Raw genomic sequence first — 56,651 nt, 5'->3', positions numbered from 1 at the left:
GGGAAAAGGCGGTGCGCAGGACGATGGTGCCGGCCGTGCCCTGCTGTTCCAGGGCTTCCATGGAGTTCTTGATGCAGTTGATGACGCACTGCTTCACCAGTTCGCCATCCACCCGGATCAGGGGCAGGGAAGGCGCCAGGGCCAGCTGCAGGGCAATGCCTTGTTCGTGGCATTTGAGGGCGAACAGTTCGGCGGTGTCTTGCACCAGCTGGTTGCAGTCCAGCGCAGTGGGCGAGACGTCTGCCGATTGCAGGGGCCTGGCAAAGTTGAGGGTGCTTTTGAGGATGGCGTCCAGCCGGCGGGATTCATCCAGGATGATGCCCGCCTTTTCTCGGGCGTCGTCATCCAGGGAGCTGGAGCGGATGAGGGAGTTGGCGAAGCCGGCGATGGCGAACAGGGGATTGCGGATCTCGTGGGCAATGTACGTGGAAAGCTCGCCAATGGCCGCCAGCCGTTCGGACTGCTGCAACCGGCGGTGCATCTCCAGCATTTCCGTGATGTCGCGGCGGATCTCCAGCAGGTTTTCCAGGGCGCCGTCCGGGCCGAGGATGGGATGGGCCACCACCCGCAGGGTGCGCAGGCCGCCGTCCTGTTCCACCAGGGGCAGGGTGGCCTCCTGGATGGTGTTGGTGTCCATGGCTTGGGACACGGGGCAGGGGGCGCCTTCCTCTTGCTGGCAGGTGCAGGGCGGGACGTCCAGCTGGTTGTACGGGCGTCCCAGCAGCTCGTCCCGGGTGCACCCCCGGCGCTCGCAGGCCCGGGGGTTGGCGTCCACCACTGCGCCGCGGGCGTCCAGGAGCAGGATTTCGTCGTCGGACTGCTCGAACAGGGCGTCAAGCACGGAACGCGTCTGTTGCAGCTCCATCCGCCAGGTCCGGCGCAGCACGTCTGCGCCGAGCAGGGTTTCCAGCAGGGCAAAGCAGTGGCGGTCGCCCACGGAGAGCCTGCCGGCCAGGGGCGGCGTCTGTGCCGACACGGCGGTTTTGAGGGCGGCGAAGGCGTCGGGATCGTCGCGCAGATCCAGCAGCAGGTGCAGGTCCGGGTGGGCTGTCAGCAGGGCAGCCAGGGTGGCGTGGATCTGGACGCCGGACGGCAGCGCCGGGGACTCGCCGGGCGGTTCCGGCAGTACGCAGCACACCTGCAGCCCGGGGGCGGCCTCGGCGGCGTCGGGCCGCATCAGTGTGGCCAGGGCGCGTTCCAGCACTTCCGGGCGGCCCACCAGGGCCAGATTGAACGGCGCAGCAGATGACATGCAACACTCCCTGCGTTCCGGCGCCGGCTGTCACCACGTGGCCGGCGGCGGTCCGGATCATGTCTCATCCCTAATCGCGTCCGGAAAAAATCGCAACCAGAACGCGCCAGATCCTGGATGGCGCGGCACGACACCGGCGCTTGCGGCTGCCAGGGGATGCGGCTATAGGCTTGCGACATATGCCGCCGGCGCATGGTCGGCAAGGAGTGCGCATGACTGTTGATCCCTCTTCCCGCCCGCTGCTGGTGCACATGACCAGCCTTGGCTGCCCCAAAAACCGCGTGGACAGCGAACGCCTGCTCGGCCGGCTGGGCGAGACCGTGACCGCCACCGAAGACATGGCCGCAGCCGATCTGGTGTGCATCAACACCTGCGGGTTCATTGAACCGGCGGTGGAGGAAAGCCTGCGCTGCATTATCGAGGCGGCACAGGTGCTTGCCGAGGTGGAGCCGCGGCCGCTCTTCGCCGTGGCCGGCTGTCTGGTGGGCCGCTACGGCCAGGCGCAGCTGGCCCCGGATCTGCCCGAGGTGGATCTGTGGCTGGATCTGAAGGAGATGGACCGCTGGCCCGCCCTGGTGGCCCAGGCCCTGGCCCGGCGGACGGCCACGCCGCCGCCCGTGCTGCGCGAGCATCGCCGCCTCTCCACGGCCCCGACGGCGTATCTGAAGATCAGCGAAGGCTGCAACCATGGATGCAGCTTCTGCACCATCCCGTCCATCCGCGGCCGGCTGTCGAGCCGCTCGCCCGAAGAGCTGGTGCACGAGGCCCGGGCCATGCTGGCGCAAGGCGCGCGCGAGCTGGTGATTGTGGGTCAAGATGTCACCGCCTACGGCAAGGATGCCGGCCTGGCGTACGGCCTGCCGGATCTGCTCGCCCGGCTGCTGGAGCTGCCCGGGCTGGACTGGCTGCGGCTGATGTATTTGTATCCTGCCGGTATCACCAGGGAGCTGCTCGGGTTCATTGCCTCGGCCGGCCCCAGGCTGCTGCCGTATTTCGACATGCCCCTGCAGCATGCCCATCCTGCGGTGCTCAAGGCCATGGGCCGCCCCTTTGCGCAGGATCCGCGCCGGGTGGTGGATTCCATCCGCGCCGTGCTGCCCCAGGCGGCCCTGCGCACCAGCCTCATTGTGGGCTTCCCCGGCGAGGGGGAGGCGGAGTTTCAGGCATTGCAGGATTTTGTGGAGAACACGCGCTTCCAGCACCTGGGCGTGTTCGCCTACTGCGCCGAGGAAGGCACCCCCGCGGCGGAACTGCCCGGCCAGGTGCCGCCGGCCGAACGCGAGGCCCGGCGCGAAATCCTCATGGCCCGGCAAAAAGAGATTTCCCGCGAATTGCTGGAGACGCATGTGGGCGAGGAGATGGACGTGCTGGTGGAGGCAGTCTCGCCGGAATGGCCGGGGTTGCACCTGGGCCGCGTCTGGCTGCAGGCTCCCGAGGTGGACGGCGTGACCTACGTGAGCGGGGAGGGCGTGCAGCCCGGGGCCATGGTGCGCGCGCGCATTGAGGACGCCAAGGAATATGATCTGGTGGCCCTGGCATAGAACTGATGCATGGTACAACAAAAATAGTGCATTCTGTCAAAAAGTGGATTTATCCTCCGAATACTGCAGGGAACCATGCGCCGGTCGCCATGCATCCGGCTGGAATTGCGGCAGTTGCGACACTGGTTCCGGCAGGGATACCGTCCCGGAAAAGCGCTTTCGACACCCTGGTAAACTATAATTTTGGGTTGTCATTAGTCCTCCTTTTTGGTAGACGCTGGCTTTCCAACTGCCTGCACGGGCGAACTGCGCCCGCCGGGCCCTCGCCTGCATACCAGTTCCAGTCAGCGATTTCACCGTATTGACCTGACGCTGGGCTGAGCCTGCAGCCGGGTCCGGGGCTTTTTTGCAACCTCTACCCTTTCACAAACGGCTTACATTATGTCCAATGACGCGACCATGACCAGCGGCGACGCAGAGCTGAATTTCGAATCCGCCCTCGAAGACTACCTGAAATCTGACTTTGGCGAACTGGAGGAAGGCTCCATCGTCAAGGGCGAGGTTGTTCGGGTGGAGAAGGACCACGTGCTGGTGGACGTGAACTTCAAGTCCGAAGGCCAGATCAACATCAACGAATTCAAGGATGCCGATGGCAATGTCGCCGTCAAGGTGGGCGACCAGGTCGACGTCTATGTGGCCCGCAAGGACGAAGTCGAAGGCTCCATCGTGCTTTCCCGCGACAAGGCCAAGCGGATGCAGCTGTTTGACCGCCTGGAAGACGTGCAGGAAAACAACGACGTCATCAAGGGCACCATCCAGCGCCGCATCAAGGGCGGCTACACCGTGGATCTGGGCGGCCTGGAAGCTTTCCTCCCCGGCTCCCACGTGGATCTGCGCCCCGTGCCCGACATGGACGCCCTGGTGGGCCAGGAATTCGAATTCCGCGTCCTGAAGATCAACCGCCGCCGCTCCAACGTCATCGTGTCCCGCCGGGTGCTCCTGGAGGAAGAACGCGAGTCCAAGCGCAGCAAGCTGCTCTCCACGCTGGAAGAAGGCCAGGTGGTGGCCGGCAAGGTCAAGAACATCACCGAATACGGTGTGTTCGTGGACCTGGGCGGCCTCGACGGCCTGCTGCACATCACGGACATGAGCTGGAAGCGCGTGAAGCATCCCAAGGAACTGGTCAAGCTGGGCCAGGAACTGGAGCTCAAGGTCCTCAACTTCGACCGCGACTCCAAAAAGGTCTCCCTGGGCCTCAAGCAGCTCAAGCCGGATCCGTGGACGTCCATCACCGAAAAGTACCCCGAAGGCGCCCGCCTGGCTGGCAAGGTCACCAATCTGGTGGACTACGGCGCGTTCGTGGAACTGGAGCCCGGTGTGGAAGGCCTGGTGCACATCTCCGAAATGTCCTGGACCCGCAAGCTGCGTCACCCCAGCCAGATGGTCAAGCAGGGCGACGAAGTGGAAGTGGTCATCCTGGGCGTGGACCCCGACAAGAAGCGCATCTCCCTGGGCATGAAGCAGGTGCGGCCCAATCCGTGGGATCTGGTGGCCGAGCGCTATCCTGAAGGGGCGGTCATCGAAGGCGCCATCAAGAACATCACCGAATTCGGCATCTTCATTGGTATCGAAGACGGCATCGACGGCCTCATCCACGTCTCCGACATCTCCTGGACCAAGAAGATCCGCCACCCCGAAGAGCTCTTCAAGGTGGGCGATCTGGTGCAGGCCAAGGTGCTCACCGTGGACAAGGAGAACGAAAAGTTCACCCTCGGCGTCAAGCAGCTCCACGAAGACCCCTGGACCAACGTGCCCGACAGCTACCCCGTGGGCAGCACCGTGAACGGCGTGGTGACCAACATCACCGACTTCGGCCTGTTCGTGGAAGTGGAAGAGGGCATCGAAGGCCTGGTGCACGTCTCCGAAATCAGCAACAAGAAGATCAAGTCGCCCGCCGAAATGTTCCAGGAAGGCGACACCATTCAGGCCCGTGTCATCCATGTGAGCGCCGACGAGCGCCGCCTGGGCCTCTCCATCAAGGCCCTCAAGGATGAAGAAGAGCGCAAAAAGCCCAAGGACTACCGGTCCGTGGGCGGCGAAGGCGGCCAGAGCCTGGGCGACATCCTCAAGCAGAAGCTTGAAGAGGAAGCCGGCGAATAGCCTGCCATGCTGCGCACCGTGATAAGATTGACGGCGATGACGATCCTCCTGGTGGGGGTCGTCTTCGCCGTTTCCGCATGCAAGGGCGGCAAGGATCTGGACGGCGAGCCGCGCTACGGCGTGGTGCTCCTGCGCGGCCCAATCACCGACGCCCGCAAGTACGTGGAGTGGATGGCCGAACTGCGCGAGGACGATGACGTGGCCGGCGTGCTGGTGCGCATCGATTCCCCCGGCGGCGTGGTCGGCCCCTCCCAGGAGCTGTACCGTGCCATGGTCCGGCTGGCGGAGGTGAAGCCGGTGGCGGTGTCCATGGGCGCAGTCTGCGCCTCTGGCGGGTATTACATGGCCTGCCCGGGCACGCGGCTGTTTGCCAATGCCGGCACCCTCACGGGCAGCATCGGCGTGCGCATGGAGCTGACCAACCTCATGGAGCTGATGGAAACCCTTGGCGTGCGCCACACCTCCATCACCAGTGGCAAGTTCAAGGACAGCCCCTCGCCCTTCCGCAACATGACCGCCGAGGAACGGGCGTATATCGAAACCATCGTCCTGGACCTGCACGCCCAGTTCACTGAAGACATCCTGGCCGTGCGCGACATGGACAACGCCACGCTGCAGCAGATTGCCGACGGCCGCATCCTCACCGGCCGCCAGGCCCTGGCCGTGGGCGCCATCGACGCCCTGGGCGGCCAGGAAGAGGCCCAGGAGTGGCTGGAAAAGGCCACCGGCAAGGGCGAACTGCCCCTGGACGAAGGCCCCAAGGACAAGCGCAACTGGTACGAAAAGCTTGCGGAAGCCGTTGCGGATGTGCTGCCGCTTGCGGGCATGACGCACCTCGCCGGCCCGCGCTGGCAGGCGGAGTACCGGTAGGCGAAAGCGTAGGGCATTTTAATTTTGAAAAAGGATATTGCAGAAGGGGCAACCTTTTTGCAAAAGGTTCTNTGGAATTGCTACAAAAAGTCTCTGAAAAGGGGGTTCCCCCAGGAACTCTTCTCAAAGATACCTTGCCTTGCTCTAGCTCCCCCGCAGGGCCTCTTTCTCCAGCAACAATTGCTTCATCTCCACCCCGCCGCCGGAGAAGCCCGTCAGCGCGCCGGTGCTGCCCAGCACCCGGTGGCAGGGGATGACCAGCGGCCAGCGATTGGAGGCCATCACCCGGCCCACGGCCCGGGCTGTGCCGGGGCGGCCGGCCATGCGGGCCAACTGGCCGTAGGTCACCGTCTGCCCGAACCCCACACCATGCCAGAGGGTCTCCAGCACGGTGCGGGAAAAGTCGGGCAGGGGGCGCATGTCCAGCGCCAGGGATGCCGGCAGGCGGGTCCAGTCAGGATCCTCGCCGCGCAGGTGGCGCTCCAGCCGGGCGCGGAAGTCTTCCCGAAAGGGAAAGGTCGTGAAGTCCTGGGCTGCGGCTGCGGCGACCTCCGGGCCATGACTCCAGCGCAGGTCGATGCCGGCCAGCAGCACGGTGTCCTGCGGCTGCGGCTCCCAGCGAAGAATCAGGGCCAGCGGCCCGACTGTCAGTACATCCTGAAACATGGCGCGTCTCCTTGGTGCGGCCAGTTGCCGCCACTTGTCGCCAGCCGCCGCGCTGTGGGCATGGATCATGCGGTGCGGAAAGCGTCGGCGCAGGCGTCATCCGAATCGTTCGTTTGTTTGGATTGGGCCAGATTGCGGACAACCTCCCGCAGGCTGTGGATCTGGGCGTCCAGCCGCTGCAGGGCCTGATCGCTTTCCTCCATGGCCCGGGCCGTGGCGTCGGACCGTTGCCCCACCTCGTCCAGGGATTGCTCGACTTGCGCGGCCGTGCCGGTCTGTTCCTTGGTCGCCTCGTCAATGGCGGCAATCTGGGCAAAGGCGTCCCTGGCCAGGGCCTGCAGGGATTCCAGAGTGCCTCCGGCACCGTGCGCCATGCTCACCACGTCATCAAGTCCGGTGACGGCGTGCTCCACTTCCTGCATGCTGGCGCGGGTGGAATCGGACATGCCGCGCGCCAGGGTCTCCACTTCGCGGGTGGCAACGGTGGTTTTCTCCGCCAGCTTGCGCACCTCGTCCGCCACCACGGCAAAGCCGCGGCCGGCGTCTCCGGCGCGGGCAGCCTCGATGGCGGCATTCAGGGCCAGCAGGTTGGTCTGGTCGGCAATGTCGTTGATGGTGGACAGGATGCGGCCGATGTCCTGAGCGCTTTGCCCCAGGGCGGCCATGCCGTCGCGCAGGGCCGAGGAGCGACGATGCACCGCGCCGATGGACTCCACCACCTTGCGCACGGTCTGGCTGCCGTCCACGGCCGTGTGCTGGGACTTGGAGGCGGCCTGAGAGGCCTGGCCGGCCTTGTCCGCCACATCATGCGCCGCCTCGCGCATGTGCTGCATGACGGCCACGGTCTGGCCGATGCGCTGCAACTGGGCGCGGGCGTCGCGCAGGGCGGTGTCGGTGCAGCGGCGCACCTCCTGCATGGTGCACAGCAGGTCTTTTGCCACGGCCTCCACGCGTGTGGCGGCCTCGCGCATGCCCTGGGTGCGAGCCTCCAACGCGTCATCCCGTGCGGCGTTGGCTTGCTCCATGGCCTGGCGCGCCAGGTCGGCGCTGTGCTCAGCCTCGTGCATCTTTTGCTCAAGCTCGGCATTGAGGGTGCCGATGGAGCGGGTGGCCGTGTCGATTTCCTGCTGCAGGAACAGCCGCTCGTCCTTCACGCCCTTGCGCAGCGCCCAGCCCAGGGGCAGCAGCAGGAGAAGCAATCCCAGAAAGCGCAGGCCGGAATGCCAGGCATCCTGACGCAGCAGGGCCTGCACCTCGTCCAGGGGGATGTCTGCGGCGGCGACCCAGACCTCGCCATTGTCGGCCCGCATGGGGACGAACACGGAGCGGAAGGTGCCCCACTGGTCGGAATATTCCAGAAAAACGGGTTCACGGGCGGTGAAGGCCCGCGCGATTTCCTCGGTGGCTTCTTCATAGAGGTCCATGAATTCGCCGTAAATATCTTTGGCCTTTTCTTCCTCTGTGAGGCTGCTGAAGGTGAAAAAGATGTCCCCCCCCCGGCGGACCATGCCATAAATATATTTCAGGCCCGACGGGTTGGCATAGCGACTCAGCAGGTCGCAGCGGGTCTGGTATTCGCCTTCAGGCAACGTCTCTGGCAGGGCGGCGTGCAGGGCGTTGCCGTCCAGGATGGCTGCCACGGCGTGCGCGCCGGCCAGCAGGCGGCGGTCCACCTCGGCCATGCTGCGATCCTTGAGCGTCAGGTATGAAGAAGCGCCATACCCCCCGGCGCCGACAACATAGATGATGAACCCCAAGAGGATGAGTCGGATTCTGTTGTGCATCGGTTTCCCCCCGAATTGTGCGTGCGGCCTCGTCTGCTACTTTGTGTGTGATCCCCCAGGATGGAACGTCGCCATGTCGCACCCGTCGTGATGCGGGGGCGGTCGATACAAGAAGCCTTGTGTCCAGCCACAGTCAACCATATTCTGGATGATATCCGTTCGCAAGGCGGACTTGTCCGCGGCCCAGGCCGGGGCCAGCAGTTCGCCGGGCCAGGCGTCGGCCGTGAGCCGCTGGATAACAATATCAGGACGCAGCCGGGCCAGTCCTTCGGCCAGGGCCGCCACCGTCTCCGCCCGCGCAGGCGGGGAATATGCACCGGTTTGCCAGTCCAGGGCAAGGGCGCTGCCGTCCAACACCAGCGTGTTATGAAACTTGACCGCCTGGACGGGCAGGGCGTTCACGCAGTCGATGGTGCAGAAGAAATCCTCGGCGGTCTCGCCGGGCAGGCCGTGCATCACGTGCAGGCAGAGCAGCAGCCCCCGGGCGTGGGCAGCGTGCACGGCGCGTTCCAGGGTCTCCACGTCGTGTCCGCGGTTGATGCGCAGCAGGGTGGCGTTGCTGGCGGATTGCAAGCCCAGTTCCAGCCAGACATCCAGAATAGGGCCAGATCCAGGGCCAGCATCGAGGGGATGACGGGCGGCGGCAAGCATGTCCAACTTTTCATCATCCAGACAATCGGGCCTGGTACCCAGGGCAATGGCGGCAAGGTCCTTGAATTGTCTAATTTCTTCCAGTATTATGGCAAGTTCCCGAGGGGGGCGGTAGGTGTTGGAAAAGGATTGAAGATAGGCTAGAAACAATGCATTCGGGGAGCGGCGCGCATACCGTGCCAGCCAGTGCTGCCATTGTTGCGTCAGGCTGAGGCCCTGGTGGTGCAAGCCGGTGCCCGCGCCGCGCGCGTTGCAATACCGGCAGCCGCCGGTGTTGGCGTGCGGGACGCGATTGGGGCAGGTGCCTCCGGCATCCAAGGGAATTTTTCGAATCGGCCTGCCATGGCGGCGGCGCAGCCAGGGGGCGAAGGCGAGATATGGGACGGGCAGCGCAGTATGCATGCCCGGTGTGTAAACCAGGACGCCGCGCAAAGCCAGCGTCTGCGGGCGTTGTGGTGCGGATGCGGACCGCTGCTGCGACATCTCGCTTGACATCGCCGCTGCTTTGAACGAACACCGCCAACGAGCATGCCGTGCACGCCGCGAGCCGGGAACGCCGCCTGCCTTCTCGCCGGATGCGATCATCACTTCCCCTTTGAGGATATTATGGCCAAGTTTTTCAATCATTTGTTGGGTGTTTTTTCAAACGACCTCGCCATCGACCTGGGCACCGCAAACACCTGCGTGTATGTGAAGGGCAAGGGCATTGTGCTACGCGAGCCGAGCGTGGTGGCCGTGAAGGAAGATTCCCGCGGCGTAAAGAAGGTTTTGGCCGTGGGCAACGAGGCCAAGCGCATGCTCGGGCGCACGCCTGGCAACATCGTGGCCATTCGGCCCATGAAGGATGGCGTCATCGCCAACTTTGAAATCACCGAGGCCATGCTGCGCCACTTCATCTCCAAGGTGCACAACTCCCGCCGGCTGGTGCGGCCGCGCATCATCATCTGCGTGCCCACAGGCATCACCCAGGTGGAAAAGCGTGCCGTGAAGGAAAGCGCAGAGAGCGCCGGGGCGCGGGAAGTGTATCTCATCGAGGAACCCATGGCCGCGGCCATCGGGGCCAATCTGCCCATTGAGGACCCCACCTCGAACATGGTGGTGGATATCGGCGGCGGCACCACGGAGGTGGCGGTCATCTCCCTGTCCGGCATCGTGTACAGCCGCAGCGTGCGGGTGGGCGGGGACAAGATGGATGAAGCCATCATGACCCACGTCAAACGCAAGTACAACATGCTCATCGGCGAGAGCACGGCGGAATCCATCAAGATCAACATCGCTTCGGCCTATCCCCTGGAGCAGGAGATCGAGATGGAGGTCAAAGGGCGCGACCTCGTTTCCGGCATTCCGCAGAACATCGTCATCACCTCCGAGGAAATCCGCAAGGCCATCAGCGAGCAGGTGGACGCCATCGTGCAGGCCGTGCGTATTGCCCTGGAGCAGACCCCCCCGGAACTGGCGGCGGACATTGTGGACCGCGGCATCATGCTCACCGGCGGCGGCGCGCTGCTCAAGGGGCTGGACCAGTTGCTGCGCGAGGAGACGTCCCTGCCCATCACCGTGGTGGACGACCCGCTTTCCACGGTGGTGCTCGGGTCCGGCAAGGCGCTGGACAATCTGGATATTTTGAAAGAGGTGACGGTCGATTAACCTCGTTTCCCGACGCCTTGCGGCGTATCTGCTGCTTGGGTTCTTCCTGTATCTGGGCATCTATACCTGGAACCTGCGCACTGGATTTCTGGACCGGCTTGCGGCAAACACGGGGCTTGAAGTCATCCACTGGGTGTTGTCGCCCGGGGTGTTGGTGAGCGAGACCGTGACCACCGCGTGGCGCCGGTACGTGTATCTGGTGGGGTTGTCCGAGGAAAACGAAGTCCTGAAAAAGGAAGTGCATGCGCTTTCCCTGGAGCTCATGACCTTGCGCGAGGATGCGGCGGAGTCTGCCCGGCTTCGCACGCTGCTGTCCTTCAAGCCGCCGCCTGGCTGGCAGCCCCTGGGTGCGCGGGTGGTGGCCCAGCGGCTGGGGCCGCATTCCGCCCTGGAAACGTTGTTGGTGGATCAGGGCGGTCTGGACGGCGTGCGCGAGAACACCCCGGCCATCACTCCCCAGGGCGTGGCCGGGCGTGTGCTGCGCGTCTCCCCTTCGGCGTCCACGGTGTTGCTGCTGGTGGATGCGAATTCGAAAATCGCGGTCATGGGGCAGGAAAGCCGCGCGGCGGGCATCCTGGAGGGCCGGGGCGTGGATCAATTCATGGAGTTGAGCTACGTGCCGCTGACCTCGGAGGTCAAGGAAGGCGAGCGGCTGGTGACGTCCGGTCTGGCCGGCATCTTCCCCAAGGGGGTGCCTGTGGCCGAAGTGGTGAGCGTGAGCCGGTCGGACATCTCCCTGTTCCAGAAGGTGCTGGCGCGCCCGTATGTGGACGTGACCACGCTGGAGGAGTTGTTGCTGCTCATGCCGGATCCGGACGGGCTGGGGACGCTGCCGGAATTGAGTCCGACGGATACGGATGAGAATGCATTGGAAAATGCCCTCATCGAGGCCTTGCGCGCCGTCAACGCCACCAACGCCACCATTGTGCCGGCCAAGGCAGTCAAGGGCGCCAAGGGCGCCAAACCCGCGGCTGCACGCAACACCACCACGGAGAACGCCGCAGAAAATACCGCGGCCCAGTAGGTCTGTTTCAAGGGAGGCGCACCGGTGCGAAACGTCTTGTGGTGGCTGGGGTTCATCATCTGCTGCCTGTGGGCGCAACGCCTGGTGCAGGGCGTGGATTTTCTGGTGGTTGGGCTGGTCATCAGCGCCCGGGAAGGCCGGCTGATGCAGACGGCCTGGCTGTTCGGCACGTTCCTGTTGCTGCAGGAAGGGGCGGGGTCCCTGGCCTTCGGCTCGGGGCTGCTGTGGCAGGGCGGGGCCATGCTCATTTATGTGCTCGGGCGTTGGCTGTTCGAAACACGCAACGTCTTGTTCATTTTTCTGATGGGCTGCTGCCTGGGGGTCTGGCGCTACGTGCTTATCCATGGCATGGCGGCCTTGCAGGAGTATACGTTGTCCCCGCGGTCCATGTTCCTGTGGGAATGCCTGTTGCAGGCGTTGCTGTTCCCGCTGGCATGGAGCATCGCGCACGCCCTTCGAGGGAGGCCAGAGGCCGATGCCGCCACTGTCTGAGACCGAAAGTCAGGTTGCACCCAAGGGTGGCCTGTTGTTGTTGCAGCTTCTGGCGCTCTGCTTTTTTTTCGTCTTCGCGTTCCGGTTCTGGCAGCTGCAGGTGCACAAGGGCGAGGAGTTCGCCCTCAAGGCGGCACGCAACAAGCTGCGCCAGGAGGCCATTTTTGCCCCCCGGGGCGAGCTGCGGGACCGTAACGGCCAGCTCGTGGCCGTGAACCAGCCGGCATACGCCCTGGCCGTGGTGCGTGAAGACGTGCCAGACATCAACGCCACCCTGCAGCAGGTCGCCCAGTGGACCAACGTGCCCGTGGAGCAGCTGCAGGACCGCTATACCCGCGGCAGTTCCGCGCAGAGCCGCGAGCGCGTCAAGCCGTTCCAGCAACTCATCCTGGTGCCGGATCTCAGCTTCGATCTGGTGGCCCTCATCGAGGCCAACTCCGTGTTCTGGCCCGGCCTGGAAATCGTGGTCCGGCCGCGGCGGGTGTATCTGCAGGGGCCGCTGCTGGCGCACATTCTGGGTTATGTGGCCGAGACCAACCGCGAAGATCTGGAGCAGGATCCCGAGCTGGAAGGCGGCGATCTGGTGGGCCGGCAGGGCGTTGAAAAGATTATGGAAAGGGAGCTCCGGGGCAAGAAGGGCCTCAAGGAGCTGGAGGTGGACGTCACCGGCCGCAGCCTGGAAGAGCGGGTGCTGCGCCCGTCCAAATCCGGCAATGGACTGACCCTGACCATCGACATCGACCTGCAGCGCACCCTGGCCCACGAGATGGAAGGCCATGCCGGCGGCGTGGCCGTGATGGAGCCCGCCACCGGGGACTTGCTGGCCCTGCTTACCCTGCCCAGCTACGACAACAACATCTTCACCGCAGGCATCACCAATTCCCAGATGCAGGCCCTCATGGCCCATCCGCGCGCGCCGTTGCAGAATCGCGTCATTCAGTCCACCTATCCGCCGGGATCGGTCTGGAAGCTGGTGGTGGCGGCGGCCGGTCTGGAAGAAGGCCTCATCACCCCGCATACCTCGTTCTACTGTCCGGGATCCTACACCCTGGGCAAACGCGTGTTCCGCTGCTGGCGCAATGCCGGGCATGGCAGCCTGAATCTGGAACAGGCCCTGGTGCACTCCTGCGACGTGTACTTCTATCAGCTCGGGGAAAAGCTGGGCGTGGAGCGCATCAGCCGTTACGCCAGAGCCTGCGGCTTCGGGGAGCTTACCGGCATCGACTTGCCCTATGAAAAAAGCGGCCTGGTGCCCACGCCGGAATGGAAGCGCAAGCGCTTCCGCGAACCCTGGCACGGCGGGGAGACCCTCAACTACTCCATCGGCCAGGGTTTCGCCCTGGTGACGCCCCTGCAGGTGGCGCGCTTCATGTCTGCCTTGCTCAATGGCGGCAAGCTGCTCAAGCCCAAGCTGCTGCTGGACGAGCCGCCCATCGTGCAGGGCGAACTGCCCATCAAGGAGCAGTGGCGCAAACTGCTGGTGGATTCCCTCATCGCCACGGTGGACTCCGGCACGGCGCGGCGCATTAAACGGCCGGATGCCGTCATGGGCGCCAAAACCGGCACGGCCCAGGTGGTGCGCCTGGGGCAGGAGCGCAAAAAAACGCGCGACACCCCGTACAAGTTCCGCGACCACGCCTGGATGGCCAGCTTTGGCCAGAAAGACAACGCCACCTATGTGGTGGTGAACATGATTGAGCATGGCGGGCACGGCGGGTCCGTGGCCGGCCCGGTGGTGCGGGACGTGTATGCGCACCTGTTCGGCGAGCCCCCGGCGGCCAACGCCACCAGGAGCCAGATCTCGCCGCCCCGTCCCCCTGCCGCCCCGCCTGCGCCCAACATCCGGACGGAACAATGATCTCCATCGATCGCAGGCTCTTTTCCCACATCAATTGGCCCCTGCTGGGGCTGACAGTGCTGCTTTTCGGCATCGGCGTGCTCAACCTGTACTCCGCCGGCGGCGTGCGCGTGGGCGGCGGGGTGACCGTGCAGCCCTTCTGGCAAAAACAGCTCATGTGGGGTGGCATCGGCCTGCTGCTCATGCTGGCGTTCATGAGCGTCAGCTACGACAAATTCAAAAGCCTCTGCTGGCCGTTGTTCGTGGCCACCATCCTGTTGCTGCTGGCGGTGGACATCCTGGGACGCACCTACCTGGGGGCGCAGCGGTGGCTGTCCATCGGCGGGGTGTCGTTCCAGCCCAGCGAGGTGGCCAAGCTGTGCGTGCTGCTGGTGGGGGCCCGCCTGCTTTCCCGCCGGGCAGACCCCCTGGACTGGAGCGAATTATTCGGCGTGCTGGGCATCGTGCTGGTGCCGGTGGCGCTGGTGGTGATCCAGCCGGACCTGGGCACCGGCATGAATATACTCTTGCTCTCGGGTGGACTGATCCTTTACAGAGGTCTCACCATGCGTGTGTTTCGCGTGCTGCTGGTGATTCTGCCCACCCTGCCGTTCCTGGCCTGGGAATTTCTGCTGCTGGATTACCAAAAGGAACGGGTGCTGGGGTTTGTGGATCCCGGCTCAGATCCTCGCGGCGCAGGCTGGCAGGTCATTCAATCGCAAATTGCCATCGGTTCAGGGGAGATGTGGGGCAAGGGCTACCTTTCGGGCACCCAGGGCCAACTACGGTTTCTGCCAGAAAAGCATACGGACTTTGCCGTGGCCATTTTTGGCGAGGAATGGGGCTTCGTGGGCGCAGTGGTGCTGCTTTCCCTGTTCACCCTGTTTTTATACAGTATTTTCATCACCGCGCGTGATGCGAAAGACCGCTTTGGCTCCTTTTTGGCAGCAGGCGTGTTCTTCTATTTCTTTTGGCTGTTTACCATCAATCTCGGGATGGTGCTGGGAATGATGCCCGTGGTGGGCCTGCCGTTGCCGTTTGTCAGTTACGGCGGCAGCGCCACGCTGGTGAACTTCAGCCTCGTGGGCCTGGTATGCAATGTGTCCATGCGGCGGTTCGTGTTCAAGCAGCACCGCAGTTTGCACATCAAGACGTAGGCGCGCGCGCCTCACGCAAGACGCACATGCCCCCAAGGGGGCAGCAAGGAGGACTGCACAGATGGCGAAAGACGAAATCAACGCGTTTCTGGGCGTGGGCACAGCCTACGAAGGCAAGCTGCATTTCCAGGGCGCGGTGCGCATTGACGGCGCGTTCACCGGAGAGATTGTGTCCGAAGGAACGCTCATCGTCGGCAAGGACGCCCAGGTGCGCGGGCAGATCAACGTGGGGCAGCTCATCCTCTCCGGCCTGCTGCAAGGCGAGGTGACGGCCAGCAAGAAAGTGATGCTGCACAAGACAGCCAATCTGCTGGGATCCTTGTCCACGCCTGCACTGGCGATGGAGGAGGGGGCCGTGGTGGAAGGGCAGGTGTCCATGGGCTCCAACCGCCCGGAAGCCGACGCCCTCAAGCAGGTGCAGGTGCTTCGTGAATTTGAGGGCATGGACGGCGCCCTGCCGGCAGGCGAGGACACCCCGACATCGTAATTGGTTTTGATCGTCCAAACAACAGGTTGGGCTGCTGGCTCGCCAGAAAACCCGCGAAAAGTTTTTGACAGGGACAGGAAAAGTGGAGTACAGCCCTCGCTGACTTCGAGCAAAAATTCACAACCTCCACCTCCAACCGCACCCCGGGGGCCGGCATGATTGATTTCGACATCACATTTTTGGTGCAGCTTATCAACTTCCTCATCACCCTGATTGGCTTGAATTATTTGCTTATCAAGCCGCTGCGGGCGAAGTTGAAGGAACGTGCTGACTTCATGGCCGGTATGTTGAAGGAAGCCGAGGGGTTTGCTGCCCGCGCCGAAGACAAGCTGAAGAATTATGAAGAAGTGCTCGCCGAAGCGCGCAAGGCTGGCACCGAAGAGCGGATGAAGGTGAAAGCCTCCGCCGAAGTTGAAGAGCAGTCCCTGGTGCAGGCTGCTGTCGCCAGGGCCCAGCAGGAACTGGCCACTGCGCGTCAGGTCATCACCACGGAAGCCGATGCCGCTCTGGCTGCCCTGAAGGCGCAAGCGCCGGTCATGGCCAAGAAGGTTGCCGACAAAGTTCTGGCGTAACATAGCTCATGAACGCCGAAATTCGCCTAGGAGAACGCCCTTGAACACGATCTGGAAGCTGCTCTCGGCAACGGCGCTGGTCTGCCTGGCTGCTGTTCCCGCCCTTGCCAGCGATGGTGGCGCCGGCCCCAGCCATGACTGGATGAACTTTCTGTTCCGCATCATCAACTTCGTCCTCTTCGTCGGCATCATCTACTATCTGGCCGGCAAGAAAATCGCTGATTTTTTCAAGACCCGCCGCTACACCATTGAAAACGACCTGGCTGACCTCAGTCAGCGCAAGGTCGATGCCGAGAAGCGCCTCAAGGACGTGGAAGCGTCCATCGCCAATATCGATGCAGAGCGCAAAGCCATTCTGGACGACTACCGCACGCAGGGCGAAGCCTTGAAGGTCGCCATCATCGAAAAGGCCAACAAGACGGCGGAGCAGATTACCGCCCAGGCCGCGATGACCGCCGAGCAGGAGTCTCGTCTGGCTGTCGAGCGCATTCGCGGCGAGATGGCCGACATGGTCATCGAAGCTGCCGAAAAGCTCCTGAAAGACAAGCTTAATGCACAGGAACAAGAAAAGCTCATCGATAAATATTTAACAAAGGTGGTGCTCAATTGATCGGCAACGTGGTGGCGCGCAGGTACGCCCGGGCTCTGTTTGCCATCGGCAAGAGCAAGGGCGTCACCGAGCTGGACAAGTACGGAAAGGACCTTTCCGCGTTGAAGGATGCTATCGACGCGACGCCCGGTCTGCTCAAGCTCTTCCGCAACCCCATCTTCGACGTGTCGGAGAAAAAGAAGGTGGCGGACGCAGTGCTGGTCAAACTGGGCGTGGGCGAGATGGTCAAAAACTTTGTCCACCTGCTGGCGGACAAGGGTCGTTTGGGTGAACTTCCTCAAATTCATGCCGTCTTTATGAGCATGCTGGATGCCGAAAAGGGCGTGGTGCGCGGCGAGCTGGTGACGGCCATCAAGCTCAATGCCGCCAAGCAGAAGGCGATGAAAGCCAAACTGGAATCGCAGGTCGGCAAGGAGCTGGTCCTGAATTTCAGTTCGGATCCCTCCATCCTGGGCGGTGTGGTGCTCAAGGTGGGCGATCAGGTGCTGGATGCAAGCCTCCGTGCGCAGCTGGGCATTCTGAAGGAAAACATCAGAAGGGGTGAGTAGGGCCATGCAGATCAAAGCCGAAGAAGTCAGCAAGATCATTGAGGAGCAAATCTCGAACTACGAGCAGCGAGTCGAGATGAGCGAAACCGGCACCGTGCTGTACGTCGGTGACGGTATTGCCCGCGTCTACGGCGTGCAGAACGCCATGTCCATGGAACTGCTGGAATTCCCCGGCGGCCTGATGGGCATGGTGCTCAACCTGGAAGAAGATAACGTGGGCGTGGCCCTTTTGGGCGAATGCGCAGGCATCAAAGAAGGCGACACGGTCAAGCGGACCGGCAAAATCTTCTCCGTGCCTGTTGGCGATGCGGTCATGGGCCGCGTCATCAACCCCCTTGGTCAGCCCATCGACGGCCTCGGCCCCATCGATGCCAAGGAAACCCGCCCCGTTGAACTCAAGGCCCCCGGCATCGTGCAGCGCAAGAGCGTGCATGAGCCCTGCATGACCGGCCTCAAGGCCATCGACGCCATGACGCCCATCGGTCGCGGACAGCGCGAACTGATCATCGGCGACCGTCAGGTCGGCAAGACTGCCGTGTGCCTGGACGCCATCCTGGCCCAGAAGAACACGGACATCCACTGCTTCTACGTGGCCATCGGCCAGAAGAAGTCCACTGTGGCCCTGGTGGCGGACACCCTGCGCAAATACGGCGCCATGGAGTACACCACCATCATCTCCGCCACGGCGTCCGAACCTGCCCCGCTGCAGTTCATCGCTGCCTACTCCGGCTGCACCATGGCCGAGTACTACCGCGACAGCGGCAAGCATGCCCTCATCATCTATGATGACTTGTCCAAGCAGGCGGTGGCGTATCGCCAGATGTCCCTGCTGCTGCGCCGTCCTCCGGGCCGTGAAGCCTTCCCCGGCGACGTGTTCTACCTTCACTCCCGGCTGCTGGAACGCGCTGCCAAGGTTTCCGACAGCATGGGCGCCGGTTCCATGACCGCCCTGCCCATCATCGAAACCCAGGCTGGCGACGTGTCCGCCTACATTCCCACAAACGTCATCTCCATCACCGACGGTCAGGTGTACCTGGAGCCCGCGTTGTTCAACGCCGGCATCCGCCCGGCCATCAACGTCGGTCTTTCGGTCTCCCGCGTGGGCGGCGCTGCCCAGATCAAGGCCATGAAGCAGGTCTCCGGCACGCTGCGCCTGGACCTGGCCCAGTACCGCGAACTGGCTGCCTTCGCCCAGTTCGGCTCCGATCTGGACAAGGCCACCCAGGCCAAGCTCAATCGCGGCGCCCGCATGGTGGAACTGCTCAAGCAGCCCCAGTACAAGCCCATGACCGCCGAAGAGCAGGTCTGCTCCATTTACGCCGGCACCCGCGGCTACATGGACGACGTGCCCCTGGAAGCCGTGCGCAAGTTTGAAACCGAGATGCTGGACTTCATCCGCAATGCCAAAGCCGACATCTTCAAGGACATCACCGAGAAGAAAGCGCTGACGGAAGAACTCGAAGGCAAGCTGAAGGCCGCCATCATCGAATTCAAGAAGGGCTTCCAGGCCTAAGCCTGGGAGGGAGAAAGGCCAATGGCATCACTTCGAGACATTAGCACCAAGATCGGTGCGGTCAAGAAGACCAAGCAGATCACCAAGGCCATGAACATGGTGGCCTCGGCCAAGCTGCGGGGCGCGCAACAACGCATTGAGCGTTTTCGCCCGTATGCCGAAAAGTTCTATGCCATGCTGCAGGAACTTTCGGCCAAGGCGGATTCCAGCGCGCACCCCTTGCTTGAGGTCCGTGAGGAAATCAAGACCGTAGGCGTTGTGGTGATGACCTCCGATCGCGGCTTGTGCGGCAGCTTCAACGCCGCCATGATTCGCGAAGCGGTGAAAGTCATCAAGGCCAAGTTGGCGGAAGGCAAGCAAGTGCGGGTCTATACCGTCGGCAAAAAAGGCCGCGACTCCCTTCGCAAGATGGGATTCGAAATGGCCACCAGCTACCCGGACCGTATGAACAACTTCGACTTCACCCTGGCCAACGAGCTGGGCGTGGAGATCATCGAAGCCTACATGGCCAAGCAACTCGATGAAGTCGTGCTCGTGTACGGGGACTTCGTCAGCGTGGCCAGGCAGATTCCCGAAGCGCAACGGCTTCTGCCTGTTGCTCCCGAGACGTCCGCGGAAGCTGCAAGCACGAAGAGTGTGGCCCAGGAATACATCTACGAGCCTGATGTCGTCGGCTTGCTCGCAGAACTCCTGCCCCGCTTCATCAAGGTCCAGGTCTACAAGGGCCTGTTGTCCACCTCCGCCAGCGAGCACGCCGCCCGTATGGCTGCCATGGACAATGCCACCAAGGCCTGTGACGACATGGTTGGGGCACTGACGCTCGTCTTCAACAAGACCCGCCAGGCCGCCATCACCACGGAACTGATGGATATCGTCGGCGGCGCCGAAGCGCTGAAAGGATAAGGAAGGAGTGTGACCGGCATGAGTCAGAACATCGGTAAGATTGTTCAAGTCATCGGCGCCGTCGTGGACGTCGAGTTTGAGGAAGGTAAGCTTCCCTATATCTTGAACGCTCTGGAAATCAAGAACCCCAACAACACGGACGCGCCCGAGCTGATCTGCGAAGTGGCGCAGCACCTGGGCTCCAACGTGGTGCGCACCATCGCCATGGACGCCACGGAAGGCTTGGTGCGTGGCATGGCCGCCTTCGATACCGGCAAGCCCATCATGGCTCCCGTCGGCAAGGCGTCCCTGGGCCGCATCATGAACGTGGTGGGCAAGCCCGTGGACGAAATGGGCCCCATCAATTCCGACAAATACCTGCCCATTCACCGTGAAGCGCCCGAGTTCATCGAACAGTCCACCTCCGTGGAACTGCTCGAAACCGGCATCAAGGTCGTGGACTTGCTCATCCCGTTCCCCAAGGGCGGCAAGATGGGCCTGTTCGGCGGCGCCGGCGTGGGCAAGACCGTTATCCTCATGGAGATGATCAACAACATCGCCAAGCAGCATGGCGGCATCTCCGTGTTCGCGGGCGTGGGCGAGCGCACCCGTGAAGGCAACGACTTGTACCATGAAATGAAGGACGCTGGCGTTATCGACAAGGCCGCACTTGTGTACGGCCAGATGAACGAACCGCCAGGAGCCCGCGCCCGCGTGGCCCTCACCGCCCTTGCCTGCGCCGAGTACTTCCGCGACGCCGAAGGCCAGGACGTGCTCCTCTTCGTCGATAACATCTTCCGCTTCACCCAGGCGGGTTCGGAAGTGTCCGCGCTCCTCGGCCGCATGCCCTCCGCGGTGGGTTACCAGCCCACCCTGGGTACCGACCTTGGCGGCCTGCAGGAACGCATCACCTCCACCACCAAGGGCTCCATCACCTCGGTGCAGGCCGTGTACGTGCCCGCGGACGACTTGACTGACCCCGCGCCCGCCACGACCTTCTCGCACTTGGACGGCACCCTGGTGCTTTCCCGCCAGATCGCCGAACTGGGCATCTACCCCGCGGTGGACCCGCTGGACTCCACCTCCCGCATCCTGGACCCCATCGTCCTGGGCGCCGAACACTACAATACTGCCCGCGAAGTGCAGATGGTGCTCCAGAAGTACAAAGAACTTCAGGACATCATCGCCATCCTGGGCATGGACGAACTCTCTGACGAAGACAAGGTCACTGTGCACCGCGCCCGCCGCATGCAGCGCTTCCTGTCGCAGCCCTTCCACGTGGCCGAGCAGTTCACCGGCACCCCTGGCGTCTACGTCAAACTGGTGGACACCATCAAGGGCTTCCGTGAAATCCTCGATGGCGTGCATGACGAGCTGGCGGAAACCGACTTCTACATGGTCGGTGACATCAGCACCGCCCTGGAGAAGCAGAAGAAGCGGCTGGCTGACAACTAAGCATTGGAGACGCCCATGAGCCTGCAATTGGACATCGTTACTCCCGACAAGCTTGTGCTGAGCACGAGCGTGGAGTACGTGGGCGCGCCTGGCTATGAAGGCGAATTCGGCGTGCTGCCCAACCACATCCCTTTCCTGTGCGCGTTGCAGATTGGCAACTTGTACTACCGAAAGGAAGGCAGGACCCACTATGTCTTCGTGTCCGGCGGCTTTGCCGACGTCTCCGGGAACAAGGTCACCGTTCTGGCCGAAGCTGCTGAAAAGGCCGAGGAAATCGACCTTGATGGCGCTCGCAAGGCCAAGGAACGCGCCGAACAACGCATGAAGGACGCGCAGGATCGCATTGCCTACGCTCGCGCCCAGGCTGAACTGCAGCGGGAAATTGCCCGCATGAGCGCAGCCAGCAAGGCCAAGTAGCCGCACGTTCCCTTCTGAAAAGACGGACCCGACGCATCCAGGCGGGGCAGGCATGTTGCCTGTCCCGCCTTTTGCGTGCAATACGCCATCGGATTCTCCCCCTCTTGACGGCGTCGTGTCTGCAAGGCACTCATGCCGGGGACACTGCAGCCACAGGAGTGATTCGTTATGACCGCCGCGTTGCCGAATTCCGTCGGAGGGCTGGTGCTTGCCGCAGGCAAGGGCACCCGCATGCATTCTGCAAAGCCCAAAGTGTTGCATGAATTGCTGGATGAACCCATGCTTTGGCATGTGCACCAGGCGCTGGAGCCCCTGCTTGCGCATCGTTTCTGGACGGTCCTCGGCTTTGGCGCGGACCAGGTGTGCAAACGCCTGCCCGAGGTGACCGCACGTTGCGTGCTGCAGCACGAGCAGCTCGGCACCGGCCACGCCCTGCAATGCGCCTGGGAAACCTTGCGCGCCGCCAGCCTGACGCATGTGCTGGTGGTCAATGGCGATACCCCCCTCGTTCCGCCCCAGGCCCTGTCCAAAATGGTCCACGTGGCCCTTGAGGAAAAGGCCGCCGTGGCATTCTTGTCCATCACGCTCAACGATCCCCGCAGTTTTGGCCGTGTGGTGCGCAGTTGCAACGGGGACGTGGCGGCCATTGTCGAGGCCAAGGATTACGACCGCACCCGCTTCGGCTACCCCACCGGCGAGATCAATGCCGGCATCTATCTGTTGCAGCTGGACGCAGTGGGTCCCCTGCTCGGGCAGCTTGGCAACAACAATCGCAGCGGTGAATATTACATCACCGATCTGGTGGGCCTGGCCAAGGCCGCCGGGCATGTGGTGCTTGCCGAGAACGTGTCTGCCGAGGGCATGGATCCCGAAGACGCCATCCTCTATCTTGGCATCAATGCCCCGGCCGAGCTGGTGGCGGCGGAGGAACACATGCGTCGCTGCATCGTGACGCGCTGGGCCGCCGAAAACGTCCTCATCCGCTCGCCGGATCTGGTCCGCATCGGACCACGCGTCCAGCTGACCCCCGGGGCGGAAATCCATGGCCCCTGCGAACTCTACGGGCAGACCACACTTGCCCGCGGGGCGCTGGTCATGTCGCACTGCTGGGTCAAGGATGCCACCCTGGAATCGGACACCACGCTGCACCCCTTTTCGCATGTGGAAAGGGCACACCTGCACTCTGGCGCGGCGGCAGGCCCCTTTGCCCGGCTGCGGCCAGGTGCCGTGCTGGAACAAGGCAGCAGGGTTGGAAATTTTGTCGAAATGAAAAAGGCGCGCCTCGGCCGCAACGCCAAGGCCGGTCACCTGACCTACCTGGGAGATGCGGAGATCGGCCCCGACACCAATATCGGCGCCGGGACCATTACCTGCAATTATGACGGGGCGCGCAAACATCTGACAAAAATTGGGGAAAATGTGTTCATCGGCTCGAACACCGCTCTGGTTGCGCCGGTGCACGTGGGGGATCGCGCCCTGGTGGCCGCAGGCTCCGTGATTACGGATGACGTACCCGCGGACGCCCTGGCCCTTGCCAGGGGGCGGCAGGTGCTTAAATCCAAGAAACCCGCTTCTTGATTTTGCGCTGGGGACAGCGTATGGAGCGGTCATGGAACTCATTGACCAATTGGAACAAAAAATCGACTCGTTGCTCGCCTCCAACGAGGCCTTGCGCCAGGAAAACACCCAGCTTTTGGATGCGTTGCAGCATGATATGGAAACGTACCAAGCTGAAACCGCTCGTCTGACCCAGGAGCTGGAGCGCGAGCGCGCCGCCCGCCTGGCTGTAGCAGCACGCATTGACGGGCTGCTGCGCAAGCTGGAAGCTGGTGCCGGAGATGCTGCTGACCATGCCCAGCCATAGTCTGCAAGTGCTTGGGATGCATCTCTCTTTCACCGCGGAGGCGGATCAGCATCAGGTCGAGAAAGCAAAGCGACTGGCCGAGAAACGATATCAGGAATTGGAAACACGAGGGACGCAGATCAGCAGAGAACGATTGCTGGTCTTTCTGGCCTTGGGATTGGCGGACGATTTGCTCCAAGCCAATCAGGAGCGCGCGGCGATGCAGGAACGTCTCCATGCGCTTCTGGCGAAGATAGATGAGGAGTAATGCCCGGTGGTTGTCGGGCGGCGATGCAGAACATCGCCCCGATGACAGCCGGCATTGCTGCAGGTGGTGAAACCGCACGGCCCTGCTGGCTGCATGCTGGCAGGCGTGGTGCTGGTGGTGCCGGGGGAAGCTGCCGCAAGGCAGCCTGTGCGCCAGACTGCTGCCTGGAGAAACAGCGTACCGGGTTCTTTGAGACGGCAAGGCCACCCTGGGATGTGCGTGATCGCTGGTTACTTTCTTGAGCCAATGATCCCACTCAGGGTTCTGCCTCAGCGCTTGCGGTGTGCATGCCCGAATCTATCGGGGAGCCTGAAGCAAGCCAGGCGGCGCCCGCCATGCATAGCATGGTTCAAAAAGGCCTGTGACACGGCGTTCTGGGGGCCTTGCCGTAACAAAGAAGACGACGAATTGCGTGTGTCGGCGGGCATGGGTGCGCCAGACGATGCGGTGCGCGCAGCGTATCGCGCGTTTGCGTCCCATGCGCGATGTGCATGGTGCGCCCGTGATGCGCGCTGTGCATGACACGCAGCGAATCGGTGTGCGCCTGCCTCCACCTCGCCTGCCTTTGGATGGCCTGTAGAGCATCTCGTTTCCTCACCGTGGCCTGAGCACACCCATAGCAGCACGATCCAGCCGGCCAGCGTCCCGGTTGTCTGGAGCCGTGTATGCTGCGACAGGCGCGGGCCTGATGGAATAGAGGGAGCGTTCTATGTCATTTTCATCTTTCATGCTGATGCTTCTGGGTGTTGCCCTGGGGGCGGTGGGCGCCAATTGGGTGCTGCAGGCCATGGGCAACAAGAAGGTCAGCGAATCCAAAGAGCTGGCAAATAGGATCATCGAGGAGGCGCGCAAGGAGGCTCAGGCCCACAAAAAGGAAGTGCAGCTCACGGCGCAGGATGAGATCCTCAATCTGAAAAAAGAGCTGGATCTGGATATCAAGGAGCGCGAACGCGAACTCAAGCGCCGCGAATCCAAGGTGCTGGAAAAGGAAGAGCGCCTGGAGGAGCGCAGCGTCAAGGCCACGCAGAAGGAAAGCGAGGTCCTGGCCCTGGAAAAGGAGCTCACCCGCAAGGAACGCCATTTTGTGGACCGCGAGGAGCAACTGCAGACGCTGGAGGCCGAGCGCACCCGGCGGCTGGAGGAGATTTCCGGCCTCACCGTGGAGGAAGCCCGCCAGCGCATCGTCACCGAACTGGAAGATCGCACCCGGCACGAAGCTGCCAAGATGATCCGCCAGATTGAAACCGAGGCCAAGGAAGTGGCGTCCCGCAAGGCCAAGGAAATCCTGGCCACGGCGGTACAGCGGTATTCCGGTGATTTTGTGGCGGAAAATACCGTCACCGCCGTCACCCTGCCCAGCGAAGACATGAAGGGCCGCATCATCGGCCGCGAGGGCCGCAACATCCGCGCCCTGGAAGCGGCCACCGGTGTGGATCTGATCATCGACGACACGCCCGAAACCGTCATCCTTTCCGCTTATTCCCCCTTGCGCCGACAGATCGCCAAGATGGCCCTGGAGCGGCTCATCAGCGACGGCCGCATCCATCCTGCCCGCATCGAAGACATCGTCAAGAAGGTGGAGCAGGAGATGGACGTCAAGCTGCGCGAGATCGGCGAGCAGGCCACCTTTGATGCCGGCGTGCATGGCATCCATCCGGAAATCGTCAAGCTGCTCGGGCAGTTGCAGTATCGCACCAGCTTCAGTCAGAATGTGCTGCAGCACTCCCTGGAAGTCTGCTCCCTGTGCGGCGTGATGGCTGCGGAACTGGGCCTTGATGTCAAGAAAGCCAAGCGGGCCGGGTTGTTGCACGATATCGGCAAGGCCGTGGACCATGAAGTCGAAGGCCCTCACGCCATCATCGGTGCGGACCTGGCCAAGAAATACAACGAATCCAAAGAGATCATTCACGCCATTGCCGCCCACCACGAAGACGTGCCGCCCAAGTCCATCACCGCAGTGCTGGTGCAGGCGGCAGACAGCCTCTCCGGCGCCCGGCCCGGTGCGCGCAAGGAGCTTCTGGAGAACTACGTCAAGCGGCTGGAAGATCTGGAAAACATCGCTACCAGCTTCGGCGGGGTGAGCAAGGCCTTTGCCATCCAGGCCGGCCGCGAGATTCGGGTGATGGTGGATTCCGAGCAGGTGGACGACGACACCACCTACCTGCTCTGCAAGGACATCTCCCACAAGATCGAGGAAAACCTTACCTATCCCGGCCAGATCCGCGTCACCGTCATCCGCGAGCGCCGGGCCGTGGGCTACGCCAAGTAACGCACCAGATAGCACGCAGGGGGAACGGGGATGGCCGAGCCGAAACGCAACATCTACCTGGAAACCATACCGGTGGACGCCGCTGTGGCCAGAGCCAAGGCCGCCCTGGATCGGGGCGGCGTGGCCGGCGTGCAGACCATCCCCAGCCAGGACGCTGCCGGCCGGGTGCTGGCCGCGCCGGTGTTTGCCCGGCAGTCCTCCCCTGCCTCCCATTGCGCCGCCATGGACGGCGTGGCCGTGCAGGCCTCGGCCACCTACGCCGCCCGCGAGGGGCAGCCTGTGGTGCTGGTCAAGGGGCAGGATTGGTGGCCGGTGAACACGGGCCACCCCCTGCCGCCGCACCTGCCGCAGCTGGATGCGGTGATTATGATCGAACAGGTGCAGTCCCTGGACGACGAACGCATCGCCATCGAGGCGGCGGCCTATCCCTGGCAGCACGTGCGGCGCATCGGCGAAGACATCGTCGCCACGGAACTGCTCTTCCCCCGCGGCAAGCTGTTGACGCCCTACGATGTGGGCGCGTTGTTGTCTGCCGGCATTTGGGATGTGGACGTGGTGGGCCGCGTGCACATGCAGGTGATCCCCACCGGCGACGAGATCCTGGACTTCACCACCCGGCCCACCCCCGGTCCCGGGCAGGTGGTGGAATCCAACTCCATGGTGCTGGCCGCCCTGGGCCGTCAGGCCGGCTGCACGGTGGAACGACGCCCCCCCGTGGCCGACGATCCCGCCGCCCTGGAAGCCGCCGTGCGCGAGGCCCTGGCGGCAGGCGCGCAGGTGGTGGTCGTTTGCGCCGGATCCTCGGCCGGCTCCAAGGACTTTACCCGCCATGTGTTCGAGCGGGTGGGCGAACTGCTGGTGCACGGCATTGCCGCCATGCCCGGCAAGCCGACCCTGCTGGCCGCGGCGGCCCAGGGGCGGGCGCTGCTCATGGGGGCGCCGGGGTATCCCGTCAGCTCGGTGGTGGCCTTCGAGGAAGTGTTGGCCCCGGTGCTGGCCTGGCTGCATCATGAACCCGAGTCGGTACGCCCGCGCATCGAGGCGGTGCTCACGCGCAAGTCGCCCTCCAGGCTGGGCATTGAGGAATTTCTGCGCTGCTCCGTGGGCACGGTGCGCGGTCGGCATGTGGCCTCCCCCTTGGGCCGCGGGGCCGGAAACATCACCACCCTGTGCCGGGCCCAGGGCGTGGTGCGCATCCCCCGCGATGTGGAGGGCCTGGAGCAGGGCGGCCGGGTGGAGGTGGAACTGCTGGTGCCCAGGAGCGTGCTGGATCAGACGGTGGTCGCCGTAGGCAGTCACGACAACACCCTGGATCTGCTGGCCGACGCCCTCATGGCCAAGGACCCTGCCTTCGCCCTGGCCTCCAGCCACGTGGGCAGCATGGGCGGCATCACGGCCTTGGCCGCCGGCGCCTGCCACATGGCCGGGGCGCATCTGTTCGATCCCGCCACTAATGACTTCAATTTCCCCTTCCTGGCCAAACACCTGCCCCACGTGGCGCTTCGGGTGGTCAATCTGGCCATCCGGCATCAGGGGCTGATGGTGGCCCCGGGCAACCCCCTGGGCATCGCCGGCGTGGCCGATCTGGCCCGGCCGGACGTGCGCTTCGTGAACCGCCAGCGCGGAGCCGGCACGCGCATCCTGCTGGATCATCATCTGATCACCGCAGGAGTGGATCCGCGCGCCGTCAACGGCTACGGCAAGGAGGAGCACACGCACATGGCCGTGGCGGCCAACGTGGCCTCGGGCGCAGCCGACTGCGGATTGGGCATCCAGGCCGCGGCCAAGGCTCTGGGGCTGGAGTTTGTGCCCCTGGCCCTGGAGCGCTACGACCTGCTCATCCCGGAAGATCTGCTGGAGACGCCACATGTGCAGGCCGTGCTGGCCTGCCTGGACGATGCCGCCTTCCAGGCGCGCATCCAGGCCCTGGGCGGCTACGAGACCACCCTGTGCGGCCGCACCATGCAACCCGGGCAGGGCCTGGGAGAGGGCTAATGCATGCGGCCTGCCGGGCTTGAGGGGCGACGCGCCACAAAACGAGTCCTCATCGTCAGCGCCAACCGTGCGCATGTGGAGCGGGACAAAGCCATCCTGCGCCGGCTTTCCCTGGAAGTGGCCCGCACCTTCGCCTCGGCGGTGGAGGCGTACAACTTTTTGCTCAGCAGCCCATGCGATCTCTTGTTCTGCGATCACGAAGTCAAGAGCCTCGATGCACTGCATTTGGTCCGGACCATGAAGGCCTCGCCCAGCCTGCGGCGCATCCCCGTGGTCATGGTCACACTGAAGAACTCGCGGCAGGACGTGCTGGACGCCGTGGCTGCCGGCTGCGCCGGCTACGTGCTGCGGCCGTATTCCGACGAGATCTTCGAGCGCCACAGCCAGACTGCGCTGCAACTGGCCAGCTTCAACGCCATTGAACAGCGCCGGCTCAACGATGCCAAGCTGATGCTGGAAACCGGCGACCTCGACGAAGCCATTGAGGAATTTCAGGAGCTGGCCAGCAAGCAGGGCGAGGCGCAGCGCTATTACGATCTGGGCTGCCGTCACCTGAGCGAAGAGCGCTTCGGGCAGGCCATCGTCGCCTTTCAGCAGGCCCTGCGCCTCAACGACCTGTTCGTGGAGGCCTACGAGGGCATGGCCGAGGCCTACAAGCGCAAGGGCGACATCAACATCAGCCAGCAATTTCTCAAGAAGGCGGCGGCGATGTATGCGGAAGCCGACCGCATGGAAAAGGTCAAGGAAGTCTTCATCGACATCCTGAAGATGGACGACCGCGCCCCCAATCCCTTCAATACCCTGGGCGTGCGGCTGCGCAAGGCCGGCAACATCCCCGGCGCCATCCGGGCCTACAAGCAGGCCCTGGCGCTGACCCCCAAGGACGAGCACATCTATTACAACCTGGCCAAGGCGTTCTACTTCAAGGAAGATCTCAAGCTGGCCCTGGAATGGGTCACCAGGGCGCTGCGGCTCAATGCGGCGTTCCCCGAAGCCCAGCAGATGTATCGCAGGCTCAAGGGCGAGCCATGGCCGACCCTCCCGGGCAAGCAGGCCCCGCGCCCGGTTTCGGAACTGGTCACCGACGATCTGCAACTCAAGGAATAATGATGGAGGCGCGCCATGTCTGCGTATCTGGAGGCAGTGGTCCGGCCGGAGCAGCACGTCAACCCCGTGCTGCGGCACCTGGGGGTGGTGGTCTCCAGGCTGGATCGCGAGGAAGCCGTGCTGGCCTGCGCAGTGACGCCGTCCCTGACCCAGGGTGCCGGCGTGCTGGCTGGCGGCATCATCGCCACCCTGCTGGACGAAGCCATGGCCCATGCCATCCTGGCCCGGCTGGGGGAGGTGCGCATCGCCACGGTGGAGCTGTCGGTGCGCTACTTCAGCCCTGTGCGCTCGGGGGACGATGTGGCCGCCCGCGCCTGGGTGTACCGCGAGGGCGCCAGGCTGATTACCGTGGAGGCGGAGTTGATGCGCAACGCCGAAACCCTGGCCGCCAAGGCGGTGGCCACGTTCATGCGGGTTTGAGTCCCTGTTTTGACTTTTCCGACCACTCTACGCTATATGACAGTTGTGTTGCCGTGACGTTCCCACCTTCCGCACCTGGAGCCTGACGTGTCCCGTGCCTGGATTCGGGCCAAGAAGTCGGAATTCGCCCGCGATTTGTTGCGCGATTTCTGCCTGGCGACCCGCGACTTCACCGAGATTTTTGCCGTGTATGAAGCCACGGGCTCCATAGACTATCTTGCCTTGCGCCAGCTCACCGGCTCCGTGATGAACAAGGGGCTGCTCTGGCGGCTCAAGGATACGTCGCACCTGCTGCTGCGCGGGTCCGCCACGCCGCAGCCGCAGTTCGCCGAGGATGCCCGCCTGGACAGCCTCCTCGACTGGGCCCTGGGCTACATCTTCCATGAGGTGGTCAAGATCCGCGAGGACGCCCACCAGCACGAAAACTACGTCCCCTGGGTGCAGCGCCTGCAGGATCAGCCCCTCACGGCTCTGGAGCGGCAGCACGTGGATTCCATGGTGGACGTGCTGGGGCAAACCCGCGAAAGCCTGGCCCGGGAAATCGCCCGGGTGCGGCGCATCATCGCCGAGTGCATCGCCCTGTTCCCCCATGTGCTGCGCAAGTACCACGACAGCCAGCTGCTGGCGCGCTTCCTGTTCAGTCAGGAAGATCTGGTGCAGGAGGTCTTTGGCGAGCAGCACGCCGTCCTGGTGGAAATTCTGTACGAGGACGAGCCCCAACTGCTCTATCTGCTGGCTGCCCAGAGCCTGCGGCAGGGCGGCTGGTGGGATCCGGCCCGTCAGGCCCTGGCCCGGGCGCAGGCCCTGCGGCCGGAATGCCCACTGGTGCAGGAGGAGGCCTCCCGCATGGCCCGCATGTGCGCCAAGCATCCAGCCGCCCGCCGAGGCGCCATCGCATGAGCCGTCCCCCCTCCCTGCCGGAGACGCAGCAGCCGGCAGGGGAGGATGTGTCCCTGCTGCCCGTCGGATTGCCCGTCTACATCTGCGACGCCACCTTCCGCGAAGGCCAGCAGGCCGGCCGCAGCTTTACCGTGGCGCAGATGGTGCGGCTGTACGATCTGTTGCACCGCCTGGGCGGGCCGGATGGCGTGGTCCGCTCCAGCGAATTTTTCTGCTACACCGCCAAGGACCGTCGCGCGGTGGATGCCTGCCGCGCCCTGGGCCATGCCTTCCCGCGCATCACCGCCTGGGCCCGGGCCACGCGCCAGGATCTGCTGGCCGCCAGGGAGCTGGAGATGCAGGAAGTCAGCCTGCTCATGAGCGTCTCCCCCCAGCACATGCGCCACAAATTCGGCTGGACCGATGCCGAGGCCATGGCGCAGTACCTGGCCGTGCTGGACGAGGCCCTCGCCCTGGGCCTGACCCCGCGCTGCCACTTTGAGGACGTGACCCGGGCCGACGTGCCCGGCTTCTGCGTCCCCCTGGCCCGGCGCATCATGGATCGGGCTCGCGAGAGTGGCCGGGACATCATCATCCGGCTGTGCGACACCCTGGGGCTGGCCATGCCCTATGCCGGCGCCGCACTGCCCCTGGGCGTGGCGGCCCTGGTGCGCGCCTTTGTGGAGCAGGCCGGCGTGCCCGGAGCCTGTCTGGAGTTTCACGGGCACAACGATTTCCATCGCGCTCATGCCAACACCGTGGCGGCCTGGCTGGCCGGCTGCGCCGGGGCCAGCGCCAGCCTCATGGGCCTGGGCGAACGGGCCGGCACGGCCAGTGTGGAAGGGCTTGCGGCGGAGTATCGTCTGCTGGATCCGGCCCATGCCCGCGTGGATCTGCACGTGCTGGGGGAACTGGCTGCCGCGCTGGAACATATGGGTGTCTCCATTCCGGAACAGCAGCCGCTGCTGGGCGGCCGGGCCTTCGCCCATGTGGCCGGCCTGCACCTGGACGGGCTGCGCAAGTCTCCGGAAACCTATGAAGCCTTCGATCCCGGGCTGGTGCTGGGCCGGCAGTCGCGCATCATCATCACGGACAAGTCCGGCCGGGCCGGCGTGGCGGCTTGGCTGGAACGGCAATGCGGCAGGCCCGAGATAGACAAGGATGACCCGCAGGTGACGGCGTTGCTGGACGTCATTGCCCAGGCCTACGAGCAGGGGAGGGCGGCGCCGTTTTCGGATGGCGAGCTGACGGCCCTGGCCCTGGTGCAGCGTCCGCCATCGCCGCAGGCATCGGCGTGGCAGCTGTATGAAGCAGCCATCCGCTCCATGGAGCAGGCCATGGCGCTGGTGCAGGCGTGTCGGGAACCATTGTTGCGCGCGCCGTTCCAGCAGGACCGGCCCGTGTTCCATGGGCTGCACCTGTTGCATTGCACAGACAGCCATGGCACATGGGGCAGCAGCCGCTGGGGACAGTGCGCTGCGGATGCCGCGCTGCTGGCCCGACTGCCCGCCGGTGCGCCGGGAGTGGCGTTGCCCTGCCTGGAGCAGGGCCGGCTGGGATGGGCCTATGCCCTGACCCTGCCCGACGGCGGCCGGCTGGCGGCTGTGTGGGATCTGATGACCTTCTGGCCGCGGGAGGAACCATGCCCCGGTTCTGCCTTGCCCTGACGCTTGCCCTTGCCTGCCTGGCTGCAGCCCTGACCGCGGGCTGCGGCGGGGGCGCGGCCACGGACAAGCACCTTCGCGGCACGTACAAGCCGTACACCGTCCGCGGCAAGACCTACCGGCCCCTGCTCTCGGCCGATGGCTTCTCCGAGCAGGGCTTGGCGTCCTGGTACGGGCCGGGCTTCCATGGCCGGCGCACGGCGTGCGGCGAGGTCTACAACCAGCACGAGATGACCGCCGCGCACAAGATTCTGCCCATGCAGACCATGGTGGAGGTGGAGAACCTGGACAACGGCCGCAAGACGGTGGTGCGCATCAACGACCGCGGTCCCTTCGTCTCCCAGCGCATCATCGACCTGTCGCACGCTGCGGCCAAGGAGTTGGGCATCACCGGCACGGGCACGGCCCGGGTGCGCATTGCGGCGCTGGGGGATGTGCCCAACTACCGCAATGGCGACTTTACGGGGACGTTCTATGTACAGGTGGGGGCATTCACCGTGCAGGAAAACGCGGCCCGTCTGCTGGGGGCGCTCAAAACAGAAGGCCGCACAGGCTCCCGGATCGTGGAGTCGGATATCGGCGGCCGGCTGTTCTGGCGGGTGCAGATGGGCACGTGGCAGAGCCTCTCGGCGGCGGAAGACGCTCGCCGGGCACTGACCGCCCGGTTTCCTGGGGCCTTCGTTATTGCTGATTGAGCTCGGCGCGGAACTTGCGCGAGAGCCGGAAGACGACCACCTTGCGCGGGGGCAGGGTGATGGTCTCGTCGGTCTGCGGGTTGCGGCCCTTGCGCGCCTGCTTGTCGTACGCCTCGAACTTGCCGAAGCCGCTGATGAGCAGGGCATGATCCTTCTTGATGGCCTGCTTCATGATCTTGAGCAGCGACTCAACAATATTCTTTACTTCCGCACGGTTGCGGTTTGTTTTTTCATAGATGGCGTCAACGATCTCTGCCTTGGTCAATGTCTTGTCGCTCATACGGAATCCTTTCAAATCGCTGGTCGCTGTCTGTGTGGGAACCTAGGCCGCCGCGATGGCTGTGTTGATACGTGCTGCCATGGCGGCCATGGCGTCGGGGCTGTCGTACGGACGTTGGGGCCAAAGAGTCAGGCCATCATCGTCAAACCGTGGAATCAGGTGAAAATGGGCGTGCATCACCACCTGGCCGGCAGCGGGGTGGTTGTTTTGCATCAGGTTGATCCCATGCGCGCCCGTGGCCGCCACAATTCCCCGGGCCACGCGGGAAAGGGCGTCCAGCAGATCGCCGCCCAGGGCGGCAGGCAGATCCATGAGCGTGACATGATGCGCCGTGGGCACCACCAGCGTGTGGCCGGGATGCACGGGATTCATGTCCAGAAACGCCAGCACGCTGTCTGTGCGCAACACGGCTTGACAGGGAATGACTCCCTGAATGATCTTGCAGAAGATGCAATTGGCGTCGAACATGGTCAACCCGTTCCTCACTGCTCTGGTGCACATTGCTGCGCGGGGTGCTGGTGCGCGTGTCCCGTGCAAGCCTGCTGAAGGCGGAACCCCTTGTGTGACGATGCAGCGATGCTTGTAACAGCTTCCCTTGAATTGTCAAGATGTTAGCGGTAATATCAAGACCTGGAAAAAACTGGGATTAGAATCTTACTCACTGGTATAACTGAATGTATCCTGTTGTTCAAGGCATTTTCCCGGCTCCATTCACTTTTTCCGAAGCGTTTGTGTTGCGCGACGGGCATGTCCGCCGATGAGCCGCCGACTCCCCTGGCCTGAGGGGCCGTCCGTCCGCGGTGGCCGCGGCGGCAAGGTGTGGCCGGTGTTCCTGCCTTATGCCGGTTGTGTGCGGCGTTGTCTGTATTGCAATCAAGAAAGCCAAACGGGTACCCCCGTGCGTGACCTGGATGCCATTTTCGTGGCCATGCAGCAGGCCATGCGTGCCGCGCCGCCGGCTGCGGTCTGGGATTCGCTGGCGTTGTACGGCGGCAGCTTCACCGCGTTGCCCGAGGTCTGGATCCGGCGGTTTCTGGAGGCCGCCGCCATCTGGAAGGCGCAGGGCCGCATCCGTCAGGTGCGCTGTTCCACCCGGCCGGACGCCGTGGACGCGGCGGGGCTGGCCAGATGGAAGGCCCTGGGGCTGGACGTGGTGGAGTTGGGGGTGCAGTCCTTTCAGGATGATGCCCTGGCGGCGTCCGGGCGAAGCTATACGGGGGAGGTTGCCCGCCGGGCATGCGGGCTGGTGCGCGCGGCCGGCCTGGGGCTGGGGGTGCAGCTCATGCCCGGACTGCCAGGGCAGCGGCCCGGAGAGGCCGGCCAGGATGTGGCCCAGGCCCTCGCCTTGCACCCGGAGGGCATCCGGCTGTATCCATGCCTGGTGCTGGAGGGCACGGGCCTGGCGGTCCGGTGGCGGCAGGGGCTGCACCAGCCGCGATCCCTGGAGGCCATGGCCTGGACCCTGGGCCGCGCCGTGTTGCGCTGCTGGGAAGCCGGCGTGCCGGTCTGGCGCATCGGCATGCTGGAACAGCCCGGGCTGGCGCAGCACATCCTGGCCGGCCCCCGGCATCCTGCCCTGGGCACCATGGCCCGCAGCCGGGCCATTTTTTTGTGGATGCGCCGCCACATCCAGCGGGGGCGAGGGGCGATTCGCCTGATCCTGCCGCGGCGCGTGTCCGGCGAGATCTGGGGCGTGGCCGGGGAATTGCGGCCGCACTATGCGCGGCTGGGCGTGCACCATCAGAATATGTCGTGGCACGAGGAAGATATCGTGCAGATCATGGAGTTGACGGCGTGAATATTCTCCTGCTGGAAAGCCCGCGTTTTATCCGTGTGTTCCAGGCCCTGGGCTGCAATGTGCTGTACCTGGGGCCGCATCCGAGCCCGGACCCCCGAACCAGCGTGCACCTGACCCGCATGTGCCACCACCGGGAGCTGACGGCCATCCTCCGGGATCGCGGCTTCGTGCCCGATGCGGCGTTGTGGTGCGACCACGGCTACCTGCCCACGGTGCTGGGCTTTGAGGCCCTGGAGTGCCCCGTCATCGGCCTGACCATCGATGACTATTGCAATCCCTGGCACATTCCCATGTCCATTGCCTTTGATCTCGTCCTGGTGGCCCAGCGGGATTATGTGTCCTTGTTCGAGCAGGATAATCTGCCTCGTCAGGCGCGCTGGTCCCCGCTGTTTTGCGATACGGACGTGGACGGCGACCCCGGCTTGGCGCGGGACATCCCCGTGAGCTTCGTGGGCACCCTGCAACCGGCGAACATCCCGAACAGACTGCCCTTTCTCAAGCGCTTCAAGGGCTATGCACCCCTGGTCATGCTGCAGGGCCGCTATGCGCCGGTGTTCCAGCGTTCGCAGATCGTGCTGAACCAGACTGCCGCCGGGGAGCTTAATTTCCGGCTGTTCGAGGCTGCGGCCTGCGGCGCAGCCGTGCTCACCGAAGCCACAGCCAACGGCCTGGATGAGCTGTTTGTCCCCGGGGAGAGCATCCTGCCGCCGTATCCCGCGGGAGATGCCGCGGCGGCCGCCGCCGTTGCCCGGGACTGGCTGACCCGCCCCGAGGCCCTGCGGCGCATTGCGGAGCAGGGCAAGGCCCTGGTGCTGGCCGGGCATTCCCTCCAGGCCCGGGCGCGGATGATCCTGGAGGAAGCCCGCCGCCTGCGTCTGGCCGGCGTGCCGGGCTGGCGGCAGCAGCATCAGGCCCGGGTGCGTCAGGGCCTGGCCACGGCCTGCGGCTTCATCGCCGCGGAACTCACCCAGCCGCAATTCCAGAAGATGCAGCAGACCTTTTTCAATCTGGGCAGGGCCTATCCGGCCATGTGGGGCCGGCTCTGAGGCCTTGCGCAGTCGATTTCCCTTGACTTGAGGAGGGGCACTTCATACACGGATGGTGTTATTGATACACAAACAATAGCACGACGGAGTGTGCCCCTTGAATTTCGTATCTCTTCATCGCGCATGGATCCTGCTGTTGGTCGCGGCAGTCCTGCTGCCGGCCGGCGTTGCCGAAGCCGGCGGCCGCCGCATCACCGATGCCCTGGGCCGGACCGTGGACGTCCCCGAGACGGTCCGCCACGTCATTGCCTCGGGGTCCGGCTGCCTGCGGCTGTTGACGTATCTGCAGGCCCAGGATCGCATCGTGGGTGTGGATGACATCGAGGTCCGCCGCCGGGAGTTCGATGCCCGGCCTTACGCCCTGGCCAATCCGCAGTTCAAGGACATGCCTGTGTTCGGGGAGTTCCGGGGCTTTGACCGGCCGGAACAGATCCTGACCCTTGATCCCCTGCCGCAGGTGATCTTCAAGGTCCACAACGCCGGCCTGGGCACGGATCCTGAGGAATTGCAGGCCAAGACGGGCATTCCCGTGGTGGTGCTGGAATACGGCAACCTTGGCGGGAAGCGTCCGCAGTTCTATGCCGCCCTGCGGCTCATGGCCGAGGTGCTGGCCGACCCGGCCGTGCAGGCCCGGGCCGAGGCCGTGGCGACATTCTTCGAGACTCGCATTGCCGACCTGCAGTCCCGCGTCAGGGACATTCCCGAGACGGCGCGGCCGTCGGTGTTCGTGGGGGGCCTCGCCTCCCGGGGGCCGCACGGGTTCCAGTCCACGGAGCCGGGCTACCCGCCCTTCGCCTTTGTCAACGCCCGCAATCTGGCCGGCGGCGGTGCGGAGTCGGGCAAGGCACAGGGCGTGGTGGAGATGGCCAAGGAGCAGATCGTGACCTGGAATCCCGACGTGCTGTTCCTGGATCTGGCCACCCTGCAGCTGGGCGAGTCTGCCGGCGGGCTGCACGAACTCAAGGCCGATCCCGCCTATCAGACCCTGACCGCCGTGCAGCAGGGCAGGGTGTACGGCGTGCTGCCGTACAACTGGTACAGCCAGAATTTCGGCTCCATCCTGGCGAACGCCTACTTCATCGGCGCGCTGTTGTATCCGGACCGCTTTGCCGGCGTGGACCCGGTGCAGGAAGCGGAGGGCATCTATACATTTCTGGTGGGCAAGCCGGTGTTCGGGGAGATGAATGCCCTGTTCGGCAAGCTGGCGTTCACCAGGATCCCGCTGCACTAACCAGATGAGGGAAGACGCACAGACCGGAGCGGCCGCGGCGTATCGCCGGCATCTCGGCAGGAAGCTGTTTTTTTTGCTGGCGCTGTTGCTGGCGGTGCTGGCGTTGCTGGCCGTGTCCGTGGCGGTGGGGGCGGCGTCTGTGCCGGTGTCGCAGGTGGTGCGCAGCCTGCTGGGGCTGGAAGTGCCGCGGCAGGTGGAGGTCATCGTCTGGAACATCCGTCTGCCCCAGGCCCTGGCGTGTCTGATTGCCGGCTGCGGGCTGGCCCTGGCTGGCGCGGCCATGCAGTCCATCCTGCGCAATCCCCTGGGCTCGCCCTTCACCCTGGGCATCTCCCACGCGGCGGCCTTTGGGGCGGCGTTGGCCGTGATGTTCCTGGGCGGCGGGGTGATGACCTCCAAGGGCGCGGTGACCGTCACCAATCCCTGGCTGACCACCGCCGCGGCCTTTGCCTGCAGTCTGGCTGCGGCCGGCGTCATCGTGGGTATTTCGCGGTTACGGGGGGCCTCGCCGGAGGTGATGGTCCTTACCGGGGTGGCCCTGGGGGCGCTGTTCACCGCCGGCACCATGCTGCTGCAGTATTTTGCGGACGATGTGCAACTGGCGGCCATGGTCTTCTGGACCTTTGGCGACGCCGCCCGCGCCTCCTGGCGGGATTGCGCCGTGATGGCCGGCGTGACCGGCGCGGCCTGTCTCTTTTTCCTGGCCCACAGCTGGCAGTACAACGCCATCGATGCCGGTGACGAGACGGCCCGGGGCCTGGGTGTCCGCGTGGAGCGCGTGCGCATGGTCGGGATGCTGGCGGCCTCCCTGGCCACGGCAGTGATCATCTCGTTGTTGGGAGTCATCGGCTTTGTGGGGCTGGTGGCGCCGCACATGGTGCGGCGTTGCATCGGGGCGGATCACCGGTTCCTGCTGCCGGCGGCGGCCCTGGCCGGGGGGCTGCTGCTCCTGGCCTCGGACACCGCCGCCCGGCTGCTCTTCGCGCCGCATGTGCTGCCCGTGTCCGTGCTCACGGCGTTTCTGGGCGCGCCGGCCTTTTTGCTGCTCATCCTCGGGAGGCGAATGCGATGATCGTACAGGCGGATGCCGTCTCGTTTTCCTATGCAAAACGTCCCGTGCTGCAGGAGGTCTCCTTCCATGCAGATCCGGGGGAACTGGTGGCCATCCTTGGCCCCAACGGCGCGGGCAAGACCACGTTGCTCAAGTGCATCAACGCCATGCACAGGCCCGATGCCGGGGCCGTGCTGGTGGAGGATGGCAACGTGCTGCGCATGTCGGCCGCAGAGGTGGCCCGCCGCGTGGGCTATGTGGCCCAGCGCTCGGATGCGGCGCGGCTGACGGTGTTCGACGCCGTGCTTCTGGGCCGGCTGCCGCATCTGCGCTGGAAGGCCGGACCGCGGGACGTGCAGTTGGTGGAGGAGGTGCTGACCCGCCTGCGTCTGGGCGGCATGGCCCTGCGGCACATCGACACCCTGAGCGGCGGGGAGCTGCAGCAGGTCTGCGTGGCCCGGGCCCTGGTGCAGGAGCCGCGGCTGCTGCTGCTGGACGAGCCCACCAGCTCCCTGGACCTCAAGAATCAGTTGGAAATCATGCGCCTGGTGCGCGGCGTGGTGGACGAACACCAGGTGGCGGCCGTGCTGACCATGCACGATCTCAACGCCGCCCTGCGTTTTGCGGACAAGGCCGTATTCCTCAAAGGCGGCCGGGTGCTGGCCGTGCTCGGCGTCCGGGACATCACCGCGGACGTGGTGGAGGCCGTGTACGGCGTGCCTGTGATCATTCAACAAGTGGGCGGGGTGCCAATGGTGGCGCCCTGCCTGTGACATGCAGCAAGCTGTCAGGAGGTCGGTATGTCGTGTTCCATTCCTCAGGAACTCATTGAGCAATGCATCGCGTTTCACGGGCACAGCTGCCCGGGGCTGAGCATCGGCATCCGCGCCGCGGAATATGCCCAGGCGCGCCTGAATCAGGACGGGGACGCAGTGTTGGTCTGCGTGACGGAAACAGACATGTGCGGGGTGGATGCCATCCAGTTCCTCACCGACTGCACCGTGGGCAAGGGGAACATGATCCATCGCGATTACGGCAAGATGGCGTTTTCGTTCTTCGACCGCCGCACCGGCGCAGGCGTGCGGCTGCTGTTGCGGCCCGAGGCCCGGCAGGATATCGACGCAGCCCTGGCCCCGCGCCAGCGGGCCATCCGCGCCGGCCAGGCCACGGCCGAGGACGAGGCCGCGGCGGCCGCCCTGCGCGCACAGCTCCAGGATCGTCTCATGACCCTGCCGCTGGAAGAACTGTTCGCGGTCCAGTCTTTGGAAGACGGGCTGCCGCGGCCGGCCGCCATCCTGGCGAGCTTGGTCTGCGCCGCCTGCGGGGAACAGACCATGGAATCGCGCACCCGGCGCTTTGGCGGGCAGACGCTGTGCATCCCCTGCTTCAACGCGCGGGAGCAGAAGATATAGGGCAAGGTATCTTTGAAAGGAGCTCTCGGGGGAAAACCTTTCTGAAGAAAGGTGCTTCCCCCGAACCCCCTGTCCAAAGACTTTTTTTGGTATAATTACAAAGAACTATCAAGGTTTTGGAAGGGGAGAGCGCGAGAGGGGAGAACCTTTTGCAAAAGGTTCCCCCTCTCGCAATGTCCTTTTTCAAAATTAAAATGCTCTAGCTCCGGCATGCTGCCTCAGCCCATGGCCGGCAGGGGCAGTTCCACGTCGATGCGGTCGGCTTCCTCTTTGCGAAGCGCCACAAAATACCCGCCGATGCGGACCTCGATGGGATCCCCCAGCGTGGCCACCCGCACCACCTCCACTTCCGCACCGGGCAAAAAGCCCAGGTCCAGCAGCCGTTGCCGCACAGCGCCGCAGGCGCGATGCCGGCGCACCCGGCAGCAGCAGCCGTGGGGCGCGTGGCGCAGGGTGAGGCCGGGCGCGGCGGCATCGGCGCAGTCGCAGGGCTGTCCTGCGGCGTGCTCGTGTCCGTGCCGCCGTCTTCCAAATCGCTTCCCAAACATGATGGCCTCCAAAAAAGTCAGAAAGATATGGTTGACGAAACAATGATATTGAAATTAATTATCGCAGTCAACGGGGGCGGGCAATGTTGATTGCCGCCCCTGTCGTGTTGTCGGAGAGCTGCGGTGTGACTTTTGTTTGACAATGAAATTCAATATCGGTAGAAACCCCTCACGCCGTCGTGGTGGCAGCGTGCGGAGCAGGGCGGCGGTGTTGCGCCGTCCAATCGATCCATCGTCGCGGCCGCGTCCCGGGGAGCTTCGGGGCGCAGCGCATTGAGACCTCAAGGAGGGAACCCATGCGGGTCATGTTGTCCATGCTGTTCTGTGTTGCGTTGTTGTGTTCGGCGTCCCTGGCCTTTGCCCACACCCCGCTGTGCTCGTGCTTTGACAATGGCGACGGTACGGTCATGTGCGAGGGCGGCTTCTCCGACGGCTCCTCGGCCTCGGGCGTGAAAATGGTGGTGAAGGACGCCTCCGGCGCGGTGCTGGAAGAAGGTAAGATGAGCGAAGTGAGCGAGTTCACCTTCAAGAAGCCCGCGGGCGACTTCACCGTGGCCTTTGAGGCGGGCGAAGGCCATGCCATCGTCATCAAGAGCTCGGACATCAAATAATTTTTTTGCGAAGTTATTGAGAAAGAAATTCACAGTCAAAATCGAGGAGGATGCATGTTGCGTCGAATGATGCTGGCTCTCGTGATGGCCCTTGCCATTCCTGCCACGGCTCAGGCCCATTTCCAGATGATGTACACCCCTGAAATCGCCCTGAGCGAGGGCGGCGAGATGGTGCTGAAGATCGTTTTCACGCACCCCTTCGATGCCGGCCACACCATGGACATGGGTCCGGTGCAGGAATTCTACGTGCTGCAGCAGCGCGGTTCCGAAGGCGAGCCCAAGAAGGTGGACCTGAAGCAGTACCTCAAGGAAATCAAGTGGAAGGGCCACAGCAACGCCGCGGTGGCGTATGAAGCCGTGCTGCCCAAGACGGTGGTTCGCTCCATGGGCGACTACGTGTTCGTGCTCGTGCCGTCCCCGTACCTGGAGAAGGAAGAAGACGCCTACATCCAGCAGATCACCAAGCTGGTGGTCAACGTGGGCGGCGTGCCCGGCAACTGGGCGGCTCCCGCGGGGTTGCCGGTGGAAATCGTCCCCTTTGACAAGCCGTATGCCAACTGGGCTGGCGGCGTGTTTCGCGGCCAGGTGCTTTCCGGCGGCAAGCCCGTGGAAAACGCCGAGCTGGAAGTGGAATATCTGAACCACGAGCCGGACATGAAGGCCAATGCCTTCAAGGAAAAGGCTGCCGTGAAGGCCCCCAACGACTGCATGACGACCATGGGCGCCAACGCCAATGCCCAGGGCGAGTTCACCATCGGGCTGGCCAAGGCCGGTTGGTGGGGCGTGTGCGCCCTTGGGGCTGGTCCTGAGAAGGAATACCAGGGCAAGGAATTGTCCCAGGACGCCGTGATCTGGGTCAAAGCGTTTGAAATGAAATAAGTTGTCGAGCCTGCTGGAGCGCCCTTCGCGGTATTTTCGGGAGGGGCGTTCCAGCCATCCTGCAGTGGAATATGCATGGTCCGAGCAGGTGTCCGCAGCCCAAGGAATTTGCATGCTATATGATAAGTCCTGGTACTTGCTGGATGTGGGAGACACGGCCTCCCCGCCCTGCAAATGCACCTGCTCCTCCATCCACCAGTTTGCCGAGGCGCTGGGCTGCGCCATTGACGCCAAGGATCATCACACCCGGTGTCATTCGGAGCAGGTGGCCGCGCTGGCCTACGCCCTGGCGCTGGATCACGGCGTGTCCCGCGAGGCCGCCAGCGCCATCCACATTGCCGGGCACCTGCACGATTTGGGAAAAATTGCCGTGCCCGACCATATTTTGCTGAAAGAAGGGCCACTCTCCCCGGAGGAATGGGAGGTGATGAAGCGTCATCCCGAAGTGGGGGCGCACATCGTGGCGCCGGTCAAGGCCTTGAACGACGAGCAGGGGATTGCGGCCATGATTCTGCATCATCACGAACGCTTCGACGGCCACGGGTATCCTTGCGGGCTGGCCGGGGACGAGATTCCCTGCGGCGCGCGCGTGCTGGCCGTGGCGGATTGCGTCTCGGCCATGATGCAGGACCGGCCGTACCGCCGCGGCGTCTCGCTGCTGGAGGCTGCCCAGGAGGTGCACCGGCAGTCCGGCAGGCAGTTCGACCCAGACATTGCCTTGAGTTTTCACAACATCGTCAGCGTGTTCAAGCGGCAGATGCCGCGCCGGGACGATGCGGATTTCTTTCGTCATCTTGCTCACCGGCACTCCTGCCGCGATGAGCGGAATGGACATGCCGAGGAGGCAGCATGAGCCGATTGTTCTCCATGGTGCACACCGTGCCCGGCCGGGTGCGGATCAGATGCGTGCATGGCGGCGAGCGCCTGCGGACCGCGCAGACGCTGGTGGAAGGGCTGGCCGGGGTGACGTATGCGCGCAGCAACCCCGCCTGCCGAAGTCTGGTGGTGGTGTTCGACGCCAGCCAGCTGACCACCGCCGCCATTCTTGCCGCACTGCTCGCCATGGACCCGGCGCAATGCCGGGAGCCACAGACTCTGGGACACTGCGCCTGCCCCGCACGACGCATCGAGGAGCCGTCGCTCCGGCCCCATGCGGTGCGCTTCGGGGTGCTGACCGCCGCCGGCTTGTGGATGCTGGGTCGCAAGGTGTTGCTCTCGGCGGCGGCGCCGGGGCTGGTGTCTCCAGTGGGGGCGGCAGTGCTCTTCGGGGTACTGCCGCTCCTTAAAAGCATGGCGAAGGATGTCCGGCGGGGCAAGGTCAGCCTGGAATCCTTTCTGGGCGGGGCCATTCTGGCGGCAGCCGGGGCAGGGGAGGTCTCCACGGCGCTGGAAGTGTTGTGGATCAACACCGGCTCGGACCTGCTCACGGCCCACATGGCCCGGCGCTCCCGGCGCAGCATCAAGGCCATGCTCAAGGAAACCGCCCACCACACCTTCGTGTTGCGTGACGGGGTGGAAGTGGAGACGCCCACAGCAGACCTGCAGCCCGGTGACGTGCTGGCCCTGCACGCCGGGGAACGCATTCCGGCGGATGGCGTGGTGATTTCCGGCGAGGCGCTGGTGGACAGCTCCTCCATGACCGGTCGTTCCGAGCTGGAGGCCTGCGGCGTGGGCGCGTCGGTGTACGCCGGCAGCGTGGTGCGGCGCGGGGTGATTCACGTGGAAGCCCGCTGCGTGGGGGAAGAGACGTATCTGGCGCGCATTTTCGACAAGGTGGAGGCCGGCCTTTCCCACCGCTCGGACATCGAACATATGGCCGACACCCTGGCCCGGCGGACCATCAACATTGGTTTTCTGGTCACCGTGGGCACGCTGGTCTTCACGCAGAGCCTGTGGCGGGCGTTCACCGTGCTGCTGGTGATGGCCTGCCCGTGCGCCACGTCCCTGGCGGCGTCCTCGGCCATCAATGCCGCCATTGCCGGCGGGGCGCGGGAGCGGATCATCTTCAAGGGCGGCCGTCCCCTGGAACGCTTTGCCGGGGTGGACACCGTGTGTCTGGACAAGACCGGCACCCTCACCGGCGCCCTGCCGCATCTGGCCGCCATCCACACCATGAACGGCCTGGGTGAAGCCGAGGTGCTGCAGTTGGCGCTTTCCGCCGAGGCGCACAATCATCATCCCCTGGCCGAGGCCATCAAGGATCACGGCGCGGCCCTGGGGCTGACCCCGCAGGGGCACGAACGCTGCGAATACTTTCTGGGGCAGGGCGTGCATGCCGTGGTGGACGGCCGGGACGTGCTGGTGGGCAACTACAAACTGCTGCAGCGCTTCGAGGTCCCCTTCCCGCAGGGCGATTTGCGAGTGAGCGCCATGCAGGCGGACGGCCTGACCGTGCTGTTCCTGGCCAGCCAGGGCGAGGTGCGGGGGCTGTTCGGCGTGGCCAACCCCGTGCGCGCGGATGCCGGCGCAGTGGTGGAGTACTTCCGGGGCAGCGGTGTGGACGTGCATCTGGTCACCGGGGACGAGGCCCTGACTGCCCAGGCCCTGGCGCGGGATCTGCGCATCCCCAACGTGCTGGTTTCGGCCCTGCCCGAGGACAAGGCCCGGCTGATGGTGGATTTGCGCGGCCAGGGCAAACGGCCGGCCATGGTGGGCGACGGCGTGAACGACGCCCTGGCCATGGTGGAGGCGGAAGTGGGCGTGGCCCTGGGATCCCACGGCAACGAGGCGGCCCTGGAAGCGGCGGATATCGCGCTGCTGGGCGAGGATCTGGAAGGCGTGATGAAGGCGCACCAGCTTTCGCGCCGCACCATCCGCATCATCCATGAAAATTTCTGGATCGCCACGGGCAGCAACATCCTGGGCGGCCTGGCCGGGGCGCTCGGCGTGCTGGGACCGGTGGCCGCAGGCCTGTTGCACATCGGGCACACGTCTGCCGTGTTGCTCAACTCCGCACGGTTGATGCAGAAAAAAGTTTATTGAGTAAGGAAATGTAAAACCCGCCAGATGGTGCCATGAATTCGGTGATGAGAATAATCATTGTACTTATCGATGGTTGTCAATGATTATCAATTTGAACTAGCGTGTCAGTGGACTTGCCGGATCAGGAAGACATGTACAGGGATCCGGCATTATCGAATACGCTCGCGGTGGGAACGCCGTACAGCGGAAGGACAGATTGATGAATCCGAAAGATTTGCTGGTGCTGCGCCAATACGCCACGGTGGCGCATCACATTCCGGGGCGGTTGCGGTTGGTGTTCAATCCGGCCATCCAGAAGCATCCCTCGTTTTCCTCGTTGCGGGAATCCGTGGGCATGCTGGCTGGCGTCAAGGCGACGCGGGTCAACATCATGGCCAAGACCATGGTGCTTGAATACCATCCGGAAATCATCCCGTTCGCTGTGTTGCAGGACATTTTTGCACATCAGTCTTCGGACGAGCACGTGTTGCATTGCGCGCTGCAGCTTGTTTCACCAGCAGCGCAGCGTTGCGTGCAGTAACAGTTGTTTCACCCCCAGCATGCACAAGGAGCAGAACGCATGAACGAAATGGGCTTTCCCCAGTATGCCCCGCCGCCGGAACAGGCTCCTGCGGGACCAAAGTATGCGCAGGAGCCGCAGGCCGCCCAGTACGGCGACCAGGCAGGTCTGGTGATGCTGCAGTACGGGCAGGGCTACCAGGCCCCGGCTCCCCAGGCCCCGGCCGCTGTGCCGCAGGCTGCGCAACCCGAGGCCGAAGGCGGCTGGCAGCACGGCAAGCAGAATGGCGGCAGTGCGGACGCCGCCAAGTCTTGCGATGACGACGAAGGCCAGGCCGCTGCCCAGGCGCAATACATGTATCAGGCTCCCCAGGCTGCCGCGCCCCAGGGGCAGTATATGTATCAGGCGCCGCAGCAGGGTCCGGCCATGGCTCCCCAGGCTGCCGCGCCCCAGCAGGGCCGGTACATGTCCCAGGGGCCTGCGCCACAGCACGTGCCCCAGCACGAGCAGTACATGTACCAGGCGCCCCCCGCGCAGGCTCCCCAGCCCGCCGCCGCGCAATACATGTATGGCCAGCCGCAGCAGCCGCAGGGCATGCCCCAGGCCGGTCCGGCACCTCAGGCGCAGCCCATGTACGGCGGCCCGGCCATGCAGCCGGCGTTCATGCCCGGTCAGCCGCAGTTTCAGGCTGCCTACGGGGCGGCGTATCAGGCCGCGCCGGGGGCTGCACCGGGGGCCGCACCGGGGGCTTATGGCCAGCCGGCTTCGCACGACGGCGGCAGTGGCTGCGGGTGCGGCAAGCATGACGATCCGGCCGGCGCAGGCGCGCAGGGCCTTGGCCACATGATGGGCTTTGTGAACGATCTCATGAGCGGCCGCACGCCCAACCCCTCTGCCATGGTGGGCATGCTGGAAAGCTGCTCGGCCCAGTTCTGGAAGGGCGCGGCCGTGGGCGCAGCCCTGGCCGTCCTGCTCACCAACAACGCCGTCAAGGACGCGCTGACCGGCATGGTCGGCGGGCTCATCGGTTCCGGGCAATCATCCGCCCCTCAAGGAGAATAAGGTCATGACCAAGCAGAATTACGCCATGTCTTCTTCCGTGGCCACCGTGGCCCCGGTTTCCCGCGTGGCGCTGGGCGCGGGTGTGTTCGGGGCCGTGCTGGGCGCGTCCGCCGGTCTGGCCGAAGGCATCGCCGGCTACCGCGCCGGCACCATGGACAAGCAGCAGGCGGCTATGCACACCATCAAGGAAGCCAGCGGCTCCGGTCTGGCCGCTGCTGCCGGCGCAGCCGTGGCCACCACCGTGGGCATGGGCGGCGTGGTGGGATTGCTGGGGATGTTCGCCGTGGGCACGGCCGTGAAGTACGTCTGGAATAATGCCATGTCCGGGGCCTGCAAGGCTGCGGTGGCCGCGGCTCCGGCGGAACCGGCCATCGCCGCTGCCGATTCCAAGGGCGGCAAGGTCGTCAAACAGTAGGCGGGGGAATCCAATGAGTCAGTATCCGCAGTATTATCCGTATGCGCCGCAACAGCAGTACGCGCAACAGCAGTACGCGCAGCCGCAGTATGCGCAGCAGCAGTACGCGCCGCAATATGCCCCGCACTACGCCCAGGCCCAGTATCAGGCGCCTGCCGTCGATGCGTCCACGTCCAACCTGTGCACCTCGCCGGACGGGCTGAAGAGCTGGTTCAACGTCACGGACAAGCACTACCTGGGCGGTCTGGCCGTGGGTGCTGCCGTGGCCCTGGTGTTGACCAATCCCACGGTGCAGCAGGCCCTGGTGAAAGGTGCGGTGAAGCTCTGGACCTCCGTGCAGGGCTCCATCGAAGAGATCAAGGAAAAAGTGGAAGACGTCAAAGCCGAGATGAGCCAGCGCAATGGGTAACGATGGCACTCTGCCCATGGCTGGCCGCTGCGGCCGTACCGACAAAGGGCTGGACGCGAAGACCCTTGCCAAACACGGCATGACCCTTTCGCTGGCCGCCCTGGTGGCCACCGGCTTTGTGGGCGGCAAGACGTCCAGGCGTCTGCATCTGGCAGCCGGGGTGGCGCTGGTGGGGTTCTCCCTCTGGCATCATACCCTGTACCCTTCATCCAACCGTAAAGGATAACTCTGTCATGTCCATCGCCACGCCCTCCAGCCAGCAGCGCCGCCTGCAGGTGGCCCACGAAATCCCCGGCCGGATCCGTTGGCAAGGGCCGATGTTCCTCGATCCCGAGCTGGATACGGAATACCTGCAGGCCCGCCTGCAGGCCGTGCCCGGGGTGCGGCGCTGTCGCATCAATCGCAAGGCCCAAAGCGTGGTGCTGGAACATGACGGGGACGATGCCCGCATCAAGGCCCTGGAGCTTCTGGAACGCCTCCCTGCGGAGGCGTTCCGCTCCGGGTTTGCGGCTCCGGCCGCACCATCCTTCTACCCTGTGGCCGTGCGCGGCGCGGCCCTGGCCCTGAATCTTGTGCTGCCGCGCCATCTGCGGGCCATGGTCGCCTGGGTGCTGGGCGCGCCGGTGATCTTCGAGGGCGCATACACCCTGCTTACGGACGGCGTGCGCGTGAAGGTGCTGGACGGCGTCGTGGTGGCCGCCTCGCTCCTGCGCGGGGACTACCTGACCAGTTCCCTCGTGGTCACCGTGCTTTCCCTGGTGGAATATCTGGAAGGCCGGCTCGAGAATTCCTCCACCGACCTGCTGGCAACCCTCATGCGGCCGCAGGCGGAATTCGCCTGGGTGCTGCGCGACGGCGCAGAAGTGCAACTCCCCGTGGGAGCCATCGAAAAGGGCGACCGCGTGGTCTGCGGTCCCGGAGAACTCATCCCCGTGGATGGGGAAGTGGTGGAGGGCGAGGCGTCGGTGAACACCAGCTCCATCAGCGGCGAGGCTGCCCCGGCGCACTACAAGCCCGGCACCATGGCCCTTTCCGGGGCGGTGGTGGAGGAGGGCAAGCTGGTCATCGCTGCGGAAGAAGTGGGCGACGGCACCCGCCTGGCCCGCATCAACCGGTTTTTGCAACAGTCCTTGCGGGCCAAGTCCGCCACGCAGGAGAACCGGGCCCAACTGGCCGACAGGCTGGTGCCCATCACCTTTGGCCTCGGCGTGCTCATGTGGCTGGTGACGCGGGACATCCGCCGCGCCGCCTCGGTGCTCACCGTGGACTTTTCCTGCACCATCAAGCTGGCCACCCCCGTGGCCGTGCGCAGCAGCATGTATGCGGCCGGGCATGCCGGGGTGATCTTCAAGGGCGCGCAGGCGCTGGAAGACTTCGCCGCCGTGGACACGCTGGTCTTCGACAAGACCGGCACCCTCACCAGCGGCGAACTGGCCGTGACCGGCATTGTGGCCTCCCCGCAATGCGGGCTGGACGAGAACGGCCTGCTGGCCCTGGCTGCGGCGGCAGAGGCGCATTACGGGCATCCCGTGGCCCGGGCCGTGGTGGCCGAGGCCCATCGCCGCGACGTGGAGATTCCCGCCACGCCGCAGGTGGAATTTATCGTGGCCCATGGCGTCTCTGCACTGGTGGAAGGCCGGCGCGTGCTGGTGGGCAGCCGGCACTTCATCGTGGAAGACGAGCACGTGGATGCCTCCCTGCTGGAACACAAGGCGGAATCCCTGCGGGCCAAGGGCAACACCGTGCTGTACGTGGCCCTGGATGGCCAGTTGGCCGGCGTGGTGGGCCTGGCCGACGCCATCCGCCCCGAAGCGCGGGAGACCCTGCGTCAGCTGCGCAGCATGGGCATTGAGCGCATGGTGGTGCTCACCGGGGACCATCTGCAGACCGCCAACAACCTGCTGCGCGAGCTGCCCGAGCTGGACGCGGCCCATGCCGAGCTCAAGCCCGAGGAAAAGGCCGCCATGGTTCAGGAGCTGGTGGACGCCGGCCGGATCATCGCCTACGTGGGCGACGGCCTCAATGATACCCCGGCCATGATGCTGGCCAAGGTGGGCGTGTGCATGCCCAAGGGCGCGGATCTGGCGCGGGAAACGGCCCAGGTGCTGCTGCTGCACGAGGACATCCACAGCCTGGCCGCGGCGCGGGCCATTGCCCTGCGGCTGGATCGGTCGGTGCAGCAATCCTTCTGGGGCGCGGTGGGCGTCAATGGCGCCATCCTGGCCCTGGCTGCAGCCGGCCGCGGTGCGCCTGCCCTGTGGGCCACGCTGCACAACGGCTTCACCCTCGGCGTGCTCGGCTGGGCCGCAGCGCGCAACCTTCGTGCTCCCAAACTGCCGGCCCTGAGCGCGGCAAACTAGACTTCGGAGGGCCGGTATTCATGTGGCGTCGCATCTTGGACTGGTTGGCTGACCTGGGCATCCGCATGCAGGTCCGCACCTTGGTGATGATAAGCGTATTCATTCCTGCCATCGCTGCGCTGGTGATGATCGAGACTGCCCCCAGGGAGACGGTGACATCCAGTATCGTCATGTACCTTGCCATCTGGGTGCTGCTGTGCATCCCGGTGAGCAAGCTGCTCGAAGAGATCCTGGCCCTGCGCAACATCACCCTGTGCAACAACTTCTGCCGCAGCCTGCAGGAAGGCAAGGGGCTGCAGGAGCTGCATCTGCCGCCGGAGAAGGGCGGGGAGAACGACTTCATCCGCCTCAAGCGCAACATGTACTGGATGGGCCGGTCCCTGCTGGACCGCGAACACCGCATTGCCGGCATGCTCTCCGAGTTGGAGGAGGTCCAGCGTCAGGTGATGGACAGCATCGAGTGCGCCAGCGCCATCCAGCATCAGATGCAGGTGCCGGTGACGCGGCTCAAGGACTATGTGGCCGACGGCTACATCCTCTGGAAGCCGCGCGATGTGGTGGGCGGGGATTCCTACTGGCTGCGCCGGACGCCGGGCGGCGTGTTCGTGGGCGTGTTCGACTGCACCGGCCACGGCGTGCCCGGCGCGTTCATCACCCTCATCGTCCACAGCATGCTGGACAACATGGACGCCGCCGCCGTGGAGGGTCGGCCCGGGCTGGTGCTGGAATCCCTCAATCGCCGCCTCAAGGCCTTTCTGGGTCAGGATGGCAGCGAGGGACCCCTGGCCAAGCGGTCCAACGATGGCCTGGAAATGGGCCTGTGCTGGATGCCGAATGACGCCGATTCGCTGTGCTACGCCGGGGCGGGCATCAGCGCGTTCATGGTGGCGGACGGCGCCACGCAGGAGCTCAAGGCGGAGCGCATCGGCATCGGCTATCGCGAAGCGCCCCTGGACCATGCCTATGCCGAACAGCGCGTCTCCCTGGTCGGCATCAAGGGCGTGCATCTGTCCACGGACGGGCTCTTCGATCAGGTGGGCGGCGAGAAACAGTTGCCCTTCGGCAAGAAGCGGTTCCTCAAGTTGATTGCAGAGTTTTCGGCGCATGCCGAACTCCGTGAGCAGGGCGAGCATGGCGGGCACCCGTTCCAGACGCAGCAGGCAGGCATTTGGGAACTTTTTGAAACACATCGGGGCGCGCATGCTCGGCGCGACGATGTCACTGTCCTGGGCTTTGCCCCGGGGCGCGTTGCAAGGGAGAGGGCATGAATTCCAGAATCGATGACGAGTCGGCAACCGCCGCGCACGCCGTGAAGAGTTATCTGCTGGTGGCCCTGGCCGGGCAGCAGAACGCCGGCAAGTCCACGGTGTTCAACATGCTCACCGGCGCCAGCCAGTATGTAGCCAACTACCCCGGCGTGACCGTGGAGAAAAAGTCCGGTCGCTACAAGGACGGCGAGATGCGCGTGGAGGTGGTGGACCTGCCCGGCACGTACAGCCTCACCTCGTTCTCGCTGGAAGAACGGGTGGCCCGGGACTTTCTGCTGCAGGACAAGCCGGACTGCATCGCCAACATCATGGACGCCTCCAACCTTTCCCGCAGCCTCATGCTCACCCTGCAGCTGCTGGAACTCAACCGGCCCGTGGTGCTGGGCCTGAACATGATGGATGTGGCCCAGGCCCACGGCATACACATCGATGCAGACCGCCTCTCCAGTATTCTGGAGGTGCCTGCGGTGCCGCTGGTGGGTCGCAAGAACATGGGGCGCAAGGAACTGGTGGAGCAGGTGGCCATCGCCGGAGTGCGCGGCCAGCAGCGGACAAAGCGTCCCCTGGAATACGGCCCGCTGGAAGAAACCGTGGTGGCCCTGGAGCAGGCCCTGCATCAGAATTCCCGCCTGGGCGCGGCCTATCCCCTGCGCTGGATGGCGGTGAAGCTCCTGGAACAGGACGAGATGGTCCGTGGCCTGGTGCGGGAGAACCATCCCGACGCCGACGCCATCCTGGAGCAGGTGGACAAGGCGGCCGCCATGTTCGAGCAGGCCGCGCACCTCTCGGTTGCGGACCACATCCTCGCCTGCCGCCACGCCCGGGCGCAGGAGATTGTCCAGCAGTGCATCAACCGGCCGGACGGGCACAAGGCCACGTTCTCCGAACGCATTGACCGCGTGTTGCTGCATCGCATCCTGGCCCCGATGTTCCTGGTGCTCACGGTGTACTGCATCTATCAGGTCTCCATCGTCCAGGGCTATGAGCTGACCAAATACACCTGGCCGTACCTGGCATCGCTCCGGGGCATCGTGGGGGATCTGTTGCCCATCCCCGGCCTGCTGGAGGACGGCCTGTTGCGCGCCCTGGTGCTCTGGTGCGTGGACAGCGCCAACACCCTGCTGAACTACCTGCCCATTTTCTTCATCCTGTTCGCCCTCATCGCCATGCTGGAAGACTCGGGCTACATGGCGCGCATCGCCTTCATTCTGGACCGTATTTTCCAGCGGTTCGGCCTGCACGGGCAGAGCACCCTGCCGTTCATTTTGGGCGGCGTCTTTGCCGGCGGCTGCGCCGTGCCGGGCATCATGGCCACCAAGGGCATTCCGGACGAACGCTCGCGCATGGCCACCATCCTCACCGTGCCGTACATGAACTGCCTGGCCAAGGTGCCCTTGTACACGCTGCTGGTGAACATCTTCTTTCCTGGCGAGAAGAGCTTTGCCCTGTTCTTCATCTCCACGGTCACCATCCTCATGGCCCTCATCATCGCCTGGATCCTCACGCATACGGTGCTCAGATCCAGGGAAAGCGCGCCCTTTGTGATGGAAATGCCCACGTACCACCTGCCCACGGTGCGCGGTGTGGCCACCCGCACCCTGCAACGGACCTGGGAATACATCCAGAAGGTGGGCACCATCGTACTGGCGGTGAGCGTCTGCGTGTTTGCCCTGTTGCAATTCCCCAACCTGCCGCAGGCGGTGATGGCCACCTACGAGCAGGACATGGAGCAGGCCTACGAGAGCTTCCAGCAGGCCGTACAGGAGACGCAGTTTGCCGGGATGCTGGCAGACAGGCAGACCGTGCTGGAACTGATGCACTATTCCAGCCGGTTTACTGCGGCCCGGCTCAACGCCGGCAGCGGCATGGACAAGGTGCTGGCGGATTATGCGCAGCAGCATCAGGTGTTCTTCAACTTCCTCAAGCCCGGCAAGAAAGAGAAGGACGAGCGCACCGTGGGCACGGCCGTGGGCCAGTTGATGACCACCCGCAAGGAACTGCAGCGGGCCATCAAGGACCGGCGCATCGAGAACTCCTTCTTTGGCCGCCTGGGTCGGGCGCTGGAGCCGGTGACGCAGTTCGCCGGGTTTGACTGGAAAATCAACATCGCCCTCGTCAGCTCGTTTGCGGCGCGGGAATCCAGCGTGGCCACCCTGGGCGTGCTCTTTCAGCAGGGCGCGGACGAAGGCGGCACCCTGGAGGCCCGCATGGGCGCCGAGAGCACCGAATCCGGCATGACCCCCCTGCATGCCCTGGCGCTCATCGTGTTCTTTGCCCTGTATCCGCCGTGCTTTGCGGCCACCATCATGGTCAAGGTGCAGACCGGCTCGTACAAGTGGATGCTTTTTGCCATCCTCTTCCCCTCGGCCGTGGGCATTCTGGTGGCCAGCGCCATCTTCAGCCTGGGGACGGTGTTGGGGGTTACAGGTTTTGTGATGATGCAGGCTTTTTATGTGCTCATGTTCTGCATCGCGTTGGGGCTGGGGCTGTTCGCCGGGCGTTCTCCGGTGGAAGCCATTGGTGATTCCCTGCGCCATCAGCGCATTGTCCCGCAATCCCGTTGATATTGGAGATCGGAATGAATCAGACGTGCATCGCAACGTTTCCCGCCGTGCTGCAAGACCTGCACGAGTTTTACGAATCCCTCAAACGCGAAGGCATCCTCTTCTGCTACAGCGGGCCCACCAGCCAATCCCTGGTGGAAGGCATTGGGGATCTGCTCCGGCAGCGCATGGCTGTGGAAGAGGCCGGCATGGCCGTGACGCATAACATCTTTGCCATCTTCATTGAGCAGATGCAGAACATCCTGCACTACTCGGCAGAGACCATGCCCCAGCGAGAGCAGGGCGGCGTGGAGGAGATGCGCCACGGCGTGGTGGTGGTGGGCCGGGAGGCCGAGGCCGACCGGCGGTTCTTCGTGCTCTGCGGCAATTACATCCAGCAGGAAAAAGGCCGCATGCTGGCCGACCGGCTGGATGCCATGCGCAGCATGACCAAGGACGAGCTCAAGACCCTGTACAAGGAAATGCGCCGCCAGGAACCCACCACCGAAGACAGCAAGGGCGCCGGCCTGGGGTTCCTGGAAATGGCTCGCAAGGCCAGCCGGCCGTTGGATTATTGCATTGCAGACATCGCCGAAGGCCTGTCGTTCTTTTCCGTCAAGGCGGTGGGGTGAATCATGCAGGATCTGCTCATCAAGGGAACCAAATCCAGCCCTTCCATCGCCTTTTGTGCGGCGGACGGCAATCTGTCCATCCGCGGCGAATCGTATCCCGAGCACGCCGTCAAGTTCTACGAACCGGTGCTGCAGTGGATCCGGGACTTTCTGGAAACAGAATCCACGCCCCTGCACCTGACCGTGGATATCGTCTACTTCAACAGCTCCAGCTCCAAGATTCTCATGAATCTGTTCGACATGCTGGAAGAAGCCGCCGCCGGCGGCCGGCAGGTGCAGGTGGTGTGGCGTCACCACGAGGAAAATGAAATCGCACAGGAGTGCGGTGAGGAGTTCAAGGAAGAAACCCAGTTCCTGCGCTTCGAGTTGCAATCATACGGAGACGCATGACCATGAATGCCTTTGCCCTCGGCTTCCACGAAGAAGAACGGGTCATCGCGCGATGCCGCACCTGCCTGGAGCAGGCCGAGCACGACGACTGCTGCATGCGCGAGGAATTCACCTTTCTTCTGGGGGAGTACGAGAAACTCTTCCGGCAAAGCATGCGGTTGGTGAAAATGGGCGACCGCATGCAGCAAAAGCTCGCCACCTTGAACGAGGCCCTGGAGCGCAAGCAGGAAGAGTTGCTGCGATTGGCAGCCACGGACATGCTCACCGGGCTGGCCAATCGCAGGGCATTCATGGAGACCGCGCACCAGGCGCTGTCCCGGGCAACACGGCATGCCTTGCCCTTGTCGTTGTTTCTGGTGGATGCCGACCACTTCAAACGCATCAACGACACCTACGGCCACGATGCAGGGGATCTCGTTCTCAGAAACATCGCCGTGATCGGCAAGGCCTCCTTGCGGGCGGAAGACCTCTTTGCCCGCCTGGGTGGGGAGGAATTCGCCGCGCTGCTCCCGGATGCGGATCTCGCCGAATCCCTGCAGGTGGCGGACCGCCTGCGCAGCAACATGGCCCAGTGTGCGGTGCCGGTGCAGGGACATCGCATCGGATACACGGTGAGCATCGGTGTTGCCACCATCGGCGGCCGCGTGGATACCGTGGACCGGCTCATCAAGGCCGCGGACGAGGCCCTCTATGCAGCCAAGGCCGCCGGCCGCAATCAGGTGGCGGCGCATGCGCCGTTGCATTCCTGCACCCCTGCGCCTTGCGGTGCGACACCTCCGGGAGGTTGATCCATGCTCTATGATACCCAACAAGGCGTTGCCGTGCGCGAGCAGGCCGATCTCAAGGTCCCCCGCGAACTGGGCGACGCCCTGCTGCAGGTGCTGCAGGACCTGCTTTCCAATCAGCAGCAGTTGCGGCTTGCCGGCCAGGAACGCGCCGGTCTGGCCCGGCCCCTCGACGAGCAGGATGCCCTGCTGGAGCGACTCAAAGACATCACCATCGGCATCCGCGCCGCCAATTTCAGCAAGCTCTTTCGGCAGATGAAAGCCCTTTCCATGGATATGGCCCGCCGCTGCGACAAGGAGCTGGAACTGCACATGGATGGTGCGGATCTGGCCGTGGATGTGGCCATCCTGGAAGCCCTGGAGGATCCCCTGGCGCATCTGGTGCGCAATGCCGTGGAACACGGGCTGGAATTCCCGGCCGAGCGCCTGGCCGCCGGCAAGCCGGCCAAAGGCAGGCTGGAGATCTGCGCCGCCTGCCAGAACGGCGCCGTGCGCGTGGAAGTGCGCGACGACGGCCGCGGTCCGAGCGCCTGCAGTGGCGCGGCGCTTTCCGGCCGCTCCGGCATGCGACGCATCGAGCAGACCATGGCCGCCCTGCACGGCTCCTTCTGCCTCAAGCCCGGCCCGGAAGGCGGGGCCGTGGCCGTGTGCAGCATCCCGTTGGCCTTTCAGTTTCTGGATGGCGTGGTGTTCCAGGCCGGGACGCACCGCATCGTCATCCCCATGGAGACCATCGCGGCCATTCAGCCCCTGCAGGCCACGGCCCTCACCATGCTGCAGCAGCACGAGGTGTTGTCCTGCGGGCGGGAGACCGTGCCCTTTCTGGATCTGGCCGGGCTGCTGGACGGGCGTTTCCGGACCGAGTTTCCGCGGCAGGCGGTGATCCTGCAGGCGGCCTCGGGCGAGCGGCTGGCCCTGGGCGTGGCCGCCGTGCGTGGCCGTTATCGCGGGGCGGTCTCGCCCCTGGCTCCGTGTTGCGACTGGCATCCTTCCCTGGGCGGCTGCGTGCTGCTCACGGGCGGGGGCATCGGCTTCGTGCTGGATGTAGAGGCCGTGCTGGCGGAAGTCTCCGGGCCGCAGCTGGTGTGCTGAACCGCGGCCTGCTGCCCATGCATGTGCTGTTGAAGCAGCTCGTAATAGCCCGGGAGCAGGGCGTCCAGCCGGGCCTTGCCGGCCGGGGCCAGGCGGAAGCGTCGGGAACGCAGATCCCGTTCATGGGGCGCAGCCTCCAGCAGGCCTTCATGCAGCAGGGCCTGCACCGTGTTGGAAACCACCGGCTTGGAGACATCCAGCCGGGCCGCCAGGTCCGTGGCGGTCAGGCCGCCGGCTTCGGGCTCGCGGTCGATGAGGATGAGAATGAGAAACCGCGTCTGGGAGAGGCCATGCGTCGCAAAATAGGCCTCCAGCCGGCGCAGCAGCACGCTGGCCGACCGCAGCAACTCCAGGGCCGCCGCCACGCAGGGAACATCCATCTGCGGAAAGCGGCGGCCGTAGGCGTCCAGGATGTCCCGGGCGGGAAGCTCCTTGAGGAAAAACACTCAGGCCCCCGACGGTGAGGCGTGCTCGCGCTCCAGCTCGCCGATGGCAAACATCATGTTCAGGGCCGCCGGGAATCCGGCATACACCGAAAGCTGGATGGCCACCTCCTTGAGCTCCTCAATCGTCAGCCCCACGTGCAGGGCGGCGCGCAGATGCACCCTGAGCTGCGGCGCGGCGTTACCCAGTGCGCCCAGCGCCGCCACGGTGACGAGTTCGCGTTCCCGCAGGCCCAGGCCGGGCCGGTTGTAAATGTCCCCAAAGGGATA

Annotated in this window: 56 protein-coding genes, 1 other RNA gene and 1 pseudogene (2 of these 58 only partly in view); 49 read left to right on the top strand and 9 right to left on the bottom strand. The window is 64.4% G+C overall.

Translation table 11 applies throughout. From position 1 onward, the window contains the following. Positions 1-1,252, bottom strand: partial view of a two-component system sensor histidine kinase NtrB gene (locus tag DGI_RS03215; protein WP_021759241.1) — the 5' portion only. Its footprint begins 278 nt before the window's first position; 1,252 of the gene's 1,530 nt are visible here — the first part of the coding sequence; the start codon lies at positions 1,250-1,252; its stop codon lies beyond the left edge, outside the window. 212 nt (positions 1,253-1,464) lie between these two features. Here DGI_RS03215 and rimO point away from each other — a divergent pair, with 212 nt between their 5' ends. From rimO to sppA, 3 genes are all read left to right on the top strand, one after another. After that, complete coding sequence (rimO, locus tag DGI_RS03210) at positions 1,465-2,793, top strand: 30S ribosomal protein S12 methylthiotransferase RimO (RefSeq protein WP_021759240.1); 1,329 nt, start codon at positions 1,465-1,467, stop codon at positions 2,791-2,793. Between the two features lie 381 nt (positions 2,794-3,174). After that, positions 3,175-4,893 (top strand): 30S ribosomal protein S1, encoded by a 1,719-nt coding sequence (locus DGI_RS03205; protein WP_021759239.1) that lies wholly within the window; start codon positions 3,175-3,177, stop codon positions 4,891-4,893. 6 nt (positions 4,894-4,899) lie between these two features. Continuing rightward, positions 4,900-5,763 carry a signal peptide peptidase SppA gene (gene sppA / locus DGI_RS03200; RefSeq protein ID WP_051286135.1) on the top strand — a complete coding sequence of 288 codons (864 nt, stop codon included), beginning with the start codon at positions 4,900-4,902 and terminating at the stop codon, positions 5,761-5,763. A gap of 144 nt (positions 5,764-5,907) precedes the next feature. On the opposite strand, the gene DGI_RS03195 is transcribed toward sppA, so the two are convergent. The 3 genes from DGI_RS03195 to DGI_RS03185 all read right to left on the bottom strand — a co-directional run bounded on the left by DGI_RS03195 (position 5,908) and on the right by DGI_RS03185 (position 9,266). Further along, a complete protein-coding gene (locus DGI_RS03195) occupies positions 5,908-6,429 on the bottom strand; it encodes a methylated-DNA--[protein]-cysteine S-methyltransferase (protein WP_021759237.1) in 522 nt (173 codons plus the stop codon). Between the two features lie 65 nt (positions 6,430-6,494). After that, positions 6,495-8,213 (bottom strand): methyl-accepting chemotaxis protein, encoded by a 1,719-nt coding sequence (locus tag DGI_RS16820; RefSeq protein ID WP_021759236.1) that lies wholly within the window; start codon positions 8,211-8,213, stop codon positions 6,495-6,497. Positions 8,214-8,249: 36 nt separating this feature from the next. Then, positions 8,250-9,266 (bottom strand): TIGR01212 family radical SAM protein, encoded by a 1,017-nt coding sequence (locus DGI_RS03185; protein ID WP_158407281.1) that lies wholly within the window; start codon positions 9,264-9,266, stop codon positions 8,250-8,252. A 204-nt stretch (positions 9,267-9,470) separates the two neighbouring features. Between DGI_RS03185 and DGI_RS03180 the strand changes: the two genes are divergently transcribed. The 24 genes from DGI_RS03180 to DGI_RS03070 all read left to right on the top strand — a co-directional run bounded on the left by DGI_RS03180 (position 9,471) and on the right by DGI_RS03070 (position 32,645). After that, on the top strand, positions 9,471-10,511 hold the full coding sequence (locus DGI_RS03180) for a rod shape-determining protein (RefSeq protein WP_021759234.1): 1,041 nt from the start codon (positions 9,471-9,473) through the stop codon (positions 10,509-10,511). A 166-nt stretch (positions 10,512-10,677) separates the two neighbouring features. Continuing rightward, on the top strand, positions 10,678-11,535 hold the full coding sequence (mreC, locus tag DGI_RS03175) for a rod shape-determining protein MreC (RefSeq protein WP_021759233.1): 858 nt from the start codon (positions 10,678-10,680) through the stop codon (positions 11,533-11,535). Between the two features lie 24 nt (positions 11,536-11,559). Next, on the top strand, positions 11,560-12,027 hold the full coding sequence (locus tag DGI_RS03170) for a hypothetical protein (protein ID WP_021759232.1): 468 nt from the start codon (positions 11,560-11,562) through the stop codon (positions 12,025-12,027). After that, entirely contained in the window at positions 12,011-13,885 is a 1,875-nt protein-coding gene (gene mrdA / locus DGI_RS03165; protein WP_021759231.1) for a penicillin-binding protein 2, read from the top strand. The genes DGI_RS03170 and mrdA overlap by 17 nt, the downstream gene beginning before the upstream one ends. Continuing rightward, a complete protein-coding gene (gene rodA / locus DGI_RS03160) occupies positions 13,882-15,021 on the top strand; it encodes a rod shape-determining protein RodA (RefSeq protein ID WP_021759230.1) in 1,140 nt (379 codons plus the stop codon). The genes mrdA and rodA overlap by 4 nt, the downstream gene beginning before the upstream one ends. A 61-nt stretch (positions 15,022-15,082) precedes the next feature. Further along, a complete protein-coding gene (locus DGI_RS03155; RefSeq protein ID WP_021759229.1) occupies positions 15,083-15,508 on the top strand; it encodes a bactofilin family protein in 426 nt (141 codons plus the stop codon). 155 nt (positions 15,509-15,663) lie between these two features. After that, on the top strand, positions 15,664-16,080 hold the full coding sequence (locus DGI_RS03150; protein ID WP_021759228.1) for an ATP synthase F0 subunit B: 417 nt from the start codon (positions 15,664-15,666) through the stop codon (positions 16,078-16,080). Between the two features lie 40 nt (positions 16,081-16,120). Continuing rightward, entirely contained in the window at positions 16,121-16,690 is a 570-nt protein-coding gene (atpF, locus tag DGI_RS03145; RefSeq protein ID WP_021759227.1) for a F0F1 ATP synthase subunit B, read from the top strand. After that, on the top strand, positions 16,687-17,238 hold the full coding sequence (gene atpH, locus DGI_RS03140; protein ID WP_021759226.1) for an ATP synthase F1 subunit delta: 552 nt from the start codon (positions 16,687-16,689) through the stop codon (positions 17,236-17,238). The genes atpF and atpH overlap by 4 nt, the downstream gene beginning before the upstream one ends. A gap of 4 nt (positions 17,239-17,242) precedes the next feature. Continuing rightward, positions 17,243-18,751, top strand: a complete 1,509-nt coding sequence (atpA, locus tag DGI_RS03135; RefSeq protein WP_021759224.1) for a F0F1 ATP synthase subunit alpha — start codon at positions 17,243-17,245, stop codon at positions 18,749-18,751. A gap of 21 nt (positions 18,752-18,772) precedes the next feature. After that, complete coding sequence (locus DGI_RS03130) at positions 18,773-19,654, top strand: F0F1 ATP synthase subunit gamma (RefSeq protein ID WP_021759223.1); 882 nt, start codon at positions 18,773-18,775, stop codon at positions 19,652-19,654. 18 nt (positions 19,655-19,672) lie between these two features. Beyond that, complete coding sequence (gene atpD / locus DGI_RS03125; protein ID WP_021759222.1) at positions 19,673-21,088, top strand: F0F1 ATP synthase subunit beta; 1,416 nt, start codon at positions 19,673-19,675, stop codon at positions 21,086-21,088. Positions 21,089-21,103: 15 nt separating this feature from the next. Then, positions 21,104-21,505, top strand: a complete 402-nt coding sequence (locus tag DGI_RS03120; protein ID WP_021759221.1) for a F0F1 ATP synthase subunit epsilon — start codon at positions 21,104-21,106, stop codon at positions 21,503-21,505. A 180-nt stretch (positions 21,506-21,685) separates the two neighbouring features. Then, positions 21,686-23,083, top strand: coding sequence for a bifunctional UDP-N-acetylglucosamine diphosphorylase/glucosamine-1-phosphate N-acetyltransferase GlmU (gene glmU / locus DGI_RS03115; RefSeq protein WP_027192715.1), 1,398 nt, complete (start codon positions 21,686-21,688; stop codon positions 23,081-23,083). 31 nt (positions 23,084-23,114) lie between these two features. Further along, complete coding sequence (gene zapB / locus DGI_RS03110; RefSeq protein ID WP_027192716.1) at positions 23,115-23,369, top strand: cell division protein ZapB; 255 nt, start codon at positions 23,115-23,117, stop codon at positions 23,367-23,369. Further along, positions 23,344-23,616, top strand: coding sequence for a cell division protein ZapA (gene zapA / locus DGI_RS03105; RefSeq protein ID WP_235619893.1), 273 nt, complete (start codon positions 23,344-23,346; stop codon positions 23,614-23,616). The genes zapB and zapA overlap by 26 nt, the downstream gene beginning before the upstream one ends. Positions 23,617-23,818: 202 nt before the next feature. Further along, positions 23,819-24,000: non-coding RNA, 6S RNA (gene ssrS, locus DGI_RS17735), on the top strand. 325 nt (positions 24,001-24,325) lie between these two features. Further along, complete coding sequence (gene rny, locus DGI_RS03100) at positions 24,326-25,885, top strand: ribonuclease Y (RefSeq protein ID WP_021759218.1); 1,560 nt, start codon at positions 24,326-24,328, stop codon at positions 25,883-25,885. Positions 25,886-25,915: 30 nt separating this feature from the next. Further along, the gene (locus DGI_RS03095) at positions 25,916-27,880 is read left to right on the top strand and encodes a molybdopterin biosynthesis protein (protein WP_021759217.1); all 1,965 of its coding nucleotides are present in this window, start codon (positions 25,916-25,918) and stop codon (positions 27,878-27,880) included. A gap of 3 nt (positions 27,881-27,883) precedes the next feature. Next, positions 27,884-28,987: a tetratricopeptide repeat protein gene (locus DGI_RS03090; RefSeq protein ID WP_021759216.1), complete on the top strand. Its 1,104-nt coding sequence runs from the start codon at positions 27,884-27,886 to the stop codon at positions 28,985-28,987. 15 nt (positions 28,988-29,002) lie between these two features. After that, positions 29,003-29,407 (top strand): PaaI family thioesterase, encoded by a 405-nt coding sequence (locus DGI_RS03085; RefSeq protein ID WP_021759215.1) that lies wholly within the window; start codon positions 29,003-29,005, stop codon positions 29,405-29,407. Between the two features lie 87 nt (positions 29,408-29,494). Beyond that, positions 29,495-30,307 carry a hypothetical protein gene (locus DGI_RS03080; RefSeq protein WP_021759214.1) on the top strand — a complete coding sequence of 271 codons (813 nt, stop codon included), beginning with the start codon at positions 29,495-29,497 and terminating at the stop codon, positions 30,305-30,307. Further along, the gene (locus tag DGI_RS03075) at positions 30,304-31,953 is read left to right on the top strand and encodes a homocitrate synthase/isopropylmalate synthase family protein (RefSeq protein WP_021759213.1); all 1,650 of its coding nucleotides are present in this window, start codon (positions 30,304-30,306) and stop codon (positions 31,951-31,953) included. The genes DGI_RS03080 and DGI_RS03075 overlap by 4 nt, the downstream gene beginning before the upstream one ends. Then, entirely contained in the window at positions 31,929-32,645 is a 717-nt protein-coding gene (locus DGI_RS03070) for a septal ring lytic transglycosylase RlpA family protein (RefSeq protein ID WP_021759212.1), read from the top strand. The genes DGI_RS03075 and DGI_RS03070 overlap by 25 nt, the downstream gene beginning before the upstream one ends. Here DGI_RS03070 and DGI_RS03065 read toward each other — a convergent pair. Further along, positions 32,632-32,925: an integration host factor subunit alpha gene (locus tag DGI_RS03065; protein WP_021759211.1), complete on the bottom strand. Its 294-nt coding sequence runs from the start codon at positions 32,923-32,925 to the stop codon at positions 32,632-32,634. The two genes, DGI_RS03070 and DGI_RS03065, sit on opposite strands and share 14 nt — an antisense overlap. A gap of 42 nt (positions 32,926-32,967) precedes the next feature. Continuing rightward, positions 32,968-33,393, bottom strand: a complete 426-nt coding sequence (locus DGI_RS03060) for an HIT family protein (protein ID WP_021759210.1) — start codon at positions 33,391-33,393, stop codon at positions 32,968-32,970. 289 nt (positions 33,394-33,682) lie between these two features. On the opposite strand from DGI_RS03060, the gene DGI_RS03055 reads away from it, so the two are divergent. The 6 genes from DGI_RS03055 (at position 33,683) to DGI_RS03030 (ending at position 39,463) form a co-directional block, all read left to right on the top strand. Next, complete coding sequence (locus tag DGI_RS03055; protein WP_081696642.1) at positions 33,683-34,723, top strand: radical SAM protein; 1,041 nt, start codon at positions 33,683-33,685, stop codon at positions 34,721-34,723. Continuing rightward, entirely contained in the window at positions 34,720-35,769 is a 1,050-nt protein-coding gene (locus tag DGI_RS03050) for a glycosyltransferase family protein (protein ID WP_021759208.1), read from the top strand. The genes DGI_RS03055 and DGI_RS03050 overlap by 4 nt, the downstream gene beginning before the upstream one ends. Before the next feature lie 136 nt (positions 35,770-35,905). Next, positions 35,906-37,000, top strand: a complete 1,095-nt coding sequence (locus DGI_RS03045) for an iron ABC transporter substrate-binding protein (protein WP_235619894.1) — start codon at positions 35,906-35,908, stop codon at positions 36,998-37,000. Between the two features lie 4 nt (positions 37,001-37,004). Next, positions 37,005-38,072: a FecCD family ABC transporter permease gene (locus DGI_RS03040; protein WP_027192719.1), complete on the top strand. Its 1,068-nt coding sequence runs from the start codon at positions 37,005-37,007 to the stop codon at positions 38,070-38,072. Then, positions 38,069-38,824 carry an ABC transporter ATP-binding protein gene (locus DGI_RS03035; protein WP_021759205.1) on the top strand — a complete coding sequence of 252 codons (756 nt, stop codon included), beginning with the start codon at positions 38,069-38,071 and terminating at the stop codon, positions 38,822-38,824. Before DGI_RS03040 ends, DGI_RS03035 begins: the two co-directional genes overlap by 4 nt. Before the next feature lie 27 nt (positions 38,825-38,851). After that, positions 38,852-39,463 (top strand): FmdE family protein, encoded by a 612-nt coding sequence (locus DGI_RS03030; RefSeq protein ID WP_021759204.1) that lies wholly within the window; start codon positions 38,852-38,854, stop codon positions 39,461-39,463. A 218-nt stretch (positions 39,464-39,681) separates the two neighbouring features. On the opposite strand, the gene DGI_RS03025 is transcribed toward DGI_RS03030, so the two are convergent. Continuing rightward, entirely contained in the window at positions 39,682-40,011 is a 330-nt protein-coding gene (locus DGI_RS03025) for a FeoA family protein (protein ID WP_021759203.1), read from the bottom strand. A gap of 296 nt (positions 40,012-40,307) precedes the next feature. Between DGI_RS03025 and DGI_RS03020 the strand changes: the two genes are divergently transcribed. From DGI_RS03020 to DGI_RS02945, 16 genes are all read left to right on the top strand, one after another. Beyond that, entirely contained in the window at positions 40,308-40,622 is a 315-nt protein-coding gene (locus DGI_RS03020; RefSeq protein WP_021759202.1) for a hypothetical protein, read from the top strand. A gap of 54 nt (positions 40,623-40,676) precedes the next feature. Next, positions 40,677-41,501 (top strand): DUF4198 domain-containing protein, encoded by an 825-nt coding sequence (locus tag DGI_RS03015; RefSeq protein WP_027192721.1) that lies wholly within the window; start codon positions 40,677-40,679, stop codon positions 41,499-41,501. Positions 41,502-41,613: 112 nt separating this feature from the next. Beyond that, positions 41,614-42,354, top strand: coding sequence for an HD-GYP domain-containing protein (locus DGI_RS03010; RefSeq protein ID WP_021759200.1), 741 nt, complete (start codon positions 41,614-41,616; stop codon positions 42,352-42,354). Continuing rightward, on the top strand, positions 42,351-44,483 hold the full coding sequence (locus DGI_RS03005) for a heavy metal translocating P-type ATPase (RefSeq protein ID WP_027192722.1): 2,133 nt from the start codon (positions 42,351-42,353) through the stop codon (positions 44,481-44,483). Before DGI_RS03010 ends, DGI_RS03005 begins: the two co-directional genes overlap by 4 nt. Positions 44,484-44,682: 199 nt before the next feature. Continuing rightward, positions 44,683-45,003 (top strand): hypothetical protein, encoded by a 321-nt coding sequence (locus tag DGI_RS03000; protein WP_021759198.1) that lies wholly within the window; start codon positions 44,683-44,685, stop codon positions 45,001-45,003. A gap of 39 nt (positions 45,004-45,042) precedes the next feature. Continuing rightward, positions 45,043-46,044, top strand: a complete 1,002-nt coding sequence (locus tag DGI_RS02995; RefSeq protein ID WP_021759197.1) for a hypothetical protein — start codon at positions 45,043-45,045, stop codon at positions 46,042-46,044. A 4-nt stretch (positions 46,045-46,048) separates the two neighbouring features. Beyond that, on the top strand, positions 46,049-46,459 hold the full coding sequence (locus DGI_RS02990; protein ID WP_021759196.1) for a magnetosome protein MamC: 411 nt from the start codon (positions 46,049-46,051) through the stop codon (positions 46,457-46,459). 13 nt (positions 46,460-46,472) lie between these two features. Next, complete coding sequence (locus tag DGI_RS02985; RefSeq protein ID WP_021759195.1) at positions 46,473-46,868, top strand: YtxH domain-containing protein; 396 nt, start codon at positions 46,473-46,475, stop codon at positions 46,866-46,868. A gap of 16 nt (positions 46,869-46,884) precedes the next feature. After that, entirely contained in the window at positions 46,885-47,094 is a 210-nt protein-coding gene (locus DGI_RS02980; RefSeq protein ID WP_034606653.1) for a hypothetical protein, read from the top strand. A 7-nt stretch (positions 47,095-47,101) separates the two neighbouring features. Continuing rightward, positions 47,102-49,228, top strand: coding sequence for a heavy metal translocating P-type ATPase (locus DGI_RS02975; protein WP_021759194.1), 2,127 nt, complete (start codon positions 47,102-47,104; stop codon positions 49,226-49,228). A 20-nt stretch (positions 49,229-49,248) separates the two neighbouring features. Further along, a complete protein-coding gene (locus DGI_RS16815) occupies positions 49,249-50,496 on the top strand; it encodes a SpoIIE family protein phosphatase (protein WP_021759193.1) in 1,248 nt (415 codons plus the stop codon). Beyond that, positions 50,493-53,060, top strand: a complete 2,568-nt coding sequence (gene feoB / locus DGI_RS02965; protein WP_021759192.1) for a ferrous iron transport protein B — start codon at positions 50,493-50,495, stop codon at positions 53,058-53,060. The genes DGI_RS16815 and feoB overlap by 4 nt, the downstream gene beginning before the upstream one ends. Positions 53,061-53,074: 14 nt before the next feature. Further along, entirely contained in the window at positions 53,075-53,671 is a 597-nt protein-coding gene (locus tag DGI_RS02960) for a SiaB family protein kinase (protein ID WP_021759190.1), read from the top strand. Positions 53,672-53,674: 3 nt separating this feature from the next. Next, positions 53,675-54,061 carry a DUF1987 domain-containing protein gene (locus DGI_RS02955; RefSeq protein ID WP_021759187.1) on the top strand — a complete coding sequence of 129 codons (387 nt, stop codon included), beginning with the start codon at positions 53,675-53,677 and terminating at the stop codon, positions 54,059-54,061. After that, the gene (locus DGI_RS16810; RefSeq protein WP_051286147.1) at positions 54,058-54,849 is read left to right on the top strand and encodes a GGDEF domain-containing protein; all 792 of its coding nucleotides are present in this window, start codon (positions 54,058-54,060) and stop codon (positions 54,847-54,849) included. Before DGI_RS02955 ends, DGI_RS16810 begins: the two co-directional genes overlap by 4 nt. A gap of 3 nt (positions 54,850-54,852) precedes the next feature. Next, positions 54,853-55,938 carry a chemotaxis protein CheW gene (locus DGI_RS02945; protein ID WP_021759183.1) on the top strand — a complete coding sequence of 362 codons (1,086 nt, stop codon included), beginning with the start codon at positions 54,853-54,855 and terminating at the stop codon, positions 55,936-55,938. 116 nt (positions 55,939-56,054) lie between these two features. On the opposite strand, the pseudogene DGI_RS19175 reads toward DGI_RS02945, so the two are convergent. Continuing rightward, a pseudogene (locus tag DGI_RS19175) lies at positions 56,055-56,318 on the bottom strand (MarR family winged helix-turn-helix transcriptional regulator); the annotation flags it as partial. A gap of 66 nt (positions 56,319-56,384) precedes the next feature. After that, a protein-coding gene (locus DGI_RS02935) for a carboxymuconolactone decarboxylase family protein (RefSeq protein WP_021759181.1) crosses the window boundary here: on the bottom strand, positions 56,385-56,651 show its 3' portion. It continues 117 nt past the right edge of the window; 267 of the gene's 384 nt are visible here — the last part of the coding sequence; its start codon lies off the right edge, out of view; its stop codon occupies positions 56,385-56,387.

Origin of the sequence: Megalodesulfovibrio gigas DSM 1382 = ATCC 19364, assembly GCF_000468495.1 — a bacterium.
Taxonomy (GTDB): domain Bacteria; phylum Desulfobacterota; class Desulfovibrionia; order Desulfovibrionales; family Desulfovibrionaceae; genus Megalodesulfovibrio; species Megalodesulfovibrio gigas.
Note: the sequence above shows the minus strand (reverse complement) of the source record. Positions and strands in the feature narration are given on the sequence as shown.

Bases quoted from the DNA above. Each gene is read 5' to 3' on its own strand.
- DGI_RS02960 (WP_021759190.1), top strand. From the start codon at position 53,075: ATGAATCAGACGTGCATCGCAACGTTTCCCGCCGTGCTGCAAGACCTG.
- mrdA (WP_021759231.1), top strand. From the start codon at position 12,011: ATGCCGCCACTGTCTGAGACCGAAAGTCAGGTTGCACCCAAGGGTGGC.
- DGI_RS02980 (WP_034606653.1), top strand. From the start codon at position 46,885: ATGGCTGGCCGCTGCGGCCGTACCGACAAAGGGCTGGACGCGAAGACC.
- DGI_RS03055 (WP_081696642.1), top strand. From the start codon at position 33,683: ATGAGCCGCCGACTCCCCTGGCCTGAGGGGCCGTCCGTCCGCGGTGGC.
- DGI_RS16820 (WP_021759236.1), bottom strand. From the start codon at position 8,213: ATGCACAACAGAATCCGACTCATCCTCTTGGGGTTCATCATCTATGTT.
- DGI_RS03030 (WP_021759204.1), top strand. From the start codon at position 38,852: ATGTCGTGTTCCATTCCTCAGGAACTCATTGAGCAATGCATCGCGTTT.
- DGI_RS03095 (WP_021759217.1), top strand. From the start codon at position 25,916: ATGGCCGAGCCGAAACGCAACATCTACCTGGAAACCATACCGGTGGAC.
- sppA (WP_051286135.1), top strand. From the start codon at position 4,900: ATGCTGCGCACCGTGATAAGATTGACGGCGATGACGATCCTCCTGGTG.
- DGI_RS02955 (WP_021759187.1), top strand. From the start codon at position 53,675: ATGCAGGATCTGCTCATCAAGGGAACCAAATCCAGCCCTTCCATCGCC.
- DGI_RS03155 (WP_021759229.1), top strand. From the start codon at position 15,083: ATGGCGAAAGACGAAATCAACGCGTTTCTGGGCGTGGGCACAGCCTAC.
- feoB (WP_021759192.1), top strand. From the start codon at position 50,493: ATGAATTCCAGAATCGATGACGAGTCGGCAACCGCCGCGCACGCCGTG.
- rodA (WP_021759230.1), top strand. From the start codon at position 13,882: ATGATCTCCATCGATCGCAGGCTCTTTTCCCACATCAATTGGCCCCTG.
- DGI_RS03120 (WP_021759221.1), top strand. From the start codon at position 21,104: ATGAGCCTGCAATTGGACATCGTTACTCCCGACAAGCTTGTGCTGAGC.
- DGI_RS02990 (WP_021759196.1), top strand. From the start codon at position 46,049: ATGACCAAGCAGAATTACGCCATGTCTTCTTCCGTGGCCACCGTGGCC.
- DGI_RS03085 (WP_021759215.1), top strand. From the start codon at position 29,003: ATGTCTGCGTATCTGGAGGCAGTGGTCCGGCCGGAGCAGCACGTCAAC.
- DGI_RS16815 (WP_021759193.1), top strand. From the start codon at position 49,249: ATGTGGCGTCGCATCTTGGACTGGTTGGCTGACCTGGGCATCCGCATG.
- DGI_RS02995 (WP_021759197.1), top strand. From the start codon at position 45,043: ATGAACGAAATGGGCTTTCCCCAGTATGCCCCGCCGCCGGAACAGGCT.
- DGI_RS03180 (WP_021759234.1), top strand. From the start codon at position 9,471: ATGGCCAAGTTTTTCAATCATTTGTTGGGTGTTTTTTCAAACGACCTC.
- DGI_RS03090 (WP_021759216.1), top strand. From the start codon at position 27,884: ATGCGGCCTGCCGGGCTTGAGGGGCGACGCGCCACAAAACGAGTCCTC.
- DGI_RS16810 (WP_051286147.1), top strand. From the start codon at position 54,058: ATGACCATGAATGCCTTTGCCCTCGGCTTCCACGAAGAAGAACGGGTC.
- atpD (WP_021759222.1), top strand. From the start codon at position 19,673: ATGAGTCAGAACATCGGTAAGATTGTTCAAGTCATCGGCGCCGTCGTG.
- DGI_RS03070 (WP_021759212.1), top strand. From the start codon at position 31,929: ATGCCCCGGTTCTGCCTTGCCCTGACGCTTGCCCTTGCCTGCCTGGCT.
- rimO (WP_021759240.1), top strand. From the start codon at position 1,465: ATGACTGTTGATCCCTCTTCCCGCCCGCTGCTGGTGCACATGACCAGC.
- DGI_RS03035 (WP_021759205.1), top strand. From the start codon at position 38,069: ATGATCGTACAGGCGGATGCCGTCTCGTTTTCCTATGCAAAACGTCCC.
- DGI_RS03130 (WP_021759223.1), top strand. From the start codon at position 18,773: ATGGCATCACTTCGAGACATTAGCACCAAGATCGGTGCGGTCAAGAAG.
- DGI_RS03010 (WP_021759200.1), top strand. From the start codon at position 41,614: ATGCTATATGATAAGTCCTGGTACTTGCTGGATGTGGGAGACACGGCC.
- DGI_RS02945 (WP_021759183.1), top strand. From the start codon at position 54,853: ATGCTCTATGATACCCAACAAGGCGTTGCCGTGCGCGAGCAGGCCGAT.
- DGI_RS03075 (WP_021759213.1), top strand. From the start codon at position 30,304: ATGAGCCGTCCCCCCTCCCTGCCGGAGACGCAGCAGCCGGCAGGGGAG.
- DGI_RS03060 (WP_021759210.1), bottom strand. From the start codon at position 33,393: ATGTTCGACGCCAATTGCATCTTCTGCAAGATCATTCAGGGAGTCATT.
- DGI_RS03150 (WP_021759228.1), top strand. From the start codon at position 15,664: ATGATTGATTTCGACATCACATTTTTGGTGCAGCTTATCAACTTCCTC.
- DGI_RS03000 (WP_021759198.1), top strand. From the start codon at position 44,683: ATGAATCCGAAAGATTTGCTGGTGCTGCGCCAATACGCCACGGTGGCG.
- DGI_RS03025 (WP_021759203.1), bottom strand. From the start codon at position 40,011: ATGTTTGGGAAGCGATTTGGAAGACGGCGGCACGGACACGAGCACGCC.
- DGI_RS03065 (WP_021759211.1), bottom strand. From the start codon at position 32,925: ATGAGCGACAAGACATTGACCAAGGCAGAGATCGTTGACGCCATCTAT.
- DGI_RS02975 (WP_021759194.1), top strand. From the start codon at position 47,102: ATGTCCATCGCCACGCCCTCCAGCCAGCAGCGCCGCCTGCAGGTGGCC.
- DGI_RS03020 (WP_021759202.1), top strand. From the start codon at position 40,308: ATGCGGGTCATGTTGTCCATGCTGTTCTGTGTTGCGTTGTTGTGTTCG.
- zapA (WP_235619893.1), top strand. From the start codon at position 23,344: ATGCTGCTGACCATGCCCAGCCATAGTCTGCAAGTGCTTGGGATGCAT.
- DGI_RS03205 (WP_021759239.1), top strand. From the start codon at position 3,175: ATGTCCAATGACGCGACCATGACCAGCGGCGACGCAGAGCTGAATTTC.
- DGI_RS03195 (WP_021759237.1), bottom strand. From the start codon at position 6,429: ATGTTTCAGGATGTACTGACAGTCGGGCCGCTGGCCCTGATTCTTCGC.
- DGI_RS03005 (WP_027192722.1), top strand. From the start codon at position 42,351: ATGAGCCGATTGTTCTCCATGGTGCACACCGTGCCCGGCCGGGTGCGG.
- DGI_RS03015 (WP_027192721.1), top strand. From the start codon at position 40,677: ATGTTGCGTCGAATGATGCTGGCTCTCGTGATGGCCCTTGCCATTCCT.
- rny (WP_021759218.1), top strand. From the start codon at position 24,326: ATGTCATTTTCATCTTTCATGCTGATGCTTCTGGGTGTTGCCCTGGGG.
- DGI_RS03185 (WP_158407281.1), bottom strand. From the start codon at position 9,266: ATGCATACTGCGCTGCCCGTCCCATATCTCGCCTTCGCCCCCTGGCTG.
- zapB (WP_027192716.1), top strand. From the start codon at position 23,115: ATGGAACTCATTGACCAATTGGAACAAAAAATCGACTCGTTGCTCGCC.
- atpA (WP_021759224.1), top strand. From the start codon at position 17,243: ATGCAGATCAAAGCCGAAGAAGTCAGCAAGATCATTGAGGAGCAAATC.
- DGI_RS03040 (WP_027192719.1), top strand. From the start codon at position 37,005: ATGAGGGAAGACGCACAGACCGGAGCGGCCGCGGCGTATCGCCGGCAT.
- DGI_RS02985 (WP_021759195.1), top strand. From the start codon at position 46,473: ATGAGTCAGTATCCGCAGTATTATCCGTATGCGCCGCAACAGCAGTAC.